This is a genomic window from Paraburkholderia sp. SIMBA_030, assembly GCF_046535245.1.
Lineage (GTDB): Bacteria > Pseudomonadota > Gammaproteobacteria > Burkholderiales > Burkholderiaceae > Paraburkholderia.
In genome coordinates this window covers 1-57,671 of record NZ_JAWRXB010000025.1, presented here as the reverse complement: position 1 = coordinate 57,671, position 57,671 = coordinate 1, and the positions used below count along the sequence as shown (strand labels likewise).

General features: G+C 63.1%; 44 protein-coding genes and 1 pseudogene (1 of these 45 running past the window's edge). 15 read left to right on the top strand and 30 right to left on the bottom strand.

All coding sequences use genetic code 11. The annotated features are described in order from the left end of the window. Together SB772_RS33280 and SB772_RS33275 are read left to right on the top strand one after the other, a co-directional pair. Window positions 1-191: the 3' portion of an antitoxin Xre/MbcA/ParS toxin-binding domain-containing protein gene (locus SB772_RS33280; protein WP_410837385.1), read on the top strand. 247 nt of this gene lie to the left of the window's left edge; 191 of the gene's 438 nt are visible here — the last part of the coding sequence; its start codon lies off the left edge, out of view; it ends in the stop codon at window positions 189-191. Beyond that, on the top strand, window positions 188-889 hold the full coding sequence (locus SB772_RS33275; protein ID WP_410837384.1) for an RES family NAD+ phosphorylase: 702 nt from the start codon (window positions 188-190) through the stop codon (window positions 887-889). Before SB772_RS33280 ends, SB772_RS33275 begins: the two co-directional genes overlap by 4 nt. Window positions 890-914: 25 nt before the next feature. On the opposite strand, the gene SB772_RS33270 is transcribed toward SB772_RS33275, so the two are convergent. From SB772_RS33270 to SB772_RS33255, 4 genes are all read right to left on the bottom strand, one after another. Further along, window positions 915-1,655 (bottom strand): metallophosphoesterase, encoded by a 741-nt coding sequence (locus SB772_RS33270; protein WP_410837383.1) that lies wholly within the window; start codon window positions 1,653-1,655, stop codon window positions 915-917. A 136-nt stretch (window positions 1,656-1,791) separates the two neighbouring features. Further along, complete coding sequence (locus SB772_RS33265) at window positions 1,792-3,213, bottom strand: cytochrome c (RefSeq protein ID WP_410837382.1); 1,422 nt, start codon at window positions 3,211-3,213, stop codon at window positions 1,792-1,794. Window positions 3,214-3,233: 20 nt separating this feature from the next. Beyond that, window positions 3,234-4,835 carry a GMC family oxidoreductase gene (locus SB772_RS33260; RefSeq protein ID WP_410837381.1) on the bottom strand — a complete coding sequence of 534 codons (1,602 nt, stop codon included), beginning with the start codon at window positions 4,833-4,835 and terminating at the stop codon, window positions 3,234-3,236. 98 nt (window positions 4,836-4,933) lie between these two features. Beyond that, the gene (locus SB772_RS33255; RefSeq protein ID WP_410837380.1) at window positions 4,934-5,551 is read right to left on the bottom strand and encodes a sugar dehydrogenase complex small subunit; all 618 of its coding nucleotides are present in this window, start codon (window positions 5,549-5,551) and stop codon (window positions 4,934-4,936) included. Window positions 5,552-5,913: 362 nt separating this feature from the next. On the opposite strand from SB772_RS33255, the gene SB772_RS33250 reads away from it, so the two are divergent. From SB772_RS33250 to treY, 8 genes are all read left to right on the top strand, one after another. Then, on the top strand, window positions 5,914-6,576 hold the full coding sequence (locus tag SB772_RS33250; protein WP_410837379.1) for a DUF1345 domain-containing protein: 663 nt from the start codon (window positions 5,914-5,916) through the stop codon (window positions 6,574-6,576). Between the two features lie 428 nt (window positions 6,577-7,004). Beyond that, the gene (locus tag SB772_RS33245; RefSeq protein ID WP_410837378.1) at window positions 7,005-10,448 is read left to right on the top strand and encodes a maltotransferase domain-containing protein; all 3,444 of its coding nucleotides are present in this window, start codon (window positions 7,005-7,007) and stop codon (window positions 10,446-10,448) included. Then, entirely contained in the window at window positions 10,445-13,921 is a 3,477-nt protein-coding gene (gene treS / locus SB772_RS33240; protein ID WP_410837377.1) for a maltose alpha-D-glucosyltransferase, read from the top strand. Before SB772_RS33245 ends, treS begins: the two co-directional genes overlap by 4 nt. Continuing rightward, window positions 13,914-16,124 (top strand): 1,4-alpha-glucan branching protein GlgB, encoded by a 2,211-nt coding sequence (gene glgB / locus SB772_RS33235; protein WP_410837376.1) that lies wholly within the window; start codon window positions 13,914-13,916, stop codon window positions 16,122-16,124. The genes treS and glgB overlap by 8 nt, the downstream gene beginning before the upstream one ends. Before the next feature lie 101 nt (window positions 16,125-16,225). Continuing rightward, window positions 16,226-18,445 (top strand): glycogen debranching protein GlgX, encoded by a 2,220-nt coding sequence (glgX, locus tag SB772_RS33230; protein ID WP_410837375.1) that lies wholly within the window; start codon window positions 16,226-16,228, stop codon window positions 18,443-18,445. 113 nt (window positions 18,446-18,558) lie between these two features. Beyond that, window positions 18,559-20,475, top strand: a complete 1,917-nt coding sequence (gene treZ / locus SB772_RS33225; protein WP_410837374.1) for a malto-oligosyltrehalose trehalohydrolase — start codon at window positions 18,559-18,561, stop codon at window positions 20,473-20,475. Further along, a complete protein-coding gene (malQ, locus tag SB772_RS33220; protein WP_410837373.1) occupies window positions 20,472-22,667 on the top strand; it encodes a 4-alpha-glucanotransferase in 2,196 nt (731 codons plus the stop codon). Before treZ ends, malQ begins: the two co-directional genes overlap by 4 nt. Then, window positions 22,664-25,522 (top strand): malto-oligosyltrehalose synthase, encoded by a 2,859-nt coding sequence (gene treY / locus SB772_RS33215; RefSeq protein ID WP_410837372.1) that lies wholly within the window; start codon window positions 22,664-22,666, stop codon window positions 25,520-25,522. Before malQ ends, treY begins: the two co-directional genes overlap by 4 nt. 34 nt (window positions 25,523-25,556) lie before the next feature. On the opposite strand, the gene SB772_RS33210 is transcribed toward treY, so the two are convergent. Together SB772_RS33210 and SB772_RS33205 are read right to left on the bottom strand one after the other, a co-directional pair. After that, entirely contained in the window at window positions 25,557-26,900 is a 1,344-nt protein-coding gene (locus SB772_RS33210) for a hemolysin family protein (RefSeq protein ID WP_410837371.1), read from the bottom strand. Window positions 26,901-26,994: 94 nt separating this feature from the next. Further along, window positions 26,995-27,801: a sensor histidine kinase gene (locus SB772_RS33205; RefSeq protein ID WP_410837370.1), complete on the bottom strand. Its 807-nt coding sequence runs from the start codon at window positions 27,799-27,801 to the stop codon at window positions 26,995-26,997. A 188-nt stretch (window positions 27,802-27,989) separates the two neighbouring features. Here SB772_RS33205 and SB772_RS33200 point away from each other — a divergent pair, with 188 nt between their 5' ends. Together SB772_RS33200 and SB772_RS33195 are read left to right on the top strand one after the other, a co-directional pair. Continuing rightward, window positions 27,990-28,331, top strand: a complete 342-nt coding sequence (locus SB772_RS33200) for an FKBP-type peptidyl-prolyl cis-trans isomerase (RefSeq protein WP_027803023.1) — start codon at window positions 27,990-27,992, stop codon at window positions 28,329-28,331. A 30-nt stretch (window positions 28,332-28,361) separates the two neighbouring features. Next, the gene (locus tag SB772_RS33195; protein WP_410837369.1) at window positions 28,362-29,141 is read left to right on the top strand and encodes a helix-turn-helix domain-containing protein; all 780 of its coding nucleotides are present in this window, start codon (window positions 28,362-28,364) and stop codon (window positions 29,139-29,141) included. Between the two features lie 81 nt (window positions 29,142-29,222). Here SB772_RS33195 and SB772_RS33190 read toward each other — a convergent pair whose 3' ends face one another. The 24 genes from SB772_RS33190 to SB772_RS33075 form a co-directional block, all read right to left on the bottom strand. Then, window positions 29,223-30,413 (bottom strand): O-succinylhomoserine sulfhydrylase, encoded by a 1,191-nt coding sequence (locus SB772_RS33190; protein ID WP_410837368.1) that lies wholly within the window; start codon window positions 30,411-30,413, stop codon window positions 29,223-29,225. 292 nt (window positions 30,414-30,705) lie between these two features. Beyond that, complete coding sequence (purF, locus tag SB772_RS33185) at window positions 30,706-32,253, bottom strand: amidophosphoribosyltransferase (protein WP_410837367.1); 1,548 nt, start codon at window positions 32,251-32,253, stop codon at window positions 30,706-30,708. Window positions 32,254-32,369: 116 nt separating this feature from the next. Next, complete coding sequence (locus tag SB772_RS33180; protein WP_410837366.1) at window positions 32,370-32,864, bottom strand: CvpA family protein; 495 nt, start codon at window positions 32,862-32,864, stop codon at window positions 32,370-32,372. A gap of 7 nt (window positions 32,865-32,871) precedes the next feature. After that, window positions 32,872-33,777, bottom strand: coding sequence for an SPOR domain-containing protein (locus SB772_RS33175; protein ID WP_410837365.1), 906 nt, complete (start codon window positions 33,775-33,777; stop codon window positions 32,872-32,874). Window positions 33,778-33,806: 29 nt separating this feature from the next. Further along, complete coding sequence (gene folC, locus SB772_RS33170) at window positions 33,807-35,117, bottom strand: bifunctional tetrahydrofolate synthase/dihydrofolate synthase (RefSeq protein WP_410837364.1); 1,311 nt, start codon at window positions 35,115-35,117, stop codon at window positions 33,807-33,809. Between the two features lie 212 nt (window positions 35,118-35,329). Further along, window positions 35,330-36,202 carry an acetyl-CoA carboxylase, carboxyltransferase subunit beta gene (gene accD / locus SB772_RS33165; protein ID WP_410837363.1) on the bottom strand — a complete coding sequence of 291 codons (873 nt, stop codon included), beginning with the start codon at window positions 36,200-36,202 and terminating at the stop codon, window positions 35,330-35,332. A gap of 81 nt (window positions 36,203-36,283) precedes the next feature. Further along, complete coding sequence (gene trpA, locus SB772_RS33160; protein ID WP_410837362.1) at window positions 36,284-37,096, bottom strand: tryptophan synthase subunit alpha; 813 nt, start codon at window positions 37,094-37,096, stop codon at window positions 36,284-36,286. A gap of 31 nt (window positions 37,097-37,127) precedes the next feature. After that, a complete protein-coding gene (locus tag SB772_RS33155) occupies window positions 37,128-38,036 on the bottom strand; it encodes a DNA-methyltransferase (RefSeq protein ID WP_410837361.1) in 909 nt (302 codons plus the stop codon). Between the two features lie 11 nt (window positions 38,037-38,047). Then, window positions 38,048-39,241 (bottom strand): tryptophan synthase subunit beta, encoded by a 1,194-nt coding sequence (trpB, locus tag SB772_RS33150; RefSeq protein WP_341317143.1) that lies wholly within the window; start codon window positions 39,239-39,241, stop codon window positions 38,048-38,050. Between the two features lie 60 nt (window positions 39,242-39,301). Continuing rightward, window positions 39,302-40,015: a phosphoribosylanthranilate isomerase gene (locus tag SB772_RS33145; RefSeq protein ID WP_410837360.1), complete on the bottom strand. Its 714-nt coding sequence runs from the start codon at window positions 40,013-40,015 to the stop codon at window positions 39,302-39,304. Then, window positions 40,012-40,827 carry a tRNA pseudouridine(38-40) synthase TruA gene (gene truA / locus SB772_RS33140; RefSeq protein ID WP_410837359.1) on the bottom strand — a complete coding sequence of 272 codons (816 nt, stop codon included), beginning with the start codon at window positions 40,825-40,827 and terminating at the stop codon, window positions 40,012-40,014. Before truA ends, SB772_RS33145 begins: the two co-directional genes overlap by 4 nt. Next, window positions 40,824-43,229 (bottom strand): FimV/HubP family polar landmark protein, encoded by a 2,406-nt coding sequence (locus SB772_RS33135; protein ID WP_410837358.1) that lies wholly within the window; start codon window positions 43,227-43,229, stop codon window positions 40,824-40,826. The genes truA and SB772_RS33135 overlap by 4 nt, the downstream gene beginning before the upstream one ends. Before the next feature lie 140 nt (window positions 43,230-43,369). Next, window positions 43,370-44,491: an aspartate-semialdehyde dehydrogenase gene (gene asd, locus SB772_RS33130; protein ID WP_012428637.1), complete on the bottom strand. Its 1,122-nt coding sequence runs from the start codon at window positions 44,489-44,491 to the stop codon at window positions 43,370-43,372. A gap of 360 nt (window positions 44,492-44,851) precedes the next feature. Next, window positions 44,852-45,919, bottom strand: a complete 1,068-nt coding sequence (leuB, locus tag SB772_RS33125) for a 3-isopropylmalate dehydrogenase (RefSeq protein WP_410837357.1) — start codon at window positions 45,917-45,919, stop codon at window positions 44,852-44,854. 73 nt (window positions 45,920-45,992) lie between these two features. Beyond that, a complete protein-coding gene (leuD, locus tag SB772_RS33120; protein ID WP_410837356.1) occupies window positions 45,993-46,643 on the bottom strand; it encodes a 3-isopropylmalate dehydratase small subunit in 651 nt (216 codons plus the stop codon). Window positions 46,644-46,729: 86 nt separating this feature from the next. After that, on the bottom strand, window positions 46,730-46,888 hold the full coding sequence (locus SB772_RS33115; protein WP_410837355.1) for an entericidin A/B family lipoprotein: 159 nt from the start codon (window positions 46,886-46,888) through the stop codon (window positions 46,730-46,732). Between the two features lie 5 nt (window positions 46,889-46,893). Beyond that, on the bottom strand, window positions 46,894-48,303 hold the full coding sequence (gene leuC / locus SB772_RS33110; protein WP_410837354.1) for a 3-isopropylmalate dehydratase large subunit: 1,410 nt from the start codon (window positions 48,301-48,303) through the stop codon (window positions 46,894-46,896). A 405-nt stretch (window positions 48,304-48,708) separates the two neighbouring features. Then, window positions 48,709-50,010 carry a citrate synthase gene (gene gltA / locus SB772_RS33105; RefSeq protein WP_410837353.1) on the bottom strand — a complete coding sequence of 434 codons (1,302 nt, stop codon included), beginning with the start codon at window positions 50,008-50,010 and terminating at the stop codon, window positions 48,709-48,711. A gap of 84 nt (window positions 50,011-50,094) precedes the next feature. Next, window positions 50,095-50,367 (bottom strand): succinate dehydrogenase assembly factor 2, encoded by a 273-nt coding sequence (locus SB772_RS33100; protein ID WP_410837352.1) that lies wholly within the window; start codon window positions 50,365-50,367, stop codon window positions 50,095-50,097. A 1-nt stretch (window position 50,368) separates the two neighbouring features. Continuing rightward, entirely contained in the window at window positions 50,369-51,073 is a 705-nt protein-coding gene (locus tag SB772_RS33095; protein WP_054034792.1) for a succinate dehydrogenase iron-sulfur subunit, read from the bottom strand. Window positions 51,074-51,097: 24 nt separating this feature from the next. Then, window positions 51,098-52,873, bottom strand: coding sequence for a succinate dehydrogenase flavoprotein subunit (sdhA, locus tag SB772_RS33090; RefSeq protein WP_410837351.1), 1,776 nt, complete (start codon window positions 52,871-52,873; stop codon window positions 51,098-51,100). Between the two features lie 4 nt (window positions 52,874-52,877). Next, entirely contained in the window at window positions 52,878-53,246 is a 369-nt protein-coding gene (gene sdhD, locus SB772_RS33085) for a succinate dehydrogenase, hydrophobic membrane anchor protein (RefSeq protein ID WP_410837350.1), read from the bottom strand. A 3-nt stretch (window positions 53,247-53,249) separates the two neighbouring features. Next, window positions 53,250-53,663: a succinate dehydrogenase, cytochrome b556 subunit gene (gene sdhC, locus SB772_RS33080; RefSeq protein ID WP_410837349.1), complete on the bottom strand. Its 414-nt coding sequence runs from the start codon at window positions 53,661-53,663 to the stop codon at window positions 53,250-53,252. Window positions 53,664-53,820: 157 nt separating this feature from the next. Next, entirely contained in the window at window positions 53,821-54,621 is an 801-nt protein-coding gene (locus tag SB772_RS33075; protein ID WP_410837348.1) for a GntR family transcriptional regulator, read from the bottom strand. Between the two features lie 496 nt (window positions 54,622-55,117). Here SB772_RS33075 and SB772_RS33070 point away from each other — a divergent pair, with 496 nt between their 5' ends. The 3 genes and pseudogenes from SB772_RS33070 to SB772_RS33060 form a co-directional block, all read left to right on the top strand. Beyond that, window positions 55,118-56,101, top strand: a complete 984-nt coding sequence (locus tag SB772_RS33070; protein WP_341317156.1) for a malate dehydrogenase — start codon at window positions 55,118-55,120, stop codon at window positions 56,099-56,101. A 205-nt stretch (window positions 56,102-56,306) separates the two neighbouring features. Then, window positions 56,307-57,323 (top strand): HpcH/HpaI aldolase/citrate lyase family protein, encoded by a 1,017-nt coding sequence (locus SB772_RS33065; RefSeq protein WP_410837347.1) that lies wholly within the window; start codon window positions 56,307-56,309, stop codon window positions 57,321-57,323. A 169-nt stretch (window positions 57,324-57,492) separates the two neighbouring features. Then, window positions 57,493-57,671: pseudogene (locus SB772_RS33060) on the top strand (2-methylcitrate synthase); the annotation flags it as partial.

Here is a 57,671-nt window from a genome sequence, read left to right as displayed (position 1 = left end):
TGCTCGGCATTTATAAAGCGCTGCAGATTCTGTTGCCGCAGCCCAGCGCCGCCGATGCCTGGGTCAAGCGCCCCAACAGCGCGCCGCCGTTCGGCGGCCGCCGCGCGCTGGACCGCATGCTGGCCGGCAACATCAGCGACCTCGTCGCCGTGCGCCAGTATCTCGACGCGATGCGAGGCGGCTGGGCGTGACAGAACCGCATTGGCAGGACCGCTGGCGCACCGCGCCGCTCGACTGGTCGCCCGCGTATCGCGTGATTCCGACGCGTTTTCCGGCCGTCAATCTGTTCGACCGGGTCGCTTCGCCGGAAGATTTCGACGCCCTCTACGCGCTCGAAGCGATGACCAACGACCGTCTGCGCACTGAAGTCGGCGAACTCGATCTGGTGCCTCGCGAAGAGCGCCGTTTCGGGCCGGGTTATGGGCCGATCATGGCCGCGCTCACGCACCTGAATCCGCTTGGCAGCCGCTTCTCTGACGGAACCTACGGCGTGTTTTATTGCGCCCGCTCGCGCGATACCGCGATCGCGGAAACGCGCTATCACACGGGTAAATTTCTGGAAGCCACGTCCGAGCCGCCGATGCGTCAGCAGATGCGTCTGTACACGGTGTTGGCGCAAGGCGAGGTGGTCGACATACGCAGCGATGCGTCGCTCGATCTCGCGGTGTTGTCGCCAGACGACTACCTTGCGGGACAAACGCTCGGCCGTGCCGTGCGTGAAGCCGGCGCGCCGGGCATCGTGTATCCGTCGGTGCGGGACGACGAAGGCGAGTGTCTCGCCGCGTTCAGAACGACGCTGTTACGCGACTGCCGTCATGCGGCATATCTGGAATACAACTGGAACGGCAGCAGCGTCGATATAGTGTTCGAACTCAATCAGGTGGGCTGAAAGACCAACCGACCTCGTAGCGGCCTCAGGCGGGCAAAGCCAGCGCCGCCGCGCCTTCCGCGCGCGCCGCTTCGACCGAAATCGACCAGCGCCGCAACCGGTGGGGCTCGACAATCGTCAGTTTGCCGCCCGGTCCGAACGCGCCGGTGTCGATGAACACCTGTGAGCCGATCTGCCGGATGTCGCGCATCGGCGTGTGGCCGCAGTAAGTCAGCGAGAGACCGCGCTGCCGCAGCGGATCGCCGTTGCCTATCGCCAGTTCGCGGCCCCACAGCAATTGCTGGCGCACGTCGGCTGAAAAATTCGCAGCGTCGAGATCTGCGTCCGAACCGAAGAATTCGGCATGCAGAATATTGAAGCGCTCTTTACCGCTGCCGACCACACGTACAAGCGGCAGCATCCGCAGACGTTCCGCGTAATGCTGCAAACACTCGTCGGTCAAATCCATCGCCCACGTGCCGCCGATCCCGTACCACCATTGGCGCCGCAAGCGCCCTTCCGCAACGGCGCATAGCGTGTCTTCGTGATTGCCGAGCACAGCGTAGAACCACGGCTTGTCGAGGAGAGCCAACGCCTGTTCGGAATGCTCGCCGCGGTCCACCAGATCGCCGACCGAAAACAACCGGTCGTGCGCCGGATCGAAGGCGATCTCACGCAGCAGATAGCGCAGCGCATCCATGCAGCCATGCAGATCGCCGACGACAAAGTCGCGACCGCTCGGATTGACCGCATGATGCTGCACGGGAGTGATGAGTACGGATTCCATTCGACCATGATAGTGCGGCGCGCGCGGACGCGTATGCGCGCTTCCTATCTTTTCGTCACGTCCCGCACGGTGCAATCGTCGCGAAAACGGCGCATTTCCGGCATGACTTACCGGAAAAACGCCACATACGCAGTCGTTATTGCTGCGAGCGCAGCTTGGCCACCTGCTCCACGGTCACCGCCGACCGCGGATTGCCGAACTGTCTGGTCACGTAGTTGGTGAGCGCGGCAACCTGGTCGTCGGTAAGCTGGCTGCCGAATGCGGGCATGAGCACGTCGGCCCGTTTCGTCGTACGGTTGACGCCGTGCAGAATCACTAGGGCCAGATTATTGGCGTCGCTCGCGCCGACCGCGGTGTTGTGAATCAGCGACGGATACGCGCCCGGCGCGCTCGCGCCGACGCCCTCGCCGGTCCAGTTATGGCACGTCGCGCAATTGGCGACGAACAGCTGCGCCCCATTGACGGCGTTGATCGCGGTGCCGCGCAGCGCGGCGACGTCGTTGGCGGGATTGCCCCACTGGTCGCGCGCACGCGCTTCGCCGCCGCTGATCGGCGGCACCGCGCGCAAATACTTGACGATCGAGCCGAGGTCCTCACGCGCCAGATATTGCGTGCTGTCGGTCACCACCTCGGCCATCGGACCAGCTGCATTGGCACGGCCGGGCGCCGCGCCGCTCGACAGATACGAGACCAGCTCGTCGTCGTGCCAGTTGCCGACGCCGCTGTTCTTGTCCGGCGTGATGTTGAACGCATGCCAGCCGGCCTGCACCGCGCCCGAGAACCGTGAACTCGACTTCAAACCCTGCATGAAATTGCGCGGCGTGTGGCACTCCTCGCAATGCGCCAGTCCCTCGATCAGATACGCACCGCGATTCCATTCGGCGCTTTGTTTCGGATCAGGGACGAAACGGCCTTCAGTGAAATTGAACAGGTTCCAGAACACCATCAACCAGCGCAGGTTGAACGGGAATGTCAGGCTGTTGCGCGGCGGCGCGTAGTGGATCGGTGTGAGCGTCTTCAGATACGCGCGAATCGCCAGCACGTCCTGATCGGTGACCTTCGTGTATTCCACATACGGAAACGCAGGATAGAGCCGCGCGCCGCCCTTGCCGATGCCTTCATGCATCGCGCGCAGAAAATCGGCGTCGCTCCATTGGCCGATGCCAGTGTCCGGATCGGGCGTGATATTCGGCGTCACGATCGTGCCGACCGGCGTATTGATCGCCAGGCCCCCCGCGAAAGGACGCGCTTTGTCGGCGGTGTGGCAAGCGACGCAATCGCCGGCGCGCGCGAGGTACTCGCCGCGCTTCACGAGATCGCTGGCGGCGGCCGTCGCCGCAGGCGCAGCGTTGGCCGGTTGCGACGCATCGTCGGCACGGGCTTGCAGGATCGGCAATTCGTCGTTGCGCGGCGCGCCGGGTCCGTGCGCTTCGTGCCAGGCGACATACAGCGCGAACAGCGAGAAAGCCGCCGCCAGCGTCGCAACCCTGAAGCCGCGGCGAGGAGCCTTCTGCAAAGGCGCATTGCCCTGCTGCACGCGAGAGGTGTTCTTCGTCATTGTGGCGCTCCGTTCAGGGCTCAGATTTCACGCTTGAGCTTGTCGGCCAGTTTCAACGACAAGGCCGCGATCGTCAGCGTGCAATTCACCGACGCAGCGGTCGGCATCACGCCGCTGCTCGCGATGAACAGATTCGCGTGATCGTGCGTGCGGCAATCCGCATCGACGACGGAATCGGCCGCGTCGCTGCCCATGATCGTGGTGCCCATGATGTGATTGTTGGGCGCAAACGTATCGTCGAAGGAGACTTCGGCGCCGCCGAACAGCGAGGCGATCTGCGCATACAGCTCATGCGTGTTGGCCGCGCTCTTCTTCACGTAGTCGTTGATCGAGTAGTAGATCTCGGGCTGCGAAATGCCGAGCGCGTCCTTGTGATCCGCCGACGGCACCACGCGATTCTGCGGCTCGGCAAGATGCTCGTGGAAGCTGTTGATGTTCAGCGTTCGCGCGGCGCGGTCGCGAATCTGCCGGTCGAGTTCGGCGCCGGTGAGGCCTTGTTTCAGCAGTTCGGCGGTCACGCTCATGGTCGGCACGCCATTCGACAGATGCAGCTTTTTCGCCGCGTAATCGGAGCGGAATGCGCCGTCGCGAAAGTTGACGATCGACGTCATTTCCATCGGCCCGCGTCCTGGCCACAGCGGTTCGTTGGCGAGGAAAGTGACGCCGGTGCCCGGATGATCCATCAGGTTGCGGCCCACCTGATCGGAGCTGTTGCCGATGCCGTGCGGGAATTTGTCGGAGGTCGACATCAACATCAGCTTCGGCGTTTCGATGCCGTTCGCGGCGAGCACGAAGAGCTTGCCGGTCACGCGCGTGCCGTTGCCGTTCGGGTCCTTGTAGTGGACCGCCGTAATAAGCCCTTTGTTGTCGGCTTCGACCCGGTACACCACGGCTTGCGGAATCAGTTTTGCACCGGCCTGTTCGGCCTTTTCGGCATGCACCACGCCGTTGTACATCGCGGCGATCGGGCAGATCGGCATACAGTTGTTGTTGCCGCAGCAGGTAGGCCGCGCATCGTACGGACGGCTGTTGCGCGCGACCGGTTCGGGCACCACCTTGAAGCCCTGCGCATTGAGCACGTCGCTGAAGCGCTGGTCCATGTACGAGAGCGGAAGCTGGCTCATCGGATAGGGCTTCGAACGCGGCGAACCGAGATCGATCGAATTGTCCGGTCCCGACACGCCGAGTAGCACTTCAGCCGCCGAATACCACGGCTCCAGCGTTTCATACGGATACGGCCAGTCGCGTCCCACGCCGTACAACTTGTGCAACTGGAAGTCCGACGGCAGCAGCCGCCACGCGGCCGCCGCCCAGTGCCATGTCGTACCGCCCACCAGCCGCACGTACTGCGAGTTGTACGGATAGTCGCCCTTCTGAATCAGGTAATTGTTGGCCGGCGCGTATTCGGGATGCGGCGCGTAAGGCATCGATGGATAAGGCGTCGCGAAATCGGACTTGGCCGGCGAGTTGCGGAAGTTCTCGACAATCTGCCAGCGCGGAATACGCGGCCCGGCTTCGAGCAGAATCACCGATGCACCGGCCAACGCCATTTGATGCGCGACCAGCCCGCCTGCCACACCCGAACCGACCACGACGATATCGGCGGAATTTGAGTTTGCCATTGTTACCCTCTTCTACTGGCTTATCGCTGCTTTCTGTCATGGCGTTGCGGCGTCTCGTCCACGCGGATGAGGAGCAGCACGCGCGAGAGGAACGTCGTTCAGGCTCCCACGTGCTTCCTCGTCCAGTAGAACGGCACGTCGCGGCAATAAGACGGAATCGTCAGCACGTCCTTGACCGGGTCGAACATCAGCGCTTTTTCATAGGCGACCACCTGCACCCGCGGCATGTCGCCGACAAGGCCGAGATACCACGCGCGCATGATCGCGCTCACTGACCTCGCGAGTGCCGGCCGGTCGACCTGCAAAGCCTGCGTGACGGTATCGGACGGCACGCCGCCATGGCCTTGCAGCCATGTGTTGAGTGCGGCGATATTCTGGATGAACTGGCTGTCGGATTTAACGAGGGCGTCATAAACGCGCTTGCCGAGCACCGTGTCGAAGCTGGCGCGGCCGGTCAGACGCTGGGAGAGGGCGAGAAAGGCGTCGAGGCCGCCGCCTGCGGGCGCATCGGCAAACGCGGGGGCTATCCACGAGAGGGAGCGGCCGGCGCCGGCAAACGCCAGCGCGGCGGCCGCGGCGCATGCACCCAGCACCCATGCCCTGCGCGATGAAGAAACTGAGGACGAAAACGAAGACGAAGACGAAGTTGACGACGGACACCCGGCTGAATGCGTCACTGCACGGTGCGCATCATTATTCTCAGGAACATCTGTCATGGGGGCTCCAGATGGTGAGTCGTTTCCAACGTGCAATGTGCCCACGGCGTGATGCCGCTCGCGCGTTGCGCCGATTGCTCTACCCCGAACCTGGTCTTGCGCCGCTTAAGCGGTCTTGTTCTGCTGCGAGCGATGCATGCGGAAGCGAGCCGCGTGACGTTATGCCGGTGACGGCCGTGTGAAAAAGTATGAAAACGGCACGCAGTGCGACAAAAACCGCTGCCTGCCAATCGCCTTTCAACTGAAAACGGCGTGCAAGGCCGTTGCGAAAGACTATAGCCTCTGATGCGCCCGTTCGACAAATGGTGCCCGAAGCGCGGGTAGAATCCGCGACACACCGATTGGCTCAACGCCCCGACTCCATGCTCGCAAAATACTTTCCGCAGGTTTTACGCAATCGGCCGCGCATGCTGATTGGCCTCGCAATCGGCGTCGCCGTCGCGCTCGTGGTGCCCGAGCACACGCGCCCCATGGTGCGTGGCCTGGTCGGCTGGGACGCCACCGTATGGAGCTATCTCCTCCTGATCTGGGTGCACATGGCCTTCGCCGACGAAGGCCGGGTCCGCCAGTCCGCCGTACGCGACGACGAAAACGCGGGCGTCGTGCTGGTCGTGATCTGCGTCGCGACCATTGCCAGCATTGCCGCCATCGTGCTCGAACTGGCATCGGCAAAGGGCACGGCCGGCGCTTCGACCGCATGGCACTACCTGCTGACCGGCCTTACGATGATCGGCGCATGGTTCATGATCCCGACCATCTTTACGATGCACTACGCGCGCCTCTACTACGACCCGGACGCGAAAGAGACCCCGCTCCTGTACCCCGACCACAAGCTCCAGCCCGACTACTGGGACTTCATGTACTTCTCGTTCACGATCGCGGTGGCCTCGCAAACCTCCGACGTCGTGCTGCGCTCGCGTCCGATGCGCCGTGCGGCGCTCGCGCAATCTATCCTGTCGTTCTACTTCAACGTCGCCGTACTTGGCTTGTGCGTGAACATCGCGGCGGGCCTGGTCGGTTCGTGATGCTGCCATATCGTCTTCTTCGGATAACAGCTCCCCATCCCGCAAGCCGCGTGTAAAACCCGAACGACGTCCGCCCGTTTTACACGCGCCCCATTAGTCAACACCCGCCATCTCCGCTGCGCCCCACCCTTCGGGCGCACGCTTCACCCCTCCGCGCCCTGGTCAAAAACTCGCTGGCACAGCGTTTGCTGCGGTTTGCAGCGTATTACCCAGTAATCGCCGATCGATCTGGCCAGCCCCCGTCCAGCCGACGTCTGGCGTCAAAGCATCCATTACTGGCCAGCAGGGCGACGATCTTTGCACTACATTGACCAGTACGCGCCCTCGCGTCACGCATCGCGCGGCATCCGGCTCTGGAAGCCCAATGAGCGCTGTGATCGCATGCCAATTGCATCCACACCGCAGCAGGACGAATCTGGAAAAGACCGATGGAATCTCCAAACGGGTACGCGCCACGGATCTACTTTTTTCATTCGCTTCTCGTCGGGCCGCTCGATGCCTGGCCTGCGCAGTTCGCTCACGCAGCCGCGCTGGGCTTCGATCATGCGCTGATCGGCAGCATCTTCGAGCCGGGCCAGGCGGGACACGGACAGGTGGTCGGCGATCACGGCCGGCTGCATCCGGTGTTCGACACGCAGCAACCGGCCACCGCGGCAATCAGGGTTCTCGCGGACGCCGCCCGTCGGCACGGCTTGACCCTGCTGGTCGATATCGTGATCGACCGGATGGCCGCCGATGGCACGCTGTACGCCGAACATGCCGGCTGGTTCCACCCATTCGAGTCTGAAGAGGCGCGACTCGATCCACGCCATGCGCATCGCGAGGACAACGTCGCCTACGCGAACTTCAACGACGCCCACAGCAGCGCGGCGCTGACCGGCTGGTGGACGCGTCAGCTGCTGGCGCTGGCCGACGCGGGCGTCGGCGGCTTCCGTTTCGATTCGCCGCATCGCGTGCCGGCGGCCGTCTGGCGGCAACTCGGCGACGCGGTGCACGCGCGGCATCCGGATGTGCGCTTCCTTGCCGCGACGCCGGGTTTGACACGCGGCGATCTGCTCGGTCTCGAAGACGTGGGCTTCGACAGCGTATTCTCGTCGGTGCGCTGGTGGGACTTCCGCGCCAGCTGGATGGCCGAAGAGCACGCGGCGCTGGCGCGCGTCGCCGCACCTGTGGCGTTTCCCGAAGCCCCTTACGGCACCCGCCTCGCCGCCGACCTGAGCGATGCGCACGACGCCGCCATCGTCGAGCGGGCTTACCGGCGCGCGCTGTTCGCCGCGGCTTCGACCGGCACCGGCTGGATGATGCCGATGGGCTTCGAATACGGCCTGACTGAACCGATGTCGCAAACGCGCGGCGGCGCTTCGCAGTTCGTCCTTGCTTGCCGGTCGAAGCAGTTCGATCTCTCGGAACGAATCAAGCATGCGAACGCAGCCGTACGCAATACGAAAACGCTGCAAGCCAACGGCGAACTGCGTCCGTTGAGCGGGCCGGGCGCGCCGGCCGCCGTGCTGCTGCGCGCCGACACGCCCGACCTGCGCAACGCCGGCGAAGCCGTCCTGATCGCGATCAATCCCGAACTCGGCGCGCCGGTACACGTCGATCCGGCGCGCTTCCTCGCGGGCGTGCCGGGCAATTTCACGCGCTTCGTCCCGCTCGATGCGCCTGGTCATGTCACGCCGGCCGGCCTGACGCCGTTCACGCTCGCACCCGGCGCATGCCGCCTGTTGCGCGCCGTGGCCGACCAGCCGATCCGCCTCGCACCGCCAATCGACAAGGCCAGCAGCAAGCTCAGCGGCCATAAGACCGTGCTCGACGCGATTGCCGCGCCGCGCGTGGCAATCGAAAGCGTAACGCCCTCGGTCGATCACGGACGCTTTCCGGTCAAGCGCACGGTGGGCGAGCGCGTCAAGATCGGCGCGGCGATCTTCGCCGAAGGTCACGACAAGATCGCCGCCGCCGTACTCTGGCGCGCCGCCGACGAAACCGCATGGCACGAAGTGCCGATGGTCCCTGCGCCGCCGGCCGGCCTCGACCTCTGGCACACGCGCATCCCGCTCGAGCGCCTCGGCCGCCACGAGTTCACCGTGATCGCGTGGCGCGACGACTTCGCCTCGCTGGTCGAGCATATCGAGAAGAAGCTGAAAGCCGGCCAAACCGTCGAAATCGAACTCGAAGAAGCCGCGCATCTGTTCGCGCTGGTGCTCGCCGAAGTGGAAACGTCCGAAGGCGCGGTGACCGGGCCGCTTGAACATATCGTCAGAGAATTCACCAAGGCCGACCCCGACGCGAAGCTCGCGCTGATCCTCGCGCCGGCCACGGCGAAGGCGATCGCCGCCGCGCGTCACCGCCCGTTCCTGAGTCGCGATCCGATCATCTACAAGATCGAAGCCGAGCGCACCGCCGCGCGCTTCGCGAGCTGGTACGAGATCTTCCCGCGTTCGATGAGCGACGACGAATCGCGTCACGGCACCTTCGCCGATGTGATAACGAAACTGCCGCGCGTGCGCGACATGGGTTTCGACGTGCTGTACTTCCCGCCGATCCATCCGATCGGTCGCGCCAATCGCAAGGGCCGCAACAACACGCTGAACGCCCAACCGGGCGACGTCGGCAGCCCATATGCGATCGGCGCGGCGGAAGGCGGCCACGCCGCCGTGCATCCGCAACTCGGCACGCTCGACGACTTCAAGAAAATGCTGGCGGCAGCGCAAGCGCACGGCCTCGAAATCGCACTCGACTTCGCGATTCAATGCTCGCCCGATCATCCGTGGCTGAAGGAGCATCCGACATGGTTCGCGTGGCGTCCCGACGGCACGCTGCGTTACGCGGAAAATCCGCCGAAGAAGTACCAGGACATCGTCAATCCGGACTTCTATGCGCACGACGCCAAGCCCGATTTGTGGCTCGCGCTGCGCGACGTGATCCTGTTCTGGATCGAAGCGGGCGTGCACATTTTCCGTGTCGACAATCCGCACACCAAGCCGCTGCCGTTCTGGGAATGGATGATCGACGACGTCCGCTCGCGTTATCCGGACACGATCTTCCTCGCCGAAGCGTTCACGCGCCCGCGGATGATGAACCGGCTCGGCAAGATCGGCTTCTCGCAGTCGTACACGTATTTCACGTGGCGCGAATCGAAGCGCGATTTCATCGAGTACATGACCGAGCTCACGCAAACCAACGCGCGTGATTTCTATCGGCCGAATTTCTTCGTCAATACGCCGGACATCAATCCGCGCCATTTGCAGTCGTCGGGGCGCTCGGGCTTTCTGATTCGTGCGGCCCTGGCGGCGACGCTCGCCGGTTTGTGGGGCGTGTACTGCGGCTTCGAATTGTGCGAGGCGGCCGCGCTGCCGAATAGCGAGGAATATCTCAACTCCGAGAAGTATCAACTGCGCGCATGGGACTGGCACCGGCCCGGCAACATCGTCGGCGAGATCAGTGCGTTGAACCGGATCCGCCGTGCGAACCCGGCGCTGCAAACACATCTCGGCTTGACGTTCCTGCCGGCGCACAATGACCACGTGCTGTTCTTCGAGAAAGCCACCGAAGCACGCGACAACGTGATCCTCGTCGCGATCAATCTCGACCCGTTCAACGAACAGGGCGCCGATATCGAATTGTCGTGGGACACGTTCAAGCGTTGGAATCTGCATGACCACGGCGCGCTGGAAGTGACCGATCAGATGACCGGCGCGCGCTTCGAATGGCATGGCCGCTGGCAGCACGTGCAGCTCGGCTCGGGCCAGCCGTTCTCGATCTGGCGCATCGCGCCCCTCGGCGGCCTGCCCGCCGACCGCCCGGACGATGCCGACAGCGGCTATCACGCAGACGACGCTGGCAACCCAATCCTAATGGAAGGTCCGACATGAAGCGTGACGATCCAGCCCAAAGCACGTCGCAGGCCCATGCGAGCACAGCCGCCGGCAGCGCGACGAAAGCGCGGACGTCGCGGCGCGGCAAACCCGCCGCGCTCAGCGACGACCCGCTCTGGTATAAAGACGCGATCATTTATCAGGTGCACATCAAGTCGTTCTTCGACGCGAACAACGATGGCGTGGGTGACTTTCCGGGCTTGATCGCGAAGCTCGATTACATCGCCGAACTCGGCGTGAACGCGATCTGGCTGCTGCCGTTCTATCCGTCGCCGCGGCGCGACGACGGCTACGACATCGCCGATTACCGTAATGTGCACCCCGATTACGGCCAGCTCGCCGACGTGAAGCGCTTCATTCAGGAAGCGCATGCGCGCGGCATCCGCGTGATCAGCGAGCTGGTGATCAACCACACCTCGGATCAACACCCGTGGTTTCAGCGCGCACGGCGTGCGAAGCCGGGCTCGAATCATCGCAACTACTACGTGTGGTCGGATACCGATCAGAAGTACCAGGAGACACGGATCATCTTCATCGATTCGGAGCCGTCGAACTGGACACACGATCCGGTTGCGGGCGCCTACTATTGGCACCGCTTCTATTCGCACCAGCCCGATCTGAATTTCGACAATCCGGCCGTGCTGCGCGAGGTGTTGCAAGTGATGCGCTTCTGGCTCGACATGGGAATCGACGGTCTGCGGCTCGATGCGGTGCCGTATCTGGTCGAACGTGAAGGCACCAACAACGAAAACCTGCCCGAAACACACGCGGTGCTGAAGAAGATCCGCGCGACCATCGACGCCGAATATCCGAACCGGATGCTGCTCGCCGAAGCAAACCAGTGGCCGGAAGACGTGAAGGAATATTTCGGCGACGAAGACGAATGCCATATGGCATTCCACTTCCCGCTGATGCCGCGCATTTACATGTCGATTGCGAGCGAGGACCGCTTCCCGATCACCGACATCATGCGGCAGACGCCTGACCTCGCCGAAACCAACCAGTGGGCGATTTTCCTGCGCAATCATGATGAGCTGACGCTCGAAATGGTCACCGATTCGGAGCGCGACTATCTGTGGAACACCTATGCGAGCGACCGCCGCGCGCGCCTGAATCTCGGCATTCGCCGGCGCCTCGCGCCGCTGTTGGAACGCGACCGCCGCCGAATCGAGCTGATCACTTCGCTGCTGCTGTCGATGCCCGGCACGCCCGTGATCTATTACGGCGACGAACTCGGCATGGGCGACAACATCCACCTCGGCGACCGCGACGGCGTGCGCACGCCGATGCAATGGTCGTCGGATCGCAACGGCGGTTTTTCGCGCGCCGATCCCGAACAGCTGGTGCTGCCGCCGGTGATGGGCGCGCTGTACGGCTTCGATGCAGTCAACGTCGAAGCGCAAAGCCGCGATCCGCATTCGCTGCTGAACTGGACGCGGCGCTTGCTCGCCACCCGCCGCGCGAAGCAAACGTTCGGGCGCGGCACGATCCGTTTCCTGAAACCGGAGAACCGCAAGATTCTCGCCTATTTGCGCGAGTTGCCGGACGAGCCGCCGATCCTGTGCGTGGCGAATCTGTCGCGCGCGCCGCAGGCGGTCGAACTCGACCTGTCCGAGTTCAACGGTTCGGTGCCGATCGAAATGACCGCGGATTCCGTGTTCCCCGCAATCGGTCAGCTCACCTATCTGCTGACCTTCCCGCCGTATGGCTTCCTGTGGTTCATGCTGTGCGAGAGCAGCCAGCGTCCGACGTGGGCGCAAGCACATTCCGAACCGCTGCCCGAATTCGTCACGATCGTGATCCGCGAGGGTCAGGCCGGACCGACGCCGGAAAACGTCCGGCTGCTGGAATCCGAAGTGCTGCCGTCATGGCTGAGCCGGCGCCGCTGGTTTGCATCGAAGGATCAGAAGATGCACGCCGTGCGCCTCGCCGCGCTGACCACGATTCCGAACGGCGGCTTCGCCTTCACCGAAATCGAAGCGGACGTCGGCAATCACACGGAACGCTACGTGGTGCCGATCGCGATCACGTGGGGCGGCGAAACCACCACGCCGCTGTTCATCCAGCTGGCACTGGCCCGCGTGCGCCGCGGCCGCAATGTCGGCCACTTGACCGACGCGTTCGCGCTGCCGATCTTCGCGCATGGCGTGCTGCGCAAGCTGCGCGAACGCGCGGTCGTTCCGACCGTGCAGAAAAGCGAAATCAGGTTCATCCCGACCGAGCGTTTCGCCGAACTCGATCATCTGGGCGAGCGGCCCGACGTTCGCTGGCTCGCGGCCGAGCAAAGCAACAGTTCGCTGATCGTCGCCGACGCCGCGGTGCTGAAGCTGGTGCGGCGGCTGGTGAACGGGATTCATCCGGAAGCGGAAATCAGCCGCTATCTGACGCAGCTCGGCTACGCCAACACCGCGCCGCTGTTTGGTGAAGTGGTGCGCGTCGATCCCGAAGGCGTGCCGCATACGCTGGCGATCCTGCAGGGCTTTATCGACAACCAGGGCGACGCGTGGAACTGGTCGCTCGACTTCCTGCGCCGCTCGGTCGACGAGCTCGCGGTTGCCGTCGATGCGGACGCACAGTCGCCCGATCGCGACAACGAGGCGATTCTGGTGGAAAGCTATAGCGAGCTGGCCGGCACCATCGGCAAGCGGCTCGGCGAATTGCACGTGGCACTCGCGTCGCCCTCCAGCGACCCGGCCTTCGCGCCGGAGCGCGCCAGCGCCAAACAGGTGAAGACCTGGATCGACGGCACGCTATCGATGCTCGCCGGCGCGCTCGATCTGCTCGCGCCACGCATCGATCAAATGACCGACCCGGAAACCAAAGCATTGGCGCAAAGCCTGATCGACCGCCGCCCGGCACTCACCGAAGCCGTCAAGAAGCTCGTGCCGGCCGAAGCAGGCGCGCTGCGTATCCGCATTCACGGCGACTTCCACCTGGGTCAGGTGCTGGTCGCGCAGGGCGACGCCTATCTGATCGACTTCGAGGGCGAGCCTGCGCGCACGCTCGAAGAACGGCGCCAGAAGTCGAGCCCGTTGCGCGATGTGGCCGGTTTGCTGCGCTCGCTCTCGTATGCGAGCGCTGCAGCGCAGTCCACGATGGAAAGCGCGCCGCCGCAAACCGCCGATCGCAAGCGCGTGCTGTTCGAACGTTTCCGCGCCAGCGCTGCAAAGACATTCCTGCAGCAATACCGCGCCGCAATCGCGACCGCGGAGCCGCCGCTGGTCGCCAGTTCCTCCGGGGAGCCGGAAGCGGAACAGGCCCTGCTCGATCTGTTCCTGATCGAGAAGGCCGCTTACGAGATCCGTTACGAAGCAGCCAATCGTCCGACGTGGATCGGTTTGCCGGTGCGCGGCCTCGCCTCGCTCACCAGCCGTTTGCTCGGCGACACCGGCACGCCGGTCGACGATTCATCCACCCAGGCGCCAGGCACCGCCGCACCGCCTAACCCGGCCGAGGGCGACTATGAGTGAGCACGATCCGGCCGCGGGCCTTCAACCGCTCGAAATCGACGCGCTCGTCGAAGCGCGCCATCCCGATCCTTTTTCGCAACTCGGGCTGCATGAGACGGACGCGGGTCCGGTGGTGCGCGCGTTGCTGCCGAATGCCGCGCACGTCAGCGTCATTGCGCGCGCCGATGGCACGACACTCGGCGAGCTTCAGCCATTGCGGCCCGGACTGTTTGCCGGCCGCGTCACGTCCGCGGCGCCGTACCGCTTGCGCGTCGACTGGCACGGCGTGGTGCAGGAGATCGAGGACACCTATTCGTTCGGCCCCGTGCTCGGCGACGAACCGTTGGGACGTCTCGCCAACGGCGATCCGTATGCGGTGCTCGAATGCCTCGGCGCGCGTCCGATGGAAGTAGACGGCGTGCCCGGCGTGCGCTTCGCCGTGTGGGCGCCGAATGCGCGGCGTGTCTCGGTGGTCGGCGACTTCAATTCGTGGGACGGCCGCCGCCACCCGATGCGGCTGCGTCATCAGGCAGGTGTGTGGGAAGTATTCGTGCCGCGCGTCGGCACAGGCACCCGCTACAAATACGAGCTGCTGTCCCGCGACGGTCATCCGTTGCCGCTGAAGGCCGATCCCTGCGCGATGCAGACGGAAAAGCCGCCGGGCACAGCGTCCGTGGTCGCGCATGTCGACGAAATCGAGCAGTTTCAATGGACCGATCAGGACTGGATTCAATCGCGTGCGGGCAGACAAACCGCGAATGCACCGATCTCGATCTACGAAGTGCATGCCGAATCGTGGCTGCGCGTCGCCGAAGAAGGCCAGCGCGGCCTCTACTGGGAAGAACTCGCCGAGCGGCTGATTCCGTACGCGAAAGGCATGGGCTTCACGCACGTCGAATTCCTGCCGGTCGCCGAGCACCCGTTCGGCGGCTCGTGGGGCTATCAGCCGCTCGGGCAATTTGCGCCGTCCGCGCGTTTCGGCAAACCCGAGCAGTTCGCCGCGTTCGTCAACACGGCGCACGAGGCCGGCCTCGGCGTGATTCTCGACTGGGTGCCCGCGCATTTCCCGAACGACGCGCATGGTCTGGTCGACTTCGACGGCACGCCGCTCTACGAGCACGCCGATCCGCGCGAAGGCTATCACCAGGACTGGAACACGATGATCTACAACCTCGGCCGCAACGAGGTGAGCGCGTTCCTGATCGCATCGGGTCTGGCGTGGCTCAAGCGCTATCACGTCGACGGTTTGCGGGTGGATGCGGTCGCGTCGATGCTATATCGCGACTACTCGCGCGCCGCCGGTGAGTGGGTGCCGAACATCTATGGCGGGCGCGAAAATCTCGAATCGATCGCGTTTCTGAAACGGCTGAATCATGAAGTCGGTTACGTGCCGGGCGTGCCGGGTGCGATCACGATCGCGGAGGAATCGACCGCGTGGCCCGGCGTCACCGCGCGCATCGAATACGGCGGCCTCGGCTTCCAGTTCAAGTGGAACATGGGCTGGATGCACGACACGCTGCACTACATGCACGAAGACCCCATCCACCGCCGATACCATCACCATGAGATGACGTTCGGCATGGTCTACGCGTACTCGGAGCGCTTCGTGCTGCCCCTCTCGCACGACGAAGTGGTGCACGGCAAGGGCTCGCTGCTCGGCAAGATGCCCGGCGACACGTGGCAACGCTTCGCCAATCTGCGCGCGTATTTCGGCTTCATGTGGACGCATCCGGGCAAGAAGCTGCTGTTCATGGGCGGCGAATTCGGCCAGATGGCGGAATTCGATCACGACGCGTCGCCGCATTGGCATCTGCTCGACGACGCGAATCACCACGGCGTGCAGAAACTCGTGCGCGACCTGAACCATCTGTACAGCCAGGAGCCGGCGCTGCATCTGCTCGACAGCGAGCCGGGCGGTTTCGAATGGCTGATCGGCGACGACAGCAGCAACAGCGTATTCGCCTATCGCCGCAGCGACGGCACGGGCCGCGAACTGGTCGCGGTCTGCAATCTGACGCCGGTGCCGCGGGTCGGCTACCGGATGGGGATGCCGCGTGGCGGCCGCTGGGTCGAAGTGCTGAATACCGACGCTGGCGTGTATGGCGGCTCGAACATGGGCAACGGCGGGCTGGTTAATACCGAGGAAATCTCCAGCCACGGCATGCCTTACTCCGCTTCGCTGATTTTGCCGCCGCTGGCGACGATCGTTTTGCGCGCGGATTGATCGGTGTGCCGTAACGCGAGCGCGCGGCGCATGCGTCGCGCGCTCGTTGCATGAAGACCCACGATCGCGTCCATAAATCAGAACAAGGAAGAAGGGGAATCATGTCGCATGCAATGCCCGACCGGCTTCTGCCCGGTTCACCCTATCCGCTCGGCGCCAGCTGGGACGGCCTCGGCGTCAACTTTGCGGTATTCTCGGCGAACGCACAGAAAATCGAGCTTTGTCTGTTCGACCCCACCGGCCGCAAGGAAATCCGGCGTTTCACGCTGCCCGAATGCACCGACGAAGTCTGGCATGGCTACCTGCCGAACGCGCATCCGGGCACGGCGTATGGGTTTCGCGCGCATGGTCCGTATCAGCCGCAGCATGGTCATCGTTTCAATCCGCACAAGCTGCTGCTCGATCCGTACGCCCGCAAGCTGGTTGGGCAATTTCGCTGGTCCGATGCGCTGTTCAGCTATCGCGTGCATTCGAATCGCGCGGATCTTTCCATCGACAGGCGCGATTCGGCCCCGGCCATGCCGAAGTGCGTCGTGGTCGACGAAGCGTTCGACTGGTCGCACGACAAGCGCCCGAATGTGCCGTGGGGCGAAACCATCGTCTACGAGACGCATGTGCGCGGTACGTCGATGCTGCGCGCCGATTTGCGCCAGCACGAACGCGGGACGTTCGCCGCACTCGCTTCGCCGGAATTTATCGAGCATTTGCAGAAGCTCGGCGTCACCGCCGTCGAATTGCTGCCGGTGCACGCGTTTCTGAACGACCGATTTCTGGTGGAGCGCGGCCTGCGCAACTACTGGGGTTACAACACCGCTGCGTTTTTTGCGCCGGAGCCGTCGTATCTGAGCACGCACCGGCTCGACGAGATGCGCATCGCCGTGCGCCAGTTGCACGCGGCCGGCATCGAGGTGATTCTCGACGTGGTCTACAACCACACCTGCGAAGGCAATGAAATGGGGCCGACCGTGTCGTGGCGCGGGCTCGACAACGCCAGCTACTACCGCGTGATTCCCGGCGACGAACGCCACCATATCAACGACACCGGCTGCGGCAACACGGTGAATCTGCCGCATCCGCGCGTGCTGCAAATGGTGATGGATTCGCTGCGCTACTGGTCGACCGCGTTCAACATCGACGGCTTCCGTTTTGATCTCGGCGTGACGCTCGGCCGCGAGCAACACGGCTTCGATCCCGGCTCCGGTTTTTTCGACGCGTTGCGCCAGGACCCGATCCTGTCGCAGCGCAAGCTGATTTCCGAGCCGTGGGACATCGGCCCGGGCGGTTATCAGCTCGGCAACCATCCGCCGGGATTCGCGGAATGGAACGACCGTTTCCGCGACACCGTGCGCCGTTTCTGGCGCGGCGACGCCGGCTTGCGGCCCGACCTTGCCGCGCGTCTGACCGGTTCGGCCGATCTGTTCAACCGGCGCTTCAGGAAACCGTGGGCATCGGTCAATTTTGTCGCGTCGCACGACGGTTTTACGCTCGCCGACATCACCGCGTACGAGCACAAGCACAACGAGGCGAATCTCGAAGACAACAACGACGGTCACAACGAAAATTGCAGCCGCAATTGGGGCGCCGAAGGCCCGACCGACGATCCGCAGATTCTCGAAACCCGAGCACGCGTGGCCCGCTCGCTGACCGCCACGCTGCTAATGGCGCTCGGCACGCCGATGCTGCTGGCGGGCGACGAAGCGCTGCGCACACAGAACGGCAACAACAATGCGTACTGCCAGGATAACGAACTATCATGGCTCGACTGGGAGCGCGCGCAGGCACCGGAAGGCCGCAGGATGACCGGGTTCGTCGCGCGGGTGATCGCGCTGCGCAAACAGCATCCGCTGCTGCGCGAGACGCGCTTTCTGTTCGGCGACCGCGAAGTGTTGCCGGGTCTGTTCGACGTCGGTTGGTTCGACGAGAACGGCGATCCGCTAACCATCGAAGCGTGGCAGGACCCGGAAGGCCGCGCGTTCACGCTGCGGCGCGCCGGTCCCGGCTTGAACGGCGAAACGGAAGTATTGTTGATGATGCTCAACGCGTCGGCGGAAATGCTGCGTTTTACGCCTCCCGCACCGCACCTGGAATGGCATGTGCTGTTAGATACTGCCGAGCCGGAAAGCGCGCCGCACCGGTTGGCCGTGCCGGAGGTCGAAGTGGCCGCGCATAGCGTCGTGATGCTGGCGGCGCAGCCGGTCGGCGAGGCGGATTGGCAGGCGGGCTGGAAGGCCGGCCCGCTACACGGGCCGCGGCTGTTGACCGCGCTGCCGCCCGATCCGGGTGCGCAGCAGCCGGGCGACGACACGTCGCCGGGCACGTGAGCGGTGCCTGCATGGCAGCACGAGCAACACAGTAAGGCAGCCGTGTCACGACGCGTTGGAGACGTGAGGCGCGTAAGGCACGGCTCGAAAGCAAAACCGAATGGTGGCAAATCATGTCCGAATGTCCGATTGATCCTCATGCGCATCACCACGCGCATTGCCTGCCGTTCGGTGCACAGCTGCTCGGCGCATCGGGGACGAAACCGCGTACCCGGTTTCGCTTCTGGGCGCCTTCGTGCAAGACAGTACAGGTGGAAATCGAAAACGGACCGGCGCAAGGCGCGCACGACATGACGCCCGCCGGCAACGGCTGGTTCGAAGCAACCGCCGATTGCGGCGCGGGCACGCTCTACCGTTTCCGGCTCAACGGCGAACTCGCGGTGCCCGATCCGTCGTCGCGCTTCCAGCCGCAAGACGTGCATGGTCCGAGCGAAGTGATCGATCCGCGTGCTTACCGTTGGAACAACACGCACTGGCATGGTCGGCCATGGGAAGAGACGGTGCTGTATGAACTGCACGTCGGCGCGCTAGGCGGCTATGCGGGCGTGCAGAAGCGTTTGCCGGCGCTCGTCGCGCTCGGCGTGACCGCCATCGAGCTGATGCCGTTGAGCGATTTTCCCGGCACGCGCAACTGGGGTTATGACGGCGTGTTGCCGTATGCGCCGGACTCCGCTTACGGCCGCCCCGAAGAACTGAAAGCGCTGATCGACGCGGCGCACGGCCTCGGCCTGATGGTGTTTCTCGACGTGGTCTACAACCACTTCGGTCCTGACGGCAACTATCTGCACGAATACGCGCGATCGTTTTTCCGCGACGGCACGCACACGCCATGGGGTCCGGCGATCGACTTCGAGCGCACTGAAGTCAGCGATTTCTTCACCGACAACGCGGTGTACTGGCTCAATGAATATCGCTTCGACGGCCTGCGTTTCGACGCCGTGCATGCAATCGACAATCACGCGTGGCTGCGCGAATTGTCCGATCATATCCGCGCGAGGATGCAGCACGGACGTCACGTGCATCTGGTGCTGGAAAACGAACATAACAGCGCGAGCCTGCTGGAAACGCATTTCGACGCGCAATGGAACGACGACGCGCACAACACGCTGCACGTGCTGCTGACCGGCGAAACCGAAGGCTACTACCACGCCTATGAGGACCAGTCGATCCGCAGACTGGCGCGCGTGCTGTCGGAAGGCTTTGCGTATCAGGGCGAGCCGTCGCCGATTCACGACGGTGCGCCGCGCGGCGAGCCGAGCAAACATCTGTCGCCGACCTCGTTTGTAATGTTCTTGCAGAATCACGACCAGATCGGCAATCGCGCATTCGGCGAGCGTCTGCGCAAGCTGACGTCCTACGATGCGTTGCGCGCCGCGACCGGCCTGCTGCTGTTGTCGCCGCAAATCCCGCTGCTGTTCATGGACGAGCAATACGGCTCGACCCAGCCGTTCCTGTTTTTCACCGACTACACCGGCGAGCTCGCCGAGGCCGTGCGCGAAGGACGCCGCCGCGAGTTCGCACGCTTTTCGTCGTTCAGCGACGACCAGCGTCGCGCGCAGATTCCCGATCCGAACGATGCGAAGACGTTTGCTGCGTCGTCGCCGCCTGCGTCTGCTGAGGCAAGCGCACCGGAAGACGCAAAAGACCGCCTCGAATGGATGCACTTCTACAAATCCGCGCTCGCCGTGCGGGCGAAACTGATCACGCCGCGCCTGAAGCACTCGAAAGCGCTCGGCGCGACGGTGCTGGCAACAGAGCGCGGCGCTGACGCCAACGCACTGATCGCGCGCTGGAAACTCGGCGACGGCGAGACTTTGTCGATCGCATTGAATCTATCGAAAGACAACGTGCCGTTCGCCGACATCCCCGCCGGCAAAGTGGTTTTCGAAACGCCGCCGCGCGTACGCGAACAGATCGACGCCAAGGTATTGCCCGCGCATGCGTTCGTCGCATGGCTGACCGGCGATGTCTGCGACTATGCGATCGGCCACGATGCCCGCATCGCAGGTATTCAGGAGCACAACGCGTGAGCCCTACCCGACACCCGAACGATACGATCGCAACCCTCGCCACGCGCGCCGGCTTCGAGGTGGAGTGGCGGGACGCGCATCACGCGACGCACCGCGTGCCCGAGAATACGCTCGCCGTGCTGCTTGAACGGATGGGTTTGCCGTGCGGTAACGCGACGCAGATTCGTCAAAGCGCCGCCACGCTCGAAGCCGAACTGTCCGGCCGCAAATTACCGCCGCTGATGACAGCCGAGGTCGAGCGCGGTATCGCCTTGCCTGCCGCCGCGATCAAGTCCGACAGCCACTATCGGATCGAACTCGAAAGCGGTTCGATCATCGACGGCCGCTTTACCGCGCCAAAAGGCGAAGCTGCCTTGCTCGCGCCGATCAGCGAACCCGGCTATCACACGCTCGTGATCAACGAGCAACGCATGACGCTGGCTGTCGCGCCGTCGCGCTGCTACACCGTCGCCGATGCGTGGCGCACGCTGCACGGCGACTCGGCGCAAGCGCCGCTGCTGTGGAGCATCGCGGCACAGCTATACGGCTTGCGCCGCACGGGCGACGGCGGCATCGGCGACTATTCGGCGCTCGCCCAGCTAGCGATCGAAAGCGCGAAGCGTGGCGCGCATGCGCTCGCCGTCAGTCCGACGCATGCGATGTTCAGCGCGGAGCCGAAGCGCTTCAGTCCGTACTCGCCGTCGTCGCGTTTATGGCTGAACGTCACGCATATCGATCCCGCCGCGGTGTTCGGCGCGGATGCCGCACGCGCCGCGCTCGACGCCGCGCAAGCGGCCGATGCATGGTCCAGGCTCGAAAACCTGCCGCTGATCGAATGGCCGGATGCGGTCGTGTTGAAGCTGAAGGTATTGCGCGCGTTATACGAGAACTTCTGCACGGAGGAACGCGCGCAGCACACGCCGCGCGCACTGGAATTTCACGGCTTCTGCGAACGGGCCGGCCGTGCGCTCGAAGATCACGCGCGATTCGAAGCATTGCAGGCGGCGCAGCTCCTACAGGAAGGCGGCAACGGCCACTGGCGCAACTGGCCCGAAGCGTTGCGCGACCCGCGCAGTCCGGAAGTCGAAGCGTTCGCCGACGCCAATCGTCACGAAGTCGATTTTCATCTCTTCCTGCAATGGCTCGCTGCGAAGGGCTTGTCGCACGCGCAGCACGCGGCGTGCGACGCCGGCATGGCCGTCGGCTTGATCGCCGACCTGGCGGTAGGTTGCGACAGCGCCGGCAGCCATGCGTGGTCGTATCGCGACGACATGCTGCAAGGTGTATCGGTCGGCGCGCCGCCTGATCTGTTCAACCAGGCGGGACAGGCATGGGGCCTCACCACCTTCTCGCCGCGCGCGATGCGCACGCAGGGCTTCTCCGCGTTCATCGACATGCTGCGCGCCGCGTTCGCCCATGCGGGCGGCATCCGCATCGATCATATTCTCGGGCTGCGGCGTTTGTGGCTCGTGCCGGAGGGCGAAAGCGCGCGCAACGGCGCCTACCTGCGTTATCCGCTCGAAGACCTGCTGCGGTTGATCGCGCTCGAATCGTGGCGGCATCGCGCGATCGTGATCGGCGAGGATCTCGGCACGGTGCCGCCCGGTTTTCGCGAACGGCTCGACGAGCGCGGCATCGCCGGGATTCGCGTGCTGTGGTTCGAGCGTACGGGAGATGGCAAGGGTTTCAAGCCGCCACACGCGTGGGACCGCAATGCGGTGGGCACCACGACGACACACGATCTGCCGACCGTAGCCGGCTGGTGGCGCGGCAGCGATATCACGTGGCGCAACCGGATCGGCCAGACGATGGCACGCGCCGACGGCCGCGACGCGGTAGCAGCCGCACAGGATGAACGCGCCGACGATCGCGCCGCCCTTTGGGTGTCGTTCCAGCAAGCCGGCGTGGCCGCGCAGGACGTCGCTGCGCCGCCGCCCGACAACGCGCCCGTGGACGAAGCGCTGGCCTTCATCGCCGCAACGCCTGGGCCGCTCGTGACTTACCCGCTCGAAGACCTGCTCGCGCAAGTCGAGCAGCCGAACCTGCCTGGCTCGATCGACGAGCACCCGAACTGGCGCCGCCGCGTGAGCTTGCCGATCGGCGCGCTATTCGAAGACGCGGCGTTTTGCGATCGCCTGCTGGCGGTCGACCGCGCACGCAGCGCCGCGACCCGTTCCGCTACTAACGCTTCTTCGGAGCCTGACACGCCATGACCGTCCCGAGCTCCACGCTTCGCCTCCAGTTCCATCGAGGCTTCACCTTCGACGATGCCGCGAAGCACGTCGACTATTTCGCCGCGCTCGGCATTAGCCACCTGTACGCGTCACCCGTTACGACGGCCGAGCCGGGCTCGCTGCACGGCTACGATACCGTCGACTACACCCAGGTCAGCGCCGAATGCGGCGGCGAGGCCGGATTGAAGCGCCTCGTCGACAAGCTGCGCGCGCGCAACATGGGACTGATCGTCGACGTCGTGCCGAACCATATGGGCGTGGGCAGTTCGAGCAACGCGTGGTGGCTCGATATCCTCGAATGGGGCCGGCACAGCGCGTATGCACGGCATTTCGACGTCGACTGGCATTCGCCCGATCCGGCTTTGCGCGGCAAGGTGCTGGCGCCGATGCTCGGCGCGCCTTATGGCGAGGAACTCGCGGCAGGCCGTATTGCGCTGCGTTTCGCCGCCGATACCGGGCGCTTTTATATCGGCTACGGTCCGCATGTGTTCCCGGTGTGCCCGATCGATTACGCGTCGATCCTGCAGAGCGCCGAGCGCCCCGATCTCGCCGCGCTGGCCGAGCGCTTCCAGGGTCTGACGACGCAGCCCACCGATCAGCCCCGCGCCGCCGAAGGACGCGACATGCTGCGCGAATTCGTCGCGCAGAACGGCGCCTCGGCAATCGAAATCGCACTGGCAACGTATGCGCCGGAGGACCCGGCCACGCGCGACCGCTTGCATCGGTTGATCGAACGGCAGCACTTCCGCCTCGCTTGGTGGCGCACCGCGTCCGATGAAGTGAACTGGCGGCGCTTCTTCGACATCTCCACGCTAGCCGGTGTGCGCGTAGAACGGCCCGAAGTATTCGACGCCGTGCACGCGCTGGTTTTCCGTCTGTACCGGGAAGGCGTGGTGGACGGTTTGCGGATCGATCACATCGACGGCCTCGCCGAGCCGCGCGAATACTGTCAGCGCCTGCGGCAGCGTCTCACCGAATTGCGCGACACCGCGCCGTACGTGATCGTCGAAAAGATTCTGGGCCACGGCGAACCCTTGCGAGACGATTGGCCGGTGGACGGCACGACCGGCTACGATTTCATGCGCGACGTGGGCGCACTGCTGCACGATCCGGCCGGCGCCGAGCCGCTCGCGGCGACGTGGGCCGAACTCACCGGCCGCAGTGCGCGCTTTGCGGACGAAGCATTGGCAGCGCGCCGCAAGATCCTCACGGAAAACCTGCCGGCGGAACTGGACCGCGCGGCGCGTGCATTGCATCGCATCGCCCGCGATTCGCTGACCACGCGCGACTTTACCTTCACCGCGCTGCGGCGCGTGTTGACCGAGCTGGTCGTACATTTCCCGGTGTATCGAATCTATCCGCAGAACGGGCTGCGCAACGCCACCGACAACGTCTATTTCGAGCAGGCGCTGGCGGGCGCGAAAGAAACGCTTTCGCGTGCGGACCATGACGTGCTCGAACGCGTCAATGCGTGGCTCGGCGGCAGTGCCGAAGACATGCCGAATGCACGGGCTGGCGCACCGCCTCAGCAAGGCCAGAACGGCGCACCGCCGAGCCATGCGGGCGCCGCGCGGCGCACCGCGCAAACGCTGTTTTCGCAACTGAGCGCGCCGGTCGCCGCGAAGGCGATTGAAGACACCGCGTGCTATCGCTATGGCCGTCTGCTGTCGCGCAACGAAGTCGGCTCGGACCCGGGCGAATTCGCGTTGTCGGTCGAGCAGTTTCATGCGGGGAACCTGGAGCGCTCACAGCGTTTTCCTCACGCGATGCTCGCCACTGCCACGCACGACCACAAACGCGGCGAAGACGTGCGTGCGCGGCTCGCGGTATTGAGCGAGATCGCGCACGACTGGAGCGCCACGTTGCGCGCCTGGTCGACATTGAACACGCCGCATCGCCGTGCGCTCGACGGCAAGCCGATCAGCAGCGTCAACAAAGACGCGAGCTATGACTGGGCGCCCGGCCCTGCGGCCGAAGCCATGCTGTATCAGACGCTGGTCGGCTGCTGGCCACCGGATTTATCGCCGGACGATGAAACCGGCGTCAGGGCACTGGCCGAGCGCGTCGCGCAATGGCAGTTGAAAGCGCTGCGCGAAGCGAAGCTGCAAACCAACTGGCTCGCACCCGACGAAGCGTATGAAGCCGGCTGCCGCGACTTCCTGTTCGATATCCTGGCACCGCAGCGGCGCGATGGTTTTTTGCGCGAGTTGTCCGCGTTCGTTGCGCGCATTGGCCGAGCCGGCGCACTCAATAGCTTGCAGCAGACGGTGTTGCGATTGGCGTCGCCTGGGATTCCCGATCTTTATCAGGGTACTGAGTTGTGGGACTTCAGCCTGGTCGACCCCGACAATCGCCGGCCGGTCGATTTTGCAAAGCGTGAAGCGTTGCTTGTGCAGACGCCGCCGTCGGAATTTTTGCCGGGTTGGCGCGATGGGCGCGTGAAGCTCGCGGTGGTGCAACGCGTGCTGGCGTTGCGTGCGCATTTGCCGGAGTTGCTGAGGCAGAGCACATATCTGCCGCTGGTGGTGCGCGGTGCGCACGCGTCGAATGTGATTGCGTTTGCGCGGCGGCATGGGAATGCATGGGCTGTTGTTGTCGCCAGCCGGCTTGCTGCTGGATTGCTGAATGAGACCGGCGATTTGCCGATGGTCGATCCGGTCAAATGGGACGATACGGCGATTGAGATGCCCGCCGATCTGGCTGCGCGGGCGTTGTTCGACTGGTTGAGTCCGGCAGCGCCCAAGGTCGATGAAAACGGCTTGCTGTTTTTACGCGATGCGTTGGGGGCGATGCCGGTTGCGATGCTGGTGGAGGATGGAGTACCGAAGGCGTAGGTGATGTCGGCGCTGCCAAAGGCAAAACCAACCATCACCCTCCTTCATCATCAAAAACCTTCGGATAAACCCTCACGAGCACAATCCGAGGCCCCTTCATTTTCTTGACGACGACGTCAAAACGATCGAACTCAACCCTCTGCCCCTCGGCGGGCAAATCATTGAGCGCATGAATCACAAGACCGCCGACCGATTCAGCCTTGCCCTCGTCAATATCGATCCCCAGCGCGCGTTCCAGCGACACCACCGGCAAACTCCCCTTGCCCATCAACGTCCCGTCGTCCATACGGGACCAGTCGGCGTCGCCTTGACGGAATTCGTCATGAATCTGCCCAACCAGCGCGCCGAGCAGATTGTCCAGCGTCAGAAAGCCAATCGGCTTCGAGTTCTTGTGACCGACCAGCGCGAAATGCGGTGCGCCCTTCCGAAAGCGGCGAAACAGTTCGAGCGCGGGCATATCCGGCTTCACGTACTGCACAGGCCGAACGTATCTGGAAAGGTCGTCGAGCGTACTGCCCGCATGACGCGCCAGCAGCAGATCCTTCAAATGAATCATGCCGGCGACGCGCTCCCCAGCGGCGTCTTCGAACAACGGATAGCGGCTGAAGCGATGCCGCGCCACCACCTGCATGTTCTCGCGCAACGGCAAATCGCGCCGCAAGCCAACCATTTCATAAGGCGGCCGCATCAGATCGGACACGGTCATGCGCGAAAAATCCAGCGAATGCGCGATCGTGTTCCATTCGTCCTGGCTGTATGCGCCTTCCGGCGAACCGAGGCCCGTCGCCACGTTCGCATGGCGGCCGCGCAGGATCAGCTTGAGTTCGTCGGTCGAATAGTGCGAGTCGTGGCCGTGATCCGCCGCGAGCCCGGCGAGCCGCAGCACCGCGTTGGCGCTGGTATTGAGCACCCAGATCGCCGGATACATCGCCCAGTAAAAACCATAGAGCGGCGTGGCGGCCCACAGCGAAACCTTCTCCGCTTCGCGAATTGCCAGCGACTTCGGCGCCAGTTCGCCGACCACGATATGCAGGAACGAAATGCACGAAAACGCGAAGAACAGCGAAATGCCGTGGATCAGCTTCTCCGACTCCACGCCAAGCAAACTGAAGAGCGGCGTAAGCAGTTGCGCGAACGCCGGCTCTCCGATCCATCCCAGCCCGAGTGACGCCAGCGTGATGCCGAGCTGACAGGCCGACAGATACGCGTCGAGCCGGCCATGCACCTTAGCCAGCAGACGTCCGCGCATGCCATGCTGGGCGGCCAGGCTCTGCACCCGTGTCTGCCGCAGTTTAACCAGACCGAATTCGGCGGCGACAAAAAAACCGTTGAGGGCAACGAGAAACAACGCACCAATGAGGGCGACAACCTGAATCAAAGCGGAAGGCTCCGGCAACAAAAGTTGTCAGTATAGAGGGCGAAAGCTCGGCGAAAGTTAATCGCGTCCAGCAAAACGCTGCGACGTCCGGCGCTCACGCCGTTGCCGCGGCGCTGAGCGGCACATGCAGTGCGAGCGTGCCCGCTTCGGCGTCTTGTGTGTCGCTTTGCTCGAAACTGCCGCCGTGGGCCTCCGCGACGCGCTTGCACAGCGCGAACACCCACGCGATCCGTTTGGCTTCGCGCGGTTCGCGCGCCTGTTTGCGGGCAAACGCTTCAAGCACATGCGGTAACGCAGGATCGTCCAGCGCAGCGGCTGCCACGTTGAAGGTGACGGTAGCGTGCCACGTGGCGGCGTCCGCGCGTGTGGCCAGCGTGACCGTGGCGCCCTCCGCGCTCGCTTCGACGGCGAAGGTAAGCATCAGCCATAAGGCGGCGGCAAGGCGTTCCCGGTCGCCGTTAAGTTGCTCGGTAGCCAGTTGCGAGTCGACTGCGATCTCGACGCCGCGTGAGCGTGCCAATCCCGAGCGGACTTCTTCAACCGTTTCGTCGAGTAAAGGATGTAGCGGAAACGGTGCATAAGCGAGCGCCAGCGTTTTCGTTTCGGCGCGCGTTGCGTCGACGATCGTCTCGAGCAGCTTCACCTGCTGGTCCACGCCGCTGCGAATGCCGGTCACGGCGCGCTGCGAGTTGGGGTCGTTCGCATCGAGCTTGCGTTCCAGCACGTACGCCCAGCTATGAATGGCATTCAGCGGACCGCGCAGATCATGCGACACCAGCGACAGCACGTGGTCGCGCATGAACAGCGCGGTCTCCGCCCGCAGACGCGCGGCGCGTTCGGATACGGCGAAACCGGGACGAACCGGCTGGCCGCCGCCGGCTCCGATGGAAGAGGTTGTCACGATCAAGCCCTCTCAGGCGGTATATGAATTGTTAAAAGAAGCCCCATTATAGGCATGCTGCCCGGTGCGACCACCCTGGCCGGACAGTTAACGTAGCCGCAAACCGCATGCCACGCGGCAATCCTCGGCGATGCACCGCCAACGCGCCTACAATGTCGGTTTTTACGACTTGACCTAAGGAGCGACTCATGTCGACTGTGACTACCGAATCCGGCCTGAAATACGAAGACATCGTTGAAGGCACTGGCGCCGAAGCGGTTGCCGGCAAGACCGTCAGCGTGCACTACACCGGCTGGCTGACCGATGGCCAGAAGTTCGACTCGAGCAAGGACCGCAATGACCCGTTCGCCTTCGTGCTGGGCGGCGGCATGGTCATCAAGGGTTGGGACGAAGGCGTGCAGGGCATGAAGGTCGGCGGCACGCGCAAGCTGACGATTCCGCCGCAACTCGGCTACGGCGTGCGCGGCGCGGGCGGCGTGATTCCGCCGAACGCGACGCTCGTGTTCGAAGTCGAATTGCTCGGCGTCTAAGTTTTTCGCTGTTTGTAATTGGGCATCGCAATGCGTCACGCCGCCATCACCACACCGAGCGTTTCGTTGCGCCGTTACGGCGCGATCGAAGCGTCGGACGTGCACGACTTTCATCAGGTCGTGCTCGGACTCGACGGCGCGATGGTGATGGCGGTAGACGGCGTCGCGCAACAGATCGACGCCGGTTCCGCGTGGCTCATCCCGGCCGGAGCGCGGCACGATTACGCGGGCGTCGGCGAGAACCGGCAATTGGTGCTGGATCTGCCGGCCGCCTCGCTGGCCGTGCCGGAACGTCTGTTCGATCGCGCCCGGGCGGTGGCGGTGGATGCATCGCTCACGCAACTCGTGCATCGGATTGCGGCGCATGCCGCAGGCGGCGTTCAGGGCGACGACCTGGATACGCGTCGTTTTCATTGGGACGCTGCGGCGCGTTTAGGCGCAGCGTTGGTAGCCGATGCAGGCACAACAGCCGGTGCACAAGCGCCCGGCGCCGGGCTCGACTTCGCGCGCATCGACCGCTGGCTGCGCGCACATTTATCGGAGCCGCTGCATGTCGCCGACCTCGCCGCGCATTGCGGCTTCGGCATGCGGCGCTTTCATCAGCTTTTTATCGACGCCTTTGGCGAAACGCCGCATCGCTATTTGCAGCGTCTGCGGCTCGATACGTCGATTACGCTGCTCGCCGATCCGCGGCGTTCGTTGACCGACATCGCGTTCGAAATCGGTTTCGGCGATCAGAGCGCTTACACACACGCTTTTACGCGGCGTTTCGGGCTGCCGCCAGGGCAGTGGCGCGCGCTGCGCCACTGAATGCCACTGAGTTTTCGACGCGAGCCGCCAGGCGGCCCGCGTTTCCCTTCCCGGTAAAGCTGGTTAAGCCGGTTAAGCGGATTAACCCGCCAAACCACGCTCCAGATCGCCGCGAATGTCGCCGGCGTTTTCCAGTCCCACTGCCAGACGGATCAACCCTTCGCTAATACCAGCCGCCGCACGCGCTTCCGGCGTCACGCGGCCATGCGTGGTCGTGGCCGGATGCGTGATGGTGGTCCGCGTATCGCCGAGGTTGCCGGTAATCGAGCAGATCTTCGTACTGTCGATCACGCGCCAGGCATTCGCACGCATCGCCTCAGGCGTATCGCCCTTCAATTCGAACGACAGAATCGCGCCACCCGACTTCTGCTGACGCATCGCCAGCGCGTGCTGCGGATGCGATTCGAGCCCCGGATAAAACACGCGATTCACGGCCGGATGCGTTTCCAGCCAGCGCGCGATTTCGAGTGCGTTGGCCGACTGCTTTTCGACCCGCAGCGACAGCGTTTCCATGCCCTTGAGCAATACCCATGCGTTGAACGCGGACAGCGTCGGCCCGGCGCTGCGCACGAACGGAAACACCTTTTCCATGATGAACTGCTTCGAGCCGACCAGCGCGCCGCCGAGCACACGCCCCTGGCCGTCGAGGAACTTGGTGGCCGAATGCATCACGACGTCCGCGCCGAGCTTCAACGGCTGCTGCAAGGCCGGGCTACAAAAACAGTTGTCGACCACGAACAGCGCATTGACCGCCTTGGCGATCTTGCTGATTGCTTCGATATCGGCGACTTCGGTCAGCGGATTCGACGGCGTTTCGAGGAAGAACATCTTCGTCTCGGGTCGCACGGCGTTTTTCCACGCGTCCAGATCGGTCGGATCGACGAAGGTCGTCGTAATGCCGAACTTGCTGAAGATCTGCGAGAACATGCCGAGTGTCGAACCGAACAAGGCTTGCGAGCTGACCAGATGGTCGCCGGCCTGCAACGCCGACATCACCACCGACATGATCGCGGCCATCCCCGAGGCGGTAGCCATGCACGCTTCGCCGCCTTCGAGCGCGGCCAGACGGTCCTGGAACATCGAGACGGTCGGGTTCGTGAAACGCGAGTAGGTGTAATTGTCTTCGGAATTCCTGAAGCGCTCGGCGGCGTCCGCGGCACTCGCGAAGACGAAGCTCGAGGTCAGGAAAATCGCTTCCGAATGTTCGTTGAAGTCGCTGCGTACTGTGCCCGAGCGGACTGCCAGCGTATCGAAGTTCAGGGAGTCGTCCATGTTGGTTCTGGTTTCCAATGTTCCATGGCTGCATCCGGCGTGGCTCACATGAAACGAGCGTGCAACAACGCCAAACGGCAGCAACAAAAAAGCCCGCTTTTGCGTCGGCATAAGCGGGCTTCATGTGCGGGGGAAGGCTGGAGCGGAGGCGGATGACTGCGGCTTTTCCACCATTCGCTTTAGCTGTTTCGGGTTGCCCCGCGTCCGCAAGCTGAGATCAAATCGACGCAAGCCGTCATGCTAACACGCTCGCGGCGTGGCGTGCAGCACGCCATGCCGGTTGCGGGATCGCTCAACCCATCGACAATTGCAAATGCAGTTGCGAGCGTGACGGGCCGCCGTCGATCGCTTCGCTCGCGGCGTCGCGATCCGATTGCGAGGACGGCGCGAGACGCGCGGTTTCGATGCGGTCGAGGTACTCGGTGGTCACATCGCCGGTCACGTAGTTGCCGTCGAAGCACGACGCTTCGAATTCCTTCAGCGCCGGATTGATGTCGCGCACCGCCTGCTTCAACGCGTCGACGTCCTGGTAAACGAGATGGTCGGCGCCGATCATGCGCGCGACTTCTTCGTCCGAGCGGCCGTGGGCGACGAGTTCACCGCGCGTGGGCATATCGATACCGTAGACGTTCGGGAATTTCACCGGCGGCGCCGCCGAGGCGAAGATCACCTTGTTCGCGCCCGCGTCACGCGCCATCTGCACGATTTCGTGCGAGGTGGTGCCGCGCACGATCGAGTCGTCGACGATCAACACGTTCTTGCCCTTGAACTCGATGCCCATCGCGTTCAGCTTCTGGCGCACCGACTTCTTGCGCATCGCCTGGCCCGGCATGATGAAGGTCCGGCCCACGTAACGGTTCTTGAAGAAGCCTTCGCGATACTCGACGCCCAGCTTCTTGGCGACCTGCATCGCGGCCGGACGGGACGAATCGGGAATCGGCATCACGACGTCGATCTCGACGCCGGGCAATTCGCGTTTGATCTTCTCGGCGAGATAATCGCCCATGCGCAGACGCACGTTGTAGACCGGCACGCCGTCGAGCACCGAATCCGGACGCGCGAGGTACACGAGTTCGAAAATGCACGGGTTCAGGCTCGGATTCGTCGCACATTGCTGGGCGTGCAGATTGCCGTCGAGGTCGATGAAAATCGCTTCGCCTGGCGCCACATCGCGCACGAACTCGAAACCGATACCTTCGATCGCGACCGATTCCGATGCCAGGATCCATTCGACGCCTTCCGTCGTTTCCTGCTTGCCGAGGCACAACGGACGAATGCCGAACGGGTCGCGGAAAGCAAGCAGACCGTAGCCGGCGATCAGCGAAACGATCGCATACGAACCCCGCACCCGGCGATGCACGCCCGACACGGCGTTGAACAGCGCGGCCGGATCGAGTTGCAGGCTCGAACTAGAGAGCTGCAATTCGTGCGCGAGCACGTTGAGCATCACTTCAGTGTCGGAATTGGTGTTGATGTGGCGGCGATCGATGCGGAACATCTCATCTTTCAGCTGCTGCCAGTTGGTCAGGTTGCCGTTGTGCGCAAGGATGATGCCGAATGGCGCGTTCACGTAGAACGGCTGGGCTTCTTCTTCGCTCGACGCCGAACCGGCGGTCGGGTAACGGACCTGGCCGATGCCGGTAGTGCCGGGCAGGCTGCGCATGTTGCGCGTGCGGAACACGTCGCGCACCATGCCGTTGGCCTTGTGCATGTGGAAATTGCTGCCGTTCGCTGTCGCGATGCCGGCGGCGTCCTGACCGCGGTGCTGCAGGAGCAGCAGGCTGTCATAGATCAGCTGATTGACCGGAGAGTGGGAAACTACGCCTACGATGCCGCACATGGCATGTCCTTCAAAGGTACGAAATTCGTAACGGCGGCCGGTGCCTGCGATGGAGCGTAAAAGCAGCCGGATTGCGCCGGAGTACTGCGGGCTTCCTCTGATCACCCGCCTGATCGTCACACACGGACGTAGGCAGCGAGCGTCTCGGGAAGCAGCGGTTTCATTACGTGCACGCCGTCGACCGCATAGGGCCGAAGCAGGGCGTTGCGCCAGAATTCCTGTTGGGGCAGTTCGGTCAAGCCTGCCAGGGCGACCAGAATCAGCACCAGAACGACCCCGCGCAGGAGGCCGAACATCAAACCAAGCGAGCGGTCGATGCCGCTCAAGCCCGATACCTGCACGATGCGGCTCAGCAGCGCATTCAGCACGCTCGCCAGCACCACCACGCCGATCACCACCAGCGCGAACGCCAGCAGCCATTGGGTCAGCGCGCCGCCCGGCCACGTGGCAGGAATAAACGGCACAACGTATCCGACAAAGCGGCACGCAATGAAAAACGCCGCGATCCAACCGATCAGCCCGAATATCTCGGACAAAAAGCCGCGCCATGTGCCGCGCAAGGCCGACAAACCGATCACCGCCATTACAGCGTAGTCGAAGGCGGTGAACATCGCTCGCTTACTGTGCAGCGCCGTTGTTCGCGCCCGACGTCAAGCCGGCCTCGCGAACCTTCGCAATCGCGGCGCTGGCCGCTGCACGATCGGCAAACGGGCCGGCGCGCAAAAGCGTGCGGGTCGCGCCGTCTGCCTGCTTCCGACGTTCGGTATATGCGGGCACGCCGGCCGCTTTCAACCTGGTTGCCCAACTGCGCGCGCTGGCGTCGTCCGGAAAGACGCCGAGCTGCACGGCGAAGCGGCTGCCGGGCGGTGACGCGGGCGTGCCGGAATCGGCGTCGGCGCTTGCGGCGGTGCTGTTCGTGCTGTCCTCGCTCGGGGCCGGAACGTTCGCTGCGCTATGCGCGGTCTGCGGTTTCGCGGGTTTGGCGGGTGTCGGCGCCGCAGGAGCCGTGTTAGCCACGACGGCCGGCGCTTGCGGTTTGGCGGCGGGCTTCGCTGCGCTCGTTGCCGCGTTCTGCTGCCTGGTGGCGCCGGACTGGCTTTGCGTGACGGCCGTTGCCGGTGCAGCCGGCGCAAGGCCGGAAGCGGCGAGTGCCGGGTCCGGCGCCGGATTGTCAGGTGCTACACCGGCCTGCGTGTCTTCGTCGGCCTTGCTGGCCTTCGGCGCGGGGCGGCTCGGGATGTCGATGGAGATGTCGTCTGTGACGGGCTTAGGATGCGAATCCAGCACCATCGGCAGCACGACGACCGCTGCGACGACCAACGCGATCGCGCCAACGAGCCGGCGCCGCGCACGCTGCTTTTCAGGCAACGTGGGGTCGAGCAGCATCGCATCGGCGTCCACGGCGCGCTCCGTGCGGCGGGTTCGCCGCTCCACGCGTTCGCCACGGGCGGCACGAGTGGAATTGGTATTTGCGCCACGCCGCGAGGGCGTGTCGTCTTTCTTGCCGAACGAGAAAATTCCCATGAATCGCTTGGTTCGAGCCTGGCGCCCGTTCAGTGTTGCTGCGATTTACGGTAGGCCATCACGCCTGCTACCGTATAGAAACTGCCGAAAACCACGATTCTATCATTCTCCGACGCTCGGTTTAGCGCGTCTTGGAAAGCCTCTGCCGGCGTTGCGTAGCGCGTCACACTGCTATCGGCGCTGTCGCTCACGCCCTGCTCGCGCAATGCGGTTTCGAGCTCCTCGGCGCAAGCCGCACGCGGCGTCGGCAAATCGGTCACGCACCAGTGGTCGATTTCGCCTTTCAGGTGGGCCAATACGCCGGCAATGTCCTTGTCGCGCATCGCGCCGAACACGGCGTACGTGTACGGGAAAAAGCCCATATTGCCGAGGTTTTGCGTCAGCACGGCGGCGGCATGCGGATTGTGGCCGACATCGAGCACGATGGCCGGCTTGCCGGGCAGCACCTGGAAGCGCCCCGGCAATTCGACGTTGGCAAGGCCGAGCCGAATGTCCTGCGCCGAAACCGGCAAACGGTCGCGCAGCGCTTCGAGAGCGGCGAGCGCCGCCGACGTGTTGATCAACTGGTTCGCGCCTCGCAGCGCCGGATAGGCGAGCGCCGAGCGGCGCATCGTCGGACCCACATAGCTCCATTGCTGGCGCTCGCTGCCCGCCTGCCCTTCGTAGCGGAAATCGCGCCCGAATAGCCACAGTTCGGCGCCGATCTGTTCGGCATAATCGATCAGCGTTTGCGGCGGCACCGGATCGGCGCAGATCGCCGGTTTGGCCGCCCGGAAAATGCCGGCCTTTTCGAAGGCGATTTTCTCGCGCGTGTCGCCCAGATAATCGGTGTGGTCGATATCGATGCTGGTAATGATCGCGCAGTCCGTGTCGAGGATGTTAACCGCGTCCAGGCGGCCACCGAGGCCCACTTCGAAAATCGCCGCATCGAGTCCGCGCGAAGCGAACAGACTCATGATCGCCAGCGTCGTGAATTCGAAATACGTCAGCGTGACCGGTTCAGCGAGGCTCAGGCGCGCGGCTTCAACTGCTTCGAAATGCGGCAGCAGATCGGCATCGCTCGCGGTTTCGCCATTCACGCGCGCCCGCTCGTTGAACGACAACAGATGCGGCGACGTATGGCAGCCGACCGTGAAGCCCGCGCGCAGCAAAATCGATTCGAGGATTGCGCAGGTCGAACCCTTGCCGTTCGTGCCGCCGACCGTGATGACCGGACACGCGAACGACAACTGCATCGCGTCGCGTACCTTGGAGATGCGAGCCAAACCCATGTCGATGCCGACCGGATGCGCGGATTCAAGGTGCGTGAGCCAAGCGTCGAGAGTGGGGAATGTGGTCATCGAAAACTACGAATAGGAGTGCGGGCAGCCGTAGCGGCGTCACGAGACCGTGATTATCCCGGAAATGACAGCGCGCCGCTTGATGACTCTCGCGGCGCGCTATTTTTTGACTGCTTTTCGTACTACCGCCGCGCTTCGAAGGCACGGCGCTGATTAATGCCTTGGCGAGCTTTGGCGAATCGATACAGCCACTTCGCTTATCGCTTACGCGATTACGCGACGGCGTCAGCCGGCTGGCGGCTCAGCAGCGCCATCAGTTGCGCGAGTTCTTCACGCAACTTGCGACGGTCGACGATCATATCGATCGCGCCCTTTGTCAGCAGGAACTCGGCGCGCTGGAAGCCTTCGGGCAGTTTCTCGCGCACGGTTTGTTCGATCACGCGCGGGCCGGCAAAGCCGATCAGCGCCTTCGGTTCCGCGATCACCACGTCGCCGAGGAAGGCGAAACTAGCCGAGACGCCGCCCATGGTCGGGTCGGTCAGTACGGAGATGAACGGCAGTTTGGCTTCGGCCAGCCTGGTCAGCATGGCCGTGGTCTTGGCCATTTGCATCAGCGACAGCAAGCTTTCCTGCATCCGCGCGCCGCCCGAAGCGGTGAAGCAGATGAACGGCACTTGCTGTTCCAGCGCGTTCTGTGCGCCGCGCGCGAAACGCTCGCCGACCACCGAACCCATCGAGCCACCCATAAACGAGAACTCGAAGCACGCGACCACCACCGGCAGCGTGTGGATTGCGCCACCCATCACGACCATTGCGTCGGTTTCGTCGGTGTCGTCCATCGCCTCTTTCAGGCGCTCGGGATATTTGCGGCTGTCTTTGAACTTGAGCGCGTCGACCGGCACGATTTCCTGGCCGATTTCATAGCGGCCTTCCGGATCGAGCAGGCCGTCGAGCCGCTCACGCGCGCCGATGCGCATGTGATGGTCGCATTTCGGGCAAACATGCAGATTGGCCTCGACGTCGTTGCGGTACAGCACGGCTTCGCACGACGGGCACTTGATCCACAAGCCTTCCGGAATCCCCTTGCGGTTCTTCGGATCGGTTTGCTTGATTTTCGGCGGCAGCAGCTTATCGAGCCAGCTCATATTGAATCCCTCTGGGGTCTACGGTTGCGCAAACGGCGGGACGAACCCGCCGCTCACACTACAGAAGACAAAAAATAACTGTTATCGGTCAGTCGCAACGCTGTCCAGCGCCTCGCGCACTTCGGCGACGAAACGCGTGAGCGTCTCGGCAGCGGTGTCGGGCGCGGCTTGTTCGAGCAATTGCACGATACGGCTGCCGATCACGACGGCATCGGACACGTCGGCCACCGCACGCGCCGTTTGCGCGTCGCGGATGCCGAAACCGACGCCCACCGGCAGCGGTACGCGCGACTTGATGGCCGGGATTTTACTCGCGATGCTGGAAACGTCCAGATTTGCCGCTCCGGTCACTCCTTTGAGCGACACATAATAGACGTAGCCGCTGGCGATTTTGCCGACTTCCGCGATGCGCTCGTCCGTTGACGTAGGCGCAAGCAAAAATATCGGATCGATGCCGGCGGATCGCATCTGTTCAGCGAAGCCAGCACACTCTTCGGGCGGGTAATCGACCACCAGCACGCCGTCTACGCCCGCTTCCTTCGCGGCCCTGGCGAACGCTTCGATGCCCATGCGCTCGATCGGATTGGCGTAGCCCATCAACACGACCGGCGTCTTGTCGTCGGTTTCACGGAAGCGCTTGACGTCGGCAATGACATGGCGCAGCGATACGCCGTGCGCCAGAGCGCGCTCGGACGACTGCTGGATCACGGGACCGTCGGCCATCGGGTCGGAAAACGGCACGCCAAGTTCGATCACATCCGCGCCGCCGGCGGCGAGCGCATGCATGAATTCGACCGTGCGAGCCGGATCCGGATCGCCGGCCGTCATGAACGGAATCAGCCCTTTCTTACCCTGTGCGGACAGCGCAGCAAACATGTTCTTGATACGGGACATGGAATATTCTCGGATTTGGGCTACTGCGCGCTTATTGCGCCTCGGTTTGCCGTTCAATTTCGGCTGCAACCGGCCGGGCAACAGCGGAAGCCGCTGCGACCGCGCTAACGCGTTCACGCGCTATCGCGCAGTAACTTTCATTGATCTCATAGCCGACGAATTCGCGCCGCTGACGGGCGCAAGCGACTGCGGTGGTGCCGCTGCCCATGAAGGGATCGAGCACGCGCCCACCCTTCGGACAGCTTGCCAGCACCATACGCTCGACAATCTCCAGAGGCTTCTGGGTCGGATGATCGACGCGTTCGGCGTGCTGCCGATGCAGTCGCGACACCGACCAGACATCCTTCGGATTATAGCCAAGCTCCAGCCACTTGCTTCCTTCGAACAACTTACGCGAACGCGCCTTCTTCGTGACGGCATCGTACGGGATGCGGACGGGGTCGAGATCGAAGTAATAATCCTTCGACACCGCGAAAAAACCAATGTTGTCATGCACCGACGTGAAACGGCGCACCGTTCCGCCCATGCTCGGCACGCGCCGGTCCCAGATGATTTCGTTGATCATCGTGAGCTTTGTCTTCAGGAAACAGAAGATTTCCGGCGCGTACTGCCATGTGCAGAAGATATACAGCGAACCCGACGGCTTGAGCTTTGGAATGGCCAGCTCGAGCCAACTGCGTGTCCAGGCGAGAAAATCGTCGCCGGAACGCATGTCGGAGTCGTTGCCATAATCCTTGCCGAGCCCATAAGGCGGATCGCAAAGGATCAGGTCGATCGACCCGTCGGGAATATTCGCCACATCGGTCAGAAAATCGCGGTTCAACAGCTGGATGCCCGCAGGCACCTGCGGCAACAAAGATGCAGGCACCTCGGCCGCCATGATGCCGGCGGCCGGGTCGGTTTCAACCGCGGGCTGGGGCTCGTCGAACTCGTCGCGCATCGTCGCGGCGCTCAGAACTGGATACCCGATCGCTCAGCGACCGTGTGCATGTCCTTGTCGCCGCGGCCCGACAGATTGACCAGAAGGTACTTGTCCTTCGGCAGCGTGGGCGCGAGTTTCGCGGCGTAGGCCAGCGCATGGCTGGATTCCAATGCCGGAATGATGCCTTCGATGCGGCAGCAATCGTGGAAGGCTTTGAGCGCTTCTTCGTCGGTGATGCCGACGTATTGCGCGCGCTTGCTGTCTTTTAGCCACGCATGCTCGGGGCCGACGCCCGGGTAGTCGAGGCCTGCCGACACCGAATGCGTCTCGATGATCTGGCCGTTCTCGTCTTGCAGCAGATAAGTCCGATTGCCGTGCAGCACGCCCGGGCTACCGCCGATCAGCGACGCCGCGTGACGGCCGGTTTCCAGGCCGTCACCCGCCGCTTCGACGCCGATCAACTGCACCGATGTGTCGTCGATGTACGGATAAAATATACCCATCGCATTCGATCCACCACCAACGCACGCGATCACAGCGTCCGGCTGGCGGCCGACCAGCTCCGGCATCTGCACCTTGCACTCATCGCCGATCACGCGCTGGAAGTCGCGCACCATCATCGGATAAGGATGCGGTCCCGCCACCGTACCGATGATGTAGAAGGTGTTTTCGACGTTCGTGACCCAGTCGCGCATCGCTTCGTTGAGCGCGTCCTTCAACGTCCGCGAGCCTGACTCGACCGGCACGACGGTCGCACCGAGCAGCTTCATCCGGTACACGTTGGCGGCCTGGCGGCGGACGTCTTCGGCGCCCATATAGACGACGCATTCCATGCCGAAGCGCGCCGCAATGGTCGCCGTTGCGACGCCGTGCTGGCCCGCGCCGGTTTCCGCGATCACGCGCGGTTTGCCCATACGCCTCGCAAGCAGCGCCTGGCCGATCACGTTATTGACTTTGTGAGCACCGGTGTGATTCAGGTCTTCGCGCTTCAGGAAAACCTGCGCGCCGCCGAGCAGTTCGCTCCAGCGTTGCGCGTGATAAATCGGCGACGGACGGCCAACGAAATACTTCAGTTCGCGCTCGTATTCAGCGACGAATTCCGGGTCTTTCTGATATTTCTCGTACGCGGCGCGCAACTCGTCGAGCGCGTGAACCAGCGTTTCAGCGACGAACACGCCGCCATACTGGCCAAAATGGCCTCTTTCGTCAGGCAAGTTATACATAACGATCACTCTTCTCAGTGTGGTGCGCGGCGTTCATGCGAGAAAGCCGTGCCACCAGAATCATTCGGCGTCCGCTTCGCGCACTGCGCGTACGAACGCCGCCATCCGGGCGTGATCCTTCACGCCCTTGGCGCCCGGCACTTCGATGCCGCTCGAGACATCGACCGCGTACGGGCGCACGCGATGGATCGCGTCACTGACGTTTTGCGCGTTCAACCCACCACTCAAAACGGCCCGACGCGCGAGTTCTGCTGGAATAAGTGACCAATCGAAAACCTTCCCGCCGCCGCCATAGCCTTCGACATGGGTGTCGAACAGAAGGCCGCTGGCAGCTGAATAGTTAAGCGCCGATTTTACCAAATCTGCGGGTTGAGTATCCGTCGCGATGCGCAGCGCGCGCAACCAAGGCAAACCCGCAAAGCTGGCGAGCGACTCGCACTGCTGCGCGGTCTCATCGCCGTGGAATTGCAGCAGTGTAAGCCCGACATTGCTTACGACTGCGCGGACCCAGTCCGGCGTGGCGTTGACGAACAAGCCGACTACCGATACGAACGGCGGCACGTCGTGCACCAGTTCGACCGCCTGCGCCACGCTGACCGAGCGCGGGCTGGGCGGATAGAACACGAGGCCGATCGCGTCGGCGCCGAGGTCGATCGCGTGCGTGACATCTTCAGGCTTCGACAAGCCGCAGAGCTTGATGCGTGTGCGGCGCGGCGCGGCTTGATGCGGTGCGCCGGCTTGGGTTTCGGCCGCCAGGTTTTTGGTTGAATTCATGATTCCGGTTGCTCGCTCCACACGGTATGCCACGGCACGCTGCCGGTCTGCGGCGCGGGCACGGCGAATTGCTCAGGATAGCTCACCTGCGCCAGGTACAGGCCGTCGGGCATGAAGGTCGGCGCGGCGCAATCGCGATCGCCGCTGGCAAGAACTTCGGCCATCCATTCGACCGGATGGCGTCCGCGGCCGACAGCGACGAGACATCCCATCAGGTTGCGCACCATGTGATGCAGGAACGCGTTCGCTCGAAAACGGAAATGGATGAAGTCGCCCTGTTGCCGCAAGTCGATCTGATACAGATACTTGACCGGCGTTTTCGCCTGACATTGCGACGAACGGAACGCAGAAAAATCGTGTTCGCCGATCAGGCAGACAGCGGCGGCTCGCATCGCGTCGACGTCGAGCGGCGTGTGCACCCAGCCGGCCCGCGTGGCCAGCATCGGCGAGCGCACCGGGTTCACGTACAGCACGTAATAATAAGTCCGCTCGAACGCCGAGAAACGCGCGTGGAACTCGTCGGGCATCGGCTTGGCCCACTGCACGGCGACGGTATGCGGCAGAAACGCGTTGGTGCCGCGAACCCATGAAAAATCCGCGCGATCGAGTTCGGTATCGAAATGCACGACCTGGCCGAGACCGTGCACGCCCGTATCCGTACGACCCGCGACGACCGTTTGCACCGGCGTCTGCGCGAACTCGCGAAGCGCCCGTTCGAGCTCGTCCTGCACCGTCTTGCCGTGCGGCTGCGATTGCCAACCGTAGAATGCCGAGCCGTCGTACTGGACGCCTAAAGCGATACGCTTCTTCACGACAACGGTGCGAGCGTCGAGAGCAACGTGCGGGCTTCGGTGCGCGTAGCCGGATCGTTCGCTTCGATCACTTCGTTGATGAGCACGCGCGCACCGGACAGGTCGCCGAGGTCGATGTATTCGGCGGCCAGATCGAGCTTGTTGCGGGCGATGCGCTTGAGATCGGCCTGCGTGAAGGCCGGCAGCGGCTGAGCGGGGCTCGGCGGCAACTCGAGGTCGAAGTCGAGGTTCAGCGCGCCGAAGCCGGCCGCGCCGAGGCCCGCAACCGCTGCGGGGCCTGCGATGCCGGCGGCGACTTCATTGGCGATATGCGGGGTTTCGTCCGGATCGTGAGGCGCAACGGCCTCGCGCGCGGTAGATTCCTCGGGCGCAACCGGCTGGGTCGGGAGCGATGCGGGCGCAGTCACGTCGGCAGCTGTCGATTCGACGCGCGGCGGCAATGGCATGTCGAGGCTGCTGAAGGCGTCGACGGCGTCGTGCGGGAATTCGGTCGGCGCCGCCAGCGCGGGCTGAGCTTGCGCGGCGGGAGCCTGCTCGAAGTGTGGTGCGCTCGCGGGCGCCGTGTCCTCTGACGAGAACGGCGCTGCGGGCGCCGAATGCGTCGTCGACGCGTCGCCGTCCGGTTGGCCGAACGGCGAAGTCGTGTGCGGCTCGACGTACGGCTGCGCGAAATCGACTGCCGGTTGCGGCGCGTTCAGATCGTCGTGCGGCTTCGTGAGCGGCGCAGCTGGCTCGTCCCATTGCAAACGGTGGGGCGGCGGCTCCTCTTGATGCAGGACCTCGCTGACCGGCTCGAGCGGCGTCATCGGCAACGCTTCGGCGCCGAGTTCGGCGGCAGCTGCGAGGCTTGCGACTGTGGTCGCGCCGTCGAAGTTTTCGTGATGAGCCGGCGGAATGGGTTCGGACGTCAGGCCGCCGTGTGCGGCTGGCGAAACATCGGGGTTCGGTGGCACTGGCTCGAAGGGCGCTGGCGCCGATCGGTGTTCTTGCCAGGGGTGCTCAGACGCGGCAGGCTCTTGCGCCGGGAAGGGGGCGCCGGTCGTGTCGGGTTGGTGGGCCGCTGCTTCGCGCTCTGCTGTCGCACGTTCCGCGGCCTCACGCTCTGCTGCCGCCAATGCCGCCGCTCGCCGCGTCGCCGCGTCTTCGCTCACGTCTGCCGATTCGCTCACGGGAAGCTGTTCGCGCGACGAAGCGATCTCCTGCGCGCCAGCCGCTTGCGCCGAAGCCGTCACGTCATCATCTGTACGTGTAGCTTCAGCCGCGGCAATCCCCTCGCGCTTGCGGCGACGCAGTCGCAAAGCCGCCAGTAACGCGACCAACGCTGCGCCAACCGCCGCCGCCACGCTCAAATTCGTTTGCGACATCGCGGGTTCGTTCGACGTGGAAACCGCCGCACCGCTCTGACTGGCCACGACCGCCGCGGACGACGCCCCCACCGACGGCTGCGCGCCGGTCGAGGCGGTGCCCGTCGCTGCCGTCGAACCGCCGATGCCGTGCTTCTGCAACTCCATCAGCACACGGTTTTTCAGCGCAAGCAATTGCTGCAAGCTGGACACTTGGGCATGCGCTTGCGACGCCGGCCGAGCGACCGTCGCGGAAGCAGCCGTACCGCCTGGCACCGATGGCCCTTCGGCCGACTCGCTGGCGGAAGACTGGATCGACCCGGACCACGCCTGCGAACCGCTGGCTGGCAACGCGGCCGAAGCTGCCGCCTGCGAACCCGCTAGCGGCGCGGACGAAACCGCGCCCGCCACGGCTGCGCCACCCGCCGACACCGCGCTCGCCCCCGGCGTCGCGGGGTTTGTTTGAGGTGCTGCACTGGCCGCGCCTGTCACTGCGGGCGTTGCGGGCGCCGCAGCGTGGGGCGCGGCGCTTGCCGGGCTCGCTGCGGCGGCATTGACCTGCGCTCCCCCGCCCGCCGCACCAACCGCCGCTGCCGCGTTCGACGCCGAGGCAGGCGCAGATGCAGCAACAGCCGCAGCCCCCACACTCGCCGTAGAAGCCGCCAAGGCCCCTGACGCATCCAGCGCCGGCACCGTCAACACCGCACCCATCCGCATCCGGCTCGGGTCGTGGCCCATGAAGGCATTCGGGTTCGAATCGAATAACGCGTGTGAGGCGCGCGCGAGCGTCGCCCGGTCGTGCGATTGCGTGACGGCAATCGCCACGTCGTTCAGCGACTGCCCAGGCCGAACCGTATACTGACTGCCCGCGGCGTATGACGTGGACGCGGAAGCCGACGCGCCCTCCGGCGCGCTCGCGGCGTCGCCGGGCGCTGCCAACGCGTTACCTGCGCCGGCGCCAACGCCGGCCAACGCAAAAGCCAAAGCAGCCGCGGCCGCCAACCGGCCTGCACGTTGATGAATAAACATAGCCCGAAGGGAAGAGAGTCGAAGGTTCATCGGGACTCCTGGCGCATCAGCGCGCAGCCCTTGTTTGCGGTTGGAAAGAGACAAGATAATCGGGGCACATAATGAAAAAAGCGTCGCGGGAAACGCGACGCTTTTTGAGTTTTCTACGCGTCGTGAGCGCGTAGTTTACTTTACTTGTCGAGCACAATGCGCAGCATGCGACGCAGCGGTTCGGCCGCGCCCCACAACAGCTGATCGCCGACCGTGAAGGCCGACAGATATTCGCCGCCCATTGCCAGCTTGCGCACACGGCCGACCGGCACCGTCAGCGTACCCGTCACCACGGCGGGGGACAGATCGCGCATCGACGCTTCGCGTTCGTTCGGCACGACCTTGACCCAGTCGTTGCCCGACGCGAGGATGCTGTTCACTTCGTCCAGCGGCACGTCCTTGTTCAGCTTGATGGTCAGCGCCTGCGAGTGGCAGCGCATGGCGCCGATCCGCACACAGAGGCCATCCACCGGAATCGAACCCGGCGTGCCCATGGCCGGCTTGCCGAGAATCTTGTTGGTTTCGGCGCCGCCCTTCCATTCTTCTTTCGACATGCCGTTGCCGAGATCCTTGTCGATCCAAGGGATCAGCGAGCCGGCGAGCGGCACGCCGAAGTTGTCCGTCGGCATACGGTCGCTGTTCATCGCGCTCAGCACACGGCGGTCGATGTCGAGAATCGCCGACGACGGGTCAGCCAGATCTTCCTTGGCCGCGCCGTACAGCGTGCCCATTTGCTGCAGCAGTTCGCGCATGTTTTGCGCGCCCGCGCCCGAAGCGGCCTGATACGTCATGGCCGTCATCCAGTCGACGAGGTTTTCGCGGAACAGGCCGCCCAGCGCCATCAGCATCAGGCTGACCGTGCAGTTGCCGCCGATGAAATTCTTCTGGCCCTTGACCAGTGCATTCTTGATCACGTCGAGGTTGACCGGATCGAGAATGATGACCGCGTCGTCCTTCATGCGCAGCGACGAAGCCGCGTCGATCCAGTAGCCGTTCCAACCCGCTGCGCGCAGCTTCGGGAACACTTCATTGGTGTAGTCGCCGCCCTGGCAGGAGATGATCGCCTCGCACTTCTTCAGGTCGTCGATGCTTGTCGCATCTTTGAGCTTGGTCTCGTTTTTGGCGAACGACGGCGCGTTGCCGCCCGCATTGCTGGTGCTAAAAAACACCGGTTCGATCAAGTCGAAATCGCCTTCCTGCTGCATACGTTGCATCAGGACGCTGCCGACCATGCCGCGCCAACCTACGAGACCTACGTTCATGACTTCATACCCTTCGAGTGGAAACTTCCCCGCATCTTTGCCCGCAGTGACCGCGCGGGGAAGATGAGCGGGCACGACGGACGATCAGCGCTTCGTGATCGTTTTCGGGGTAATCGTTTTGGTGGTAATGGCGAACTCAACCACACGGGCCGTTTTGCCGTGCTGGTTGGAAATCGAGGAGATTTGAGAGATCCGCGCCATCGTCACAATATACACGAAAACCGGAATCCGGCGACGTCATTGTCCGCCGCTGTCGCCCGTATTACGCGTGAATTGACCTGTTTTCGAGGCCAATCCACGTTTTAAAGGCCCGTTTTGAGGGCCTAACTACCGCTTAGGCTTAGAGCGCTGTAAAGCGCTTTACAGCGCGGCGACGACTGCATCGCCCATTGCCACGGTGCCAACCTGCTGGCAGCCCGGCGTGAGAATGTCGCCGGTGCGGAAGCCTTGTTCCAGCACCTTTTTCACCGCGTTTTCGATGCGGTCAGCCTGTTCCGCCTTATTCAGCGAATAACGCAGCATCATCGCGGCCGAGAGAATCGTGGCCAGCGGATTCGCCACGCCCTTGCCGGCGATATCCGGCGCGGAACCGTGCGACGGCTCATACAAGCCCTTGTTGTTCTTGTCGAGCGAGGCCGACGGCAGCATGCCGATCGACCCCGTCAGCATCGCGGCTTCGTCGGAGAGGATGTCGCCGAACATGTTGCCGGTCACGATCACGTCGAACGACTTCGGCGCCTTCACCAGTTGCATGGCCGCGTTGTCGACGTACATATGCGACAGTTCGACGTCCGCATATTCCTTCGACACGTCGATCATCACGTCTTTCCAGAACTGCGACGTTTCGAGCACGTTGGCCTTATCGACCGACGTCAGCTTCTTGCCGCGCTTTTGCGCCGCCTGAAACGCGACGTGCGCGATACGGCGCACTTCGGGCTCCGAATAACGCATCGTGTCGAAACCTTCCTTCGAACCGGCAAAGAGGCCGTCCGGCGCTTCGCGCACGCCGCGCGGCGAGCCGAAGTAGATGTCGCCGTTCAGTTCGCGCACGATCAGGATGTCGAGACCCGAGACGATTTCCGGCTTCAGCGACGAAGCGCCCGTCAGTTGCGGATAGCAGATCGCCGGACGGAAGTTCGCGAACAATTGCAGGTGCTTGCGCAGACCGAGAATCGCCTGCTCCGGACGCAGCGCGCGTTCGAGCGAGTCGTACTTCCAGTCGCCGACGGCGCCGAACAGGATCGCATCGGCTTCTTTAGCCAGCGCGAGCGTCGAATCGGGTAGCGGATGACCCTTCGCTTCGTAGCCCGCGCCGCCAACCGGCGCTTCTTCGAGTTCGAACTTTTCGCCGAGCACGTTCAGGACCTTGACGGCCTCCTTGACGATTTCGGGACCGATGCCGTCGCCCGGCAAGACTGCGATCTTCATGCGAATTTCCTTGATGATTTTCTTCGAGACTTCTGAGCTTGAATCAGCGAACGGGATCTGGTCCCTTACGTCTTTAGCCGACGATGCGGTGATTCAGCCACGGCTGCTTCGCGATTCGCTCCGCTTCGAACTGGCGAATCTTGTCAGCGTGGCGCAGCGTGAGGCCGATATCGTCGAAACCGTTCAGCAGGCAGTATTTACGGAAACCTGCGACCTCAAACGGATATTCGGTGCCGTCGCCGACGCGCACCACTTGCGCTTCCAGGTCGATGGTCAACTGGAAGCCATTGAACGCGTACGTTTCGTTGAACAGGTGATCGACTTGCTGTTCGCTCAGCACGATCGGCAGCAGGCCGTTCTTGAAGCAGTTGTTGTAGAAAATATCGGCGAAGCTCGGCGCGATCAACGCGCGAAAACCGTATTGCTGCAACGCCCACGGTGCGTGCTCACGCGAGCTGCCACAGCCGAAGTTCTTGCGCGCCAGCAACACCGACGCGCCTTGATAGCGCGGCTGGTTCAGCACGAAATCCGGATTCAGCGGACGCTTCGAATTGTCCTGACCCGGTTCGCCGTGGTCGAGGTAACGCCATTCATCGAACGCATTCGGCCCGAAACCCGTGCGCTTGATCGACTTCAGGAACTGCTTCGGAATGATCGCGTCCGTATCGACGTTCTCGCGATCGAGCGGCGCCACGACGCCGGTGTGTACGATGAATTTATCCATGACGCTTACGCCTGTTTCAAGACCGGGCGATGCGCGCGGCAGCTGCCAGGCTGACCGCCGCATCGCCGGCAAAAATCGAAAACCGCTTATTTGTCAGCGTGGTTGCTGATCGAATTGCCGAGGTGCGACATGTCCTCGCCAAATCCGTGCACCGTGTTGCAGCCGGCCAGACCGAGCAGCAATACAGCCAGCGTGCCGAGCGCGAAGCGGTGCAATAGAGTGGTGCGATTCATGTTCTTCATCATGCGAATTATCCAAGCTTGCGAATATCGACAAAATGCCCTTCGATGGCTGCAGCCGCAGCCATTGCGGGGCTCACGAGATGGGTACGGCCACCGGCGCCCTGACGGCCTTCAAAGTTACGATTCGACGTGGACGCGCAACGTTCGCCCGGATCCAACCGATCGGCGTTCATGGCGAGACACATCGAGCAACCTGGTTCACGCCATTCGAACCCGGCATCGGTAAAGACCTTGTCGAGGCCTTCGCGTTCCGCTTGCGCCTTGACCAGACCCGAACCCGGCACGACCATCGCCAGACGGATATTCGGCGCGACGCGGCGGCCGAGCTTCTTCACGACGTATGCCGCCGCGCGAATGTCTTCAATGCGCGCGTTGGTGCACGACCCGATGAAGATTTTATCCGGCTTGATGGATTCGATCGGCGCGTTCGGTTCGAGCGCCATGTACTTCAGTGCACGTTCCATCGCGTCGCGCTTGACCGGGTCCTTTTCGCGTTCCGGATCCGGCACGCGGCCGTCGATTGCCGTGACCATTTCCGGCGACGTGCCCCATGTGACTTGCGGCACGATCTCAGCCGCGTTCAGCTCGACCACGCGATCGAATTGCGCGCCTTCGTCCGAGTTGAACTGCTTCCAGTACTCGACCGCGTGATCCCACTCGACGCCTTCCGGCGAGAACGGACGGCCCTTCAGGTAATCGATCGTGATGTCGTCCACGGCAACCATGCCGGCGCGCGCGCCCGCTTCGATCGCCATGTTGCAGACCGTCATACGGCCTTCCATGGACAGCGAACGAATCGTCGAGCCGCCGAATTCGATCGCATAGCCGGTGCCGCCGGCCGTGCCGATCTTGCCGATGATCGCGAGCACGATGTCTTTTGCGGTACAACCGCGCGGCAACGGGCCTTCGACCTTCACCAGCATGTTCTTGCTCTTCTTTTGCAAGAGCGTTTGCGTGGCCAGCACGTGCTCGACTTCCGACGTGCCGATGCCATGCGCCAGCGCGCCGAACGCGCCGTGCGTGGACGTGTGCGAATCGCCGCAGACGATTGTCATGCCCGGCAGCGTAGCGCCCTGCTCCGGCCCGATGATATGCACGATGCCCTGACGCAGGTCGTTCATCTTGAACTGCGTGATACCGTAGGCGTCGCAGTTGCTGTCGAGCGTATCGACCTGCAGCTTCGAAACCGGATCGGCGATGCCGTGGCTGCGGTCCGTGGTGGGCACATTGTGATCGGATACCGCCAGATTCGCGCTGATGCGCCAGACCGGGCGCTCTGCCAGCTTCAGGCCTTCGAACGCCTGCGGGCTGGTGACTTCGTGCAGCAGGTGGCGGTCGATATAGAGAATCGTCGTACCGTCTTCTTCCGTGTGGACCACGTGCGTGTTCCACAATTTGTCGTAGAGAGTCTGTGCCATGGTATGCGGGGTAGTAATGACTGCGGGCTGACTGTGTTCGGTCGATTATGCCACGCAGTAGCCCGCTTTGGGTCCCTCCCTTAGGGAGAAAACCGATAAAAAACATGGAGTTGGGTGGTAGTGGCGATACCTGTATTGGTGTTACCCGGCAGCGGAATGCGCGACGGCGGCCCCATGCGCCGCCAAGCTTATATGTCGTCAACGCTCGAAATCGAAGCCGAGTTGGGCGCGGCGGATGGGCGCAGGGACCGCACACCGGCTTGACGGAACGGCACCGCGCGACACGACGCACCACAAAAACAAAACGCCCCAACGATAAACCCGTTGGGGCGTTTCCAATCAGCACAGACTCTGCGCTCATTCGCAGCAAACAAACCGCCGCGAACCACGCAGACTCAAACTCGATCAACGTTGCGCGAGCGGCTTCGCTTCACGTTGCGTGTCGCCGATGAACAGCTGACGCGGACGGCCAATCTTCTGTTCCGGATCGGCGATCATTTCGTTCCACTGTGCAATCCAGCCGACCGTACGCGCCATCGCGAAGATACACGTGAACATCGACGTCGGAATGCCCAGCGCGCGCTGCACGATGCCCGAATAGAAGTCGACGTTCGGGTAAAGCTTGCGCGACACGAAGTATTCGTCTTCCAGTGCGATCTTTTCCAGCGCCATGGCCAGCTTGAACAGCGGGTCGTCGTGCAGGCCCAGCTCTTCCAGCACTTCGTGGCAGGTTTCGCGCATCAGCTTCGCACGCGGATCGTAGTTCTTGTACACGCGGTGACCGAAGCCCATCAGCTTCACGCCCGAGTTCTTGTCCTTGACCTGCTTGATGAACTCAGGAATGTTGTCGACCGAGCCGATTTCTTCCAGCATGTTCAGTGCGGCTTCGTTCGCACCGCCGTGCGCCGGACCCCACAAGCAAGCGATACCCGCAGCGATACACGCGAACGGGTTAGCGCCCGACGAACCGGCGAGACGCACGGTCGAGGTCGACGCGTTCTGCTCGTGGTCGGCGTGCAGGATCAGGATACGGTCGAGCGCGCGCACCAGCACGTCGTTGACCTTGTACTCTTCGCACGGGTTCGAGAACATCATGTGCATGAAGTTCGCGCTGTACGACAGGTCGTTCTTCGGGTACGCAAACGGCTGACCGATGCTGTACTTGTACGCCATCGCGACCAGCGTCGGCAGCTTCGCGATCATGCGAATGGCCGACACTTCACGGTGACGCGGATTGTTGATGTCGAGCGAGTCGTGATAGAACGCCGACAGCGCGCCGACCGCGGCGACCAGAATCGCCATCGGGTGCGCGTCACGGCGGAAGCCACGGAAGAAGAAATGCATTTGCTCATGCACCATCGTGTGCTTCGTGACGGTGCCCACGAATTCCGTGTTCTGCTGTGCGTTCGGCAGCTCGCCCTTCAGCAGCAGGTAGCAGGTTTCGAGGAAGTCGGCGTTTTCCGCGAGGTTGTCGATCGGGTAGCCGCGGTACAGCAGCTCGCCCTTGTCGCCGTCGATGTACGTAATCGCCGAATTGCAGGCCGCCGTCGACATGAAGCCCGGGTCGTACGTGAACTTGCCGGTCTGGCCGTACAGTTTGCGGATGTCGATCACGTCCGGGCCGAGGGTGCCCTTGTAAATCGGCATTTCAACGCTCGGCGAATTGTCGCTGAACGATAGCGTGGCTTTAACATCTGACGGGGTCATGGCACATCCTCAATCGAAGTATGGAAACAGGGTTTCGATAATTTGCACGCCTGGAACAACGGACAAGCGGGGCGCTCAAGCTGCTCAAGCGTTTCGCAGCAGCTCCAGCACCCGGATCACATCCGGGTCGGCAAGGTCGCCCTCTGGTTCCTTGCGCACGAGCAGCAAGTCCATCAGGTCGTTATCGCTCAACTCAAGCAGGCGGGTGAGTGCGCCTACATCAGCGTCGCTGAGGTCATGCTCATATCGGCTGAAAAAACGTTCAAAGATCAGATCGTTTTCCAGCAAGCCGCGCCGCGCGCGCCAGCGAAGGCGCGCGCGGCGAAGAGGGTCGGACTGATGCGATGTTTCGTTCATCCTAGACTGCGCGGCGAACCATCAATTCCTTGATCTTGCCAATTGCCTTGGTCGGATTCAAGCCCTTCGGGCAGACGTCGACGCAATTCATGATGGTATGGCAACGGAACAGACGGTACGGATCTTCCAGGTTGTCGAGGCGTTCACCGGTCGCTTCGTCGCGGCTATCCGCGATGAAACGATAGGCTTGCAGCAGGCCCGCCGGACCGACGAACTTGTCCGGATTCCACCAGAAGCTCGGGCACGAAGTCGAGCAGCTTGCACACAGAATACATTCATACAGGCCGTCCAGCTCGTCGCGTTCTTCCGGCGACTGCAGACGTTCCTTTTCCGGCGGCGGCGTATCGTTGATCAGGTACGGCTTGATCGAGTGATACTGGTTGAAGAACTGCGTGAAGTCGCAGATCAGGTCGCGCACGACGGGCAGGCCCGGCAGCGGACGCAGCACGATCTTCTGCGGCAGGTCGTTCATGTTCTGCAAGCAGGCCAGACCGTTCTTGCCGTTGATGTTCATTGCGTCCGAACCGCACACGCCTTCGCGGCACGAGCGGCGGAACGACAAGGTTTCGTCCATCGCTTTCAGCTTGAGCAGCGCGTCGAGCAGCATGCGTTCGTGCGAGTCGATCTCGATCTCGTACGTTTGCATGCGCGGTGCTGCGTCCTTATCCGGGTCGTAGCGGTAAATTTCAAATGTACGCTTAGCCATTTCTGAATTCCTTTGACTTGTGCCTTAGAAGGTCCGCGCTTTCGGCGGAACCGATTCGACGGTCAGCGGTTGCATGTGAACCGGCTTGTAGTCGAGGCGATCGCCTTCGCTGAACCACAGGGTATGGCGCAGCCAGTTTTCGTCGTCGCGATGTTCGAAGTCGTTTTGCGCGTGCGCGCCGCGGCTTTCCTTGCGCGCTTCGGCGGAAACCATCGTGGCGCGTGCCACTTCGATCAGGTTCGCCACTTCCAGCGCTTCGACGCGTGCGGTGTTGAACACCTTCGACTTGTCCTTCAGGTGGATGTTGTCGACACGTTCAGCCACTTCGCGGATACGCTCGACGCCCTCGGCCAGCAATGCCGAAGTACGGAACACGCCGGCGTGCGCCTGCATCGTGGCACGGATGTCGTTCGCGACGTTCTGCGTGTATTCGCCCGACGAGGACCTGTCCAGCTTGTCCAGACGCGACAGCGCGAAATCGGCGGCGTCGGCCGGCAGCGGCTTGTGCTCCTTGATTTCCTTCACGTGCTTGACGATGTGGTTGCCGGCCGCGCGGCCGAACACGACCAGGTCGAGCAGCGAGTTCGTACCGAGACGGTTTGCGCCGTGCACCGACACGCACGAGCATTCGCCCACTGCGTAGAAGCCGTTGACCGGCTCTTCGTGACCGCGCGACGTCCCCACGACCTGCCCGTGAATGTTCGTCGGAATACCGCCCATCTGATAGTGGATGGTCGGCACGACCGGGATCGGTTCCTTGATACAGTCGACGTTCGCGAACTTCAGCGCGATTTCGCGGATCGACGGCAGACGCTTCATGATCGTCTCGGCGCCGATGTGCGACAGGTCGAGCAGCACGTGATCCTTGTTCGGACCCACGCCGCGGCCTTCCTTGATTTCCTGGTCCATCGAACGCGAAACGAAGTCGCGCGGCGCCAGATCCTTCAGCGTCGGCGCGTAGCGTTCCATGAAACGCTCACCGTTCGAGTTACGCAGAATGCCGCCTTCGCCGCGCACGCCTTCGGTAATCAGCACGCCCGCGCCGGCCACGCCGGTCGGGTGGAATTGCCAGAATTCCATGTCTTGCAGCGCGATACCCGAACGCGCAGCCATACCCAAGCCGTCACCGGTGTTGATGAACGCATTCGTGGAGGCCGCGAAGATCCGGCCAGCGCCGCCCGTGGCGAACAGCGTGGTCTTGCCTTCGAGGATATAGACGTCGCCGGTTTCCATTTCCAGCGCGGTCACGCCGAGCACGTCGCCGTCGGCGTCGCGGATCAGGTCCAGCGCCATCCATTCGACGAAGAACTGCGTCTTTGCCGCAACGTTCTGCTGATACAGCGTGTGCAGCAGCGCGTGACCGGTACGGTCCGCAGCCGCGCAAGCGCGTTGCACCGGCTTTTCGCCGTAGTTCGCGGTGTGGCCGCCGAACGGGCGCTGATAGATCGTGCCGTCGGCGTTACGGTCGAAAGGCATGCCCATGTGTTCGAGTTCGTAGACTGCGTGCGGCGCTTCACGGCACATGAACTCGATCGCGTCCTGGTCGCCGAGCCAGTCGGAACCTTTGATCGTGTCGTAGAAGTGATAGTGCCAATTGTCTTCGCTCATGTTGCCGAGCGAGGCGCCGATGCCGCCTTGGGCAGCCACCGTGTGCGAGCGCGTCGGGAACACCTTGGACAGCACGCAAACCGACAGACCGGCGCGCGCGAGTTGCAGCGAAGCGCGCATCCCCGAGCCGCCTGCGCCGACGATAACCACGTCAAACTTGCGACGCGGCAGAGAATTCTTGATTGCAGCCATTCTTTTACACTCTCCAGAGAATCTGCGCAGCGTAGCCCGCACACGCGAGCAGCCAGACGATCGTCAGCGCTTGAAGAAACAGGCGCGTGCCAACGGGCTTCACATAGTCCATCCAGATGTCGCGGATACCAACCCACGCGTGATAGAACAGCGAGAGCAGTGTGACAAACGTGGCGAGCTTCATCCATTGCGTCGCGAAGATCGACGCCCAGCCGTCATACGAGAAATCGCGCGCGCCGAAGAACCATGCGAGCAGGATGACCGTATAGACGGCCATCACACAGGCGGTAATGCGCTGGGCGAGCCAGTCGCGCAGACCGTAATGTGCGCCGACGACGAGACGCTTCGGACCGATTCGGTTATTAGCTGCCATTTTTTAAAAGACTCCGAACAGTTTTGCGGCGAATGCAATCGTAAGAAGCGACGACACGACGAGGACCACGACGGAAGTTTGCTTGCCACCTTCCTTCGTCACTGCACGGTGCGTGTCCATCACCAGGTGACGGATGCCGGCGCAGAAGTGAAACAGGAAGGCCCACGCGAGAACGAGCGTGATGAGCTTGACGACGATGTTGGAGAGGAAACCTTTGAAGACTTCGAAACTCAGTTCGGAAGTCAGGCTTTGATCGAAGAGGTACAGCAGGAACGGAAGAAAAACAAAAAGCAGACCACCGCTTAAGCGGTGCAAGATCGACACTCGCCCCGCTAGCGGGAGACGGTATGCCGTCAATATCTGCCCGATACCGATGTTCCGGAATTCCGGCCTCGGTTTTTTTACGGCTTCAGCCATGCTAGACCCCTACTATGTAGTCACACTAATCCGCGATTTTAGCGCCTTTTTATATCGCGCTGCAGCGAAAACCACTACAGGTCCGTTACAGCATGCGCGATAAAGGCGCCTTCAAACAGGCGCGCGCGTGGGACGCTGCGCCATCGTTCAGCCCGACTCAGCTTAGGTCGTTCTGATAGTAATACCCGGTTGTGACATACCAACCACGCCGGACTTCAACCGGCCGGTCCCCGTATGTATAGGACACGCGCTCCACCGACAGCAGCGGAAAGCCCGCCGGCACATTCAATAGATCAGCCACTGAAGGGTCGGCCGCGACCGCGCGGATTTTCTCTGTTGCGCGGATCATGCGTGTGCCGAATTCAGTCTCGAACATTGCGTAGAGGGGACCTTTATACTCCGACAGGCGTTCGAGCGTGAGCCCGCGGAACACGCCGCCGGGCAGCCAGATTTCGTCGAGTACGGTGACTTCGCCGTCGAACTGCAGCAAGCGCTTGACCAGCACCACCGGATCGGCGGGCTTCAGATCGAGTTGCCGGGCGATGTCCGCCGAAGCGCGCAAGCGCCGGCATTCGAGCAGGCGGCTGACGTGCGGATGTTCCGCGCCGTCATCGGCCAGTAACCGGAGGAAGCGAAATTGGGCGCGATCTTCGTTGTGCGTTGCAACAAAAGTGCCCTTGCCCTGGCGGCGCACCAGCAGGTTGTCGGCGGCAAGCTCGTCGATTGCTTTGCGCACCGTTCCCTGACTGACCTTGTATCTGGCCGCCAATTCGACTTCACTAGGAATGATCTCGCCGGGTTTCCATTCGCCGCTTTCGAGGCTCTGCGTAATCAACCCCTTGATCTGCTGATACAAGGGGCTGAAAGTGGGCGATGCAGTTGGCGCGGCAGCGGATACACCCTCGCCTGCGGCCCCTTGGCCGCTCGGATTCATGGTGTTCGCCGGGTTCGAAGTCATCCGCGCATTTCATCATAAAGGGCTGGGCCGCGTCTAGGGTTTTCCCCGCAACAGATATGTCTTATATAAGACATAAGATAATGTTGACTTTGCGACGTCCGACTCCTACACTCCTTGTCGAGCAAGGGTTTGCGGGGTTTTCGGCGGCTGTTTTGTGCAGCGCCGCGACGCGCCGGCGGCCATTCTGCACCATGCTGTTCCCACGCAGTCCAGGTTTCGATTCGCCGCCATTGTCTGGTCAGACGCTTGCCGAAACGCGCTGTTTACAGGAGCCCGCACCGTGCAGCGGCTTCCCGGCGCCTTTTATGCCCCGCTCCCGCTCGGTGGTACAGGTTTCCGGCATGGCGGTCTCGACGCAGCGCGCTGTACAGCCCCGATAAAAATCCAGGGCCGTACGCGAACAGTGAATTCCGCCGTGTTTCACAACGCTTCGCTGAACGCGCATATAGAATGGCGTTTTCCCTAGCGTCTAACGCATCGTCCTGGAGATTTCTCAATGGCTAAGCCCGCAAAGCGCGTTGCCGTCACCGGCGCCGCAGGTCAAATCGCTTACTCCCTGCTGTTCCGCATTGCCAATGGCGATCTGCTCGGCAAGGATCAGCCGGTGGTCCTGCAATTGCTCGACCTGCCGCAAGCGCAAGCCGCCGTCAAAGGCGTCGTGATGGAACTGGATGATTGCGCATTCCCGCTGCTGTCGGGCGTCGTGATCACTGACGATCCGAAGGTCGCATTCAAGGACGCCGACGTCGCTCTGCTGGTCGGCGCCCGTCCGCGTTCGAAAGGCATGGAACGCAAGGATCTGCTATCGGCGAACGCCGAGATCTTCACGGTCCAGGGCAAGGCGCTGAATGAAGTCGCCAGCCGCGACGTGAAGGTGCTGGTGGTCGGCAACCCGGCCAACACCAACGCATACATCGCGATGAAGTCGGCGCCGGATCTGCCGAAGAAGAACTTCACCGCCATGCTGCGTCTGGACCACAACCGCGCGCTGTCGCAACTGGCTGCCAAGTCGGGCAAGCCGGTCGCTTCGATCGAAAAGCTGGCTGTATGGGGCAACCACTCGCCGACCATGTACCCGGACTTCCGCGTCGCAACGGCAGAAGGTCAAGACCTGACCAAGCTGATCAACGACGAAGAATGGAACCGCAACACGTTCATTCCGACCGTCGGCAAGCGCGGCGCCGCGATCATTGAAGCGCGCGGCCTGTCGTCGGCAGCTTCGGCAGCTAACGCAGCGATCGACCACGTGCGCGACTGGGTGCTCGGCACCAACGGCAAGTGGGTCACGATGGGTATTCCGTCGGACGGTTCGTATGGCATTCCGGAAGACATCATCTACGGTGTGCCGGTTACGTGCGAAAACGGCGAGTACAAGCGCGTCGAAGGTCTGGAAATCGACGCGTTCTCGCGTGAAAAGATGGACGGTACGCTGAACGAGCTGCTCGAAGAACGCGACGGCGTTCAACACCTGCTCGGCTAAGCGTCTGATGCAGACGAACCGGAACTCCGTGGCGTCATCGCGGCGGGTTCCGGTTTTTTACGTGCGAATGGCAGGTACGGCGCTTCGCCAAGCCGACATTCGCAGCTGATCCGAACGCGTTTTGCGCGGCTGCTTGACGATGACCGAGCAGAGCGTGTTCGAATCAGACTTTACTTAAACATTACCCACGCCCCTGACGCCGAAGATGCGCGCCCTCACACCCGCCGAAGTGCTGTTTGACGGCGAAGCGCCGCCCGCTGTGCTGCCTGCCTGCGATCACTACGCCGGCAGCGAGAAGCTGATGCTGAAATCGCTCGCATTGCAGCAGCAACTGGGCCCGGTGTTCGACATCACACTCGATTGTGAAGACGGCGCGCAGGTCGGCCGCGAAGCGGAACACGCGGAGCTGGTCGCGTCGCTGCTGGGCAGCGAACATGACCGCTTCGGCCGCGTCGGCGTGCGGATCCACGACTTCGGCCACCCGCACTGGCGTGACGACGTCCACCTCATTCTGCGCGCCGCAAAGCGAGCGCCCGCTTACATCACCCTGCCGAAGATCCGCAACGTCCCCGATGCCGCCGAAATGGTCGCGTTCATCGAAGCGACGCGGCGCGAACTCGGCATCGCTCAACCTGTGCCGGTACAACTGCTGGTCGAAACACATGGCGCGCTGACGCGCGTGTTCGATCTGGCCGCGCTGCCCGGCGTGGAAGCGCTGAGCTTCGGCCTGATGGACTTCGTCTCCGCGCACGACGGTGCAATTCCCGATACCGCAATGCGCTCGCCCGGCCAGTTCGATCATCCGCTGGTGCGGCGCGCGAAGCTTGAGATTTCGGCGGCCTGCCACGCGCATGGCAAGGTGCCGTCGCATAACGTCAGCACGGAAGTGCGCGACATGAGCGTGGTCGCCAGCGACGCCGCCCGCGCCCGCAACGAGTTCGGCTACACGCGGATGTGGAGCATCCATCCCGCGCAGATCGAAGCGATCGTCTCCGCGTTTGCACCGCGCGACGAAGAGATTGTCACGGCCACCGAAATCCTGCTGGCTGCGCAGTCCGCGCAATGGGGACCGACGCGCCATCACGACACGCTGCACGACCGGGCCAGCTATCGCTACTACTGGTCGGTGCTGCGCCGCGCGCAATCCACGGGCCGCGCCGTCCCGCAAGACGCCGTGCCGCTCTTCGTGAAAGTGGGCGCTAACGGGCAATCCGCATCATGAGCACGATGGCCAACGCGGCAGCCGGCGCGGCGGTGCTGGACGGCGCCCACGCGCGTCGTGCAACGGAACCAGGCCATGGCCTGTCGCAGCGGCATGCAGGCGTCGAACGCGCCGTGCAATGCATGGTTCAGCCAGAAGCAACGAGCAGGCACAACGGAGATTGCGGGAGATGAGCGAGACAACGCAAACCGCCGGCACACAAGGCGGTCCCGGCTTCAAACCGAAGAAATCCGTCGCGCTGTCCGGCGTGACGGCGGGCAACACCGCACTTTGCACGGTCGGCAAGACCGGCAATGACCTGCACTATCGCGGCTACGACATCCTCGATATCGCCGGCGCCTGCGAATT

Coding starts and splice junctions, on each gene's coding strand:
- trpB (WP_341317143.1), bottom strand. CDS start 39,241: ATGTATAACTTGCCTGACGAAAGAGGCCATTTTGGCCAGTATGGCGGC.
- glgB (WP_410837376.1), top strand. CDS start 13,914: ATGAGTGAGCACGATCCGGCCGCGGGCCTTCAACCGCTCGAAATCGAC.
- SB772_RS33075 (WP_410837348.1), bottom strand. CDS start 54,621: ATGACTTCGAACCCGGCGAACACCATGAATCCGAGCGGCCAAGGGGCC.
- SB772_RS33155 (WP_410837361.1), bottom strand. CDS start 38,036: ATGCGCGACGAGTTCGACGAGCCCCAGCCCGCGGTTGAAACCGACCCG.
- SB772_RS33255 (WP_410837380.1), bottom strand. CDS start 5,551: ATGACAGATGTTCCTGAGAATAATGATGCGCACCGTGCAGTGACGCAT.
- SB772_RS33180 (WP_410837366.1), bottom strand. CDS start 32,864: ATGTTCACCGCCTTCGACTACGCTGTAATGGCGGTGATCGGTTTGTCG.
- glgX (WP_410837375.1), top strand. CDS start 16,226: ATGTCGCATGCAATGCCCGACCGGCTTCTGCCCGGTTCACCCTATCCG.
- SB772_RS33175 (WP_410837365.1), bottom strand. CDS start 33,777: ATGGGAATTTTCTCGTTCGGCAAGAAAGACGACACGCCCTCGCGGCGT.
- SB772_RS33070 (WP_341317156.1), top strand. CDS start 55,118: ATGGCTAAGCCCGCAAAGCGCGTTGCCGTCACCGGCGCCGCAGGTCAA.
- SB772_RS33195 (WP_410837369.1), top strand. CDS start 28,362: ATGCGTCACGCCGCCATCACCACACCGAGCGTTTCGTTGCGCCGTTAC.
- sdhA (WP_410837351.1), bottom strand. CDS start 52,873: ATGGCTGCAATCAAGAATTCTCTGCCGCGTCGCAAGTTTGACGTGGTT.
- SB772_RS33095 (WP_054034792.1), bottom strand. CDS start 51,073: ATGGCTAAGCGTACATTTGAAATTTACCGCTACGACCCGGATAAGGAC.
- folC (WP_410837364.1), bottom strand. CDS start 35,117: ATGACCACATTCCCCACTCTCGACGCTTGGCTCACGCACCTTGAATCC.
- SB772_RS33200 (WP_027803023.1), top strand. CDS start 27,990: ATGTCGACTGTGACTACCGAATCCGGCCTGAAATACGAAGACATCGTT.
- asd (WP_012428637.1), bottom strand. CDS start 44,491: ATGAACGTAGGTCTCGTAGGTTGGCGCGGCATGGTCGGCAGCGTCCTG.
- trpA (WP_410837362.1), bottom strand. CDS start 37,096: ATGTCCCGTATCAAGAACATGTTTGCTGCGCTGTCCGCACAGGGTAAG.
- SB772_RS33115 (WP_410837355.1), bottom strand. CDS start 46,888: ATGATGAAGAACATGAATCGCACCACTCTATTGCACCGCTTCGCGCTC.
- SB772_RS33245 (WP_410837378.1), top strand. CDS start 7,005: ATGGAATCTCCAAACGGGTACGCGCCACGGATCTACTTTTTTCATTCG.
- sdhD (WP_410837350.1), bottom strand. CDS start 53,246: ATGGCAGCTAATAACCGAATCGGTCCGAAGCGTCTCGTCGTCGGCGCA.
- leuC (WP_410837354.1), bottom strand. CDS start 48,303: ATGGCACAGACTCTCTACGACAAATTGTGGAACACGCACGTGGTCCAC.
- SB772_RS33270 (WP_410837383.1), bottom strand. CDS start 1,655: ATGGAATCCGTACTCATCACTCCCGTGCAGCATCATGCGGTCAATCCG.
- purF (WP_410837367.1), bottom strand. CDS start 32,253: ATGTGCGGCATCGTAGGCGTAGTTTCCCACTCTCCGGTCAATCAGCTG.
- treS (WP_410837377.1), top strand. CDS start 10,445: ATGAAGCGTGACGATCCAGCCCAAAGCACGTCGCAGGCCCATGCGAGC.
- SB772_RS33145 (WP_410837360.1), bottom strand. CDS start 40,015: ATGAATTCAACCAAAAACCTGGCGGCCGAAACCCAAGCCGGCGCACCG.
- SB772_RS33265 (WP_410837382.1), bottom strand. CDS start 3,213: ATGACGAAGAACACCTCTCGCGTGCAGCAGGGCAATGCGCCTTTGCAG.
- SB772_RS33190 (WP_410837368.1), bottom strand. CDS start 30,413: ATGGACGACTCCCTGAACTTCGATACGCTGGCAGTCCGCTCGGGCACA.
- SB772_RS33260 (WP_410837381.1), bottom strand. CDS start 4,835: ATGGCAAACTCAAATTCCGCCGATATCGTCGTGGTCGGTTCGGGTGTG.
- leuD (WP_410837356.1), bottom strand. CDS start 46,643: ATGGATAAATTCATCGTACACACCGGCGTCGTGGCGCCGCTCGATCGC.
- leuB (WP_410837357.1), bottom strand. CDS start 45,919: ATGAAGATCGCAGTCTTGCCGGGCGACGGCATCGGTCCCGAAATCGTC.
- treZ (WP_410837374.1), top strand. CDS start 18,559: ATGTCCGAATGTCCGATTGATCCTCATGCGCATCACCACGCGCATTGC.
- accD (WP_410837363.1), bottom strand. CDS start 36,202: ATGAGCTGGCTCGATAAGCTGCTGCCGCCGAAAATCAAGCAAACCGAT.
- SB772_RS33065 (WP_410837347.1), top strand. CDS start 56,307: ATGCGCGCCCTCACACCCGCCGAAGTGCTGTTTGACGGCGAAGCGCCG.
- treY (WP_410837372.1), top strand. CDS start 22,664: ATGACCGTCCCGAGCTCCACGCTTCGCCTCCAGTTCCATCGAGGCTTC.
- SB772_RS33100 (WP_410837352.1), bottom strand. CDS start 50,367: ATGAACGAAACATCGCATCAGTCCGACCCTCTTCGCCGCGCGCGCCTT.
- SB772_RS33135 (WP_410837358.1), bottom strand. CDS start 43,229: ATGAACCTTCGACTCTCTTCCCTTCGGGCTATGTTTATTCATCAACGT.
- SB772_RS33250 (WP_410837379.1), top strand. CDS start 5,914: ATGCTCGCAAAATACTTTCCGCAGGTTTTACGCAATCGGCCGCGCATG.
- gltA (WP_410837353.1), bottom strand. CDS start 50,010: ATGACCCCGTCAGATGTTAAAGCCACGCTATCGTTCAGCGACAATTCG.
- sdhC (WP_410837349.1), bottom strand. CDS start 53,663: ATGGCTGAAGCCGTAAAAAAACCGAGGCCGGAATTCCGGAACATCGGT.